Raw genomic sequence first — 57,671 nt, 5'->3', positions numbered from 1 at the left:
TCCAGCTACGGCGTTCGGCGCGCAGGGCGGTGAAGGTGGTGGAGTAGGTGCGGGAGGTGGTGGCGAAGTGGCCCCGGAAGCCGAGGGTGTGCGCGTACCGGCGCAGCCGTAGCCGACCGAGGCCGGGGTGGGCGCCCAGCCACCAGCAGGTGTCGACCAGCCGGCGGGCGTGCCCGCTCAGGTGCCGCAGGCTGACGCCGGGTCGCCGGCCGGTCCCGGCGCACCGGTGACACAGCACCGTCGTTGTGGGATTGGTGCCGTGGCCGTCGCAGGCGCGGCAGTAGATCGGCCCGAGGTCGATCCCGACTGCCTCGGCGGCCTTGGTGGCGTACTTCGCCACGTACCGGGCCACCACCGTCTCCGACAGGTCACCGGCGCGGCTGATCGGACGGATGTCGACCTGCCTGCCCCACCGCAACCGCTGAGCTGGCACCCGTCGGCAGGCCGGGATGGTCACCTCGACCCGCTCAACGGCGGCCCGGATGGCGTGTTCGAGCAGGTCGATGCTGGCCCAGCCGGCCGGGGTCGAGGACGGGCCGTCGGCGCCGTCTAGGCGGACGATGGCGTGTAGGTGTACCACTCCCCGGGTCTGGAACTCGGCGACCTTGGCGAACACCACCCGCACCTGCCGGGCCGCCACCACGCGAGGCAGACCGGCTGCGGCGGCCAGGCCACGACGCGTCTCCATGGTCAACCGTGCCCACAGCGGCCCGATGTGCGCGTTGAACAGCACCTGACCGGGGTAGTCGTAGTCGGTCGGGTCCAGGGGTGTGCCGATGACCGGGTCGGCGGCCGGGTGCCACCGGCCGCAGCTACGGCGCACGAGCGTGCGCCGGGTGTGGGGGTGGCAGGGGCGGGGCTGGCCGTGCCGGTCCGGGCCGAGGTGCACCGGCCCGAACGACGGCGCGGTCACCGTGGCGAACAGCCGGGGCCGGTCGGCAACTTGCGCCGGGGTGTCCTTTCCGCCGCGCAGGCCGGCGGCGATCAGGTGGTAGGCGTCCAGCTTGTACAGCGCCGAACAGGCCGGACACACCGACACGCGGCGGCTACGGCACCGCAACCCAACCACCCGGTTGTGTGTGGTGGCCGTGTCGAGGCGGTCGACGATCCTGCCGGTGCCGCGCTCGACGAGCAGACTGCTACCAGCGACGGCGACCGGGTACCGGCACTCGCCAACCCGGTGGGTGAGGTCGGTGGAGGCCGCCACGCGGAGCAGGCCGCCCGGGTCGGCCGGTATGGGGTGGGGTGACATCATCGAGGGTGGTTCCTTCTCACTGCTGGGATAGGGGCTGAACCCGGGCAGCGCGGCGGAGTGTTCTTGGCGGAATGGGCCGCCGCTCTGCCCGGGGAACTCGTCATCGGGGTGCGGCATCGGCCACCGCCTCCCCCGTGGTCAACAGGTACAGCGGGTCGCGGACCAGGTGCGCGGTCGCGGTGGCGATCGCATCGGCGGTCGCGTCCGGCACGTACGGCGTGCGGACCAGAGTGAACCCGGGCCGCCCCTGCGCGACCATCGACGCCACCCCGACATAGGCCGGGTCTTGCAGGCGACGCGGATGCTCATCCGGCGCGGCCGTGATGTCCGAGCCGAGCACAGCCGTGGCCGCTTCCGAGGTGCGCTGTGCGAAGCTGATCGCGACCTGGCAGTTGTCGCGGATCTTCGTCGGGATCGCATCCCCGGTCGCCTTCTGCGTCGCCAGCACGACCTGGATACCGACGTTGCGGCCCTTCCGGATCAGCTCCTCCACCAGCCGGGCCGTCTCCCGTGCCAGGGCATCGAGGCGCTTGGACTGCGTGTCCGTGCCCTTGGTCTCGTTCAGGAACGTGTGCGCCTCATCGATCACCACCATCACAAGGGGCCAGGAGGCGGACGGGCCGACGTGCCACACATTCTTTACCCCGAGCACCGAGCGGATCGCGTGCTGCCGGGCGACCATCAACGCCCGCATCCGGGCCAGATGGTCACGGACCTGCTCCGGGTCGTCTTTCGCCGACAGCCACGCGCGGGTGAACAGATCGTCGTAGTCCGGGCCGCCCTTGCCGTCGATCAGCACGAACTGCACCGCCGGCGATGGGGCGAGCTGGCAGAACCGGGCGTTGAGGAACGACGTCTTGCCGTAACCCGCCAACCCGGCCACCACCACACCGGACACACCAGCCGAGCGAATCGCCACCGGCTGACCGTCGGCGTCCACCCCAGCGACCCACACCATCGGATCCGACCCGGCCTCGGTCGATTCGGTCCAGGTCGCGGGTTCGGTGAGGGGGTCGTGCAGCAGCGCCCGTATCCGGACCAGGCCAGGACGGACCTGCGCCACCCTCACCAGGGGCACCCGCCACACGTCGGCCAGATGCCCGGACGCCTGCGTGAACTCCTCAACACCGAGCCGGCCCACGGTGGAAGCGTCGACGCGCACGCCCCACCGCTCGGCCGCCACCGTCACCGCCGGGATCAGCTCCCGGGTCACGACCGTGCCCGGCGGACGGTTGGACCACCACGGCGGGCGGATCCGCTCGGTCTGGACCAGGCCGACCCGGCGGGCGGTCCGCCCCCACGTGTACTTGACCCGCCACGCGACCCGCAGCACCGGACGGAGCTGCTTGCCTGCCGCCAGGTACCGCACGACGTGTACGCAGAGCCATACGAGTACGGCCAGGGCGGCGACCGCCAGCACGACCGCCGGCACCACCATGACCAAGCCAGCATCAGGGGGATGGATCATCCGGGCTTCACCGCCGTCAACGCCGACGCCCGGAAGATCTGCCAGGCCCGGCCGTTCTTCTCGCCGGTCACGAACGTCAACCCGGACGCCTTGACCATCTGCCCCACGGCCAGGTCCTTCGGCACCGACGGCTGCGGCACCGACACCCGCAATACCTGCGGCTGCCCAGCCTCGACCATCAACGCCAGGTGCACCTCCACCAACGGCGCACCCGTGACCCGATCAGTCGCGGCCACACCATTGGCCTTGTCCTTGAACTGCGGCGCCGGCACAGCCAGCACCAGCAGCATCTGGCTGCCATCAATCGGCAACACCAACATGCGGTATCTCCTCTACTCCGGTCCACGCCACTGCGGCGTGCGTCCCGTGCACATAAGGTGTCACGTGACACCTGTGATGGTCAAGGGTTTTGGGTACACGAGTGTCATGTGACGCCTATCTCGCCCGACCAGCCCATGACGGCTACGATCAGCGCATGGCCCACGACCCAGACGACAAGCGAGCCCTGTTCCAGCAGGTCGTCGACGACATCCTCGACCAGATCCGCGACGGACGCCTCAACCCCAACGACCCACTACCGTCCGCCCGCAAGATGGCCGACCTCTACGGCGTGGCCTCCATGACCGCCCAGCGCGCTCTACGCGAACTGCAACATCGGCGCATCACCTACAGCGTCGCCGGCAAAGGCACCTTCGTCCACCCCGACGCCTTCGACCTTCTACGCGGCGGTGTCCTCCGCGAGCCCATCGACGACCCCGACCTCAGACACCGAGTCGCCGCTTACCTCGCCGACCAGCAAGCCATCACCACCCGCTACCACCACGCCCGCACCACCGACGACAAGAACACCGCCCTACACGACCTGCTACGCCACGCCGACACCAACAACGAACTCATCGACGAAGTGATCAAATACCAAGCCGACCGAGGCAACTTCGCCCAACAGCCCGAACACCTCCGCAGGCCCAGCAACGACGACCAGGCCCCGCCGCCCACCAAGCGCCCCCGCAGCAGCCACAACCGCGCACCAAAGCAGTAAGCCAGCCAGACCAAGGCCCTCGGCCAAGATCCGACTGGCTCAAAACTGCTCTACAGGATCAAGAGCGACCCGGCTACGCCGGGCCGCGCGCACGCGCTCAAGGCCTACGGCCCCGCACGCACGCCCCCACCAATACCGAACCACCAATCACAAGCACCTTCCGGTCTGCCGGCGGCTTGGGCCGTGACGATCCCTTCACCAAACTGTTCTCGACGGGTGGTTCCGGGATCGACGCCGCACCGCTACGCGGCCCGCCAACGCACACCTCATCCATCATCGACATGTGTCGATTGGAGCCGTCGACTGACGGCGACCGTGACGGCAACCCACCCGCACACCTGGGCGCTTCAGCGCACGCCGGCAGCCAGGTATTACCCTGTGTAACGGTGGTCAGAATTATCGATCGCTCTACCGGATCTCATCCTTCCTTCTCTGTCAATCGATTCCGAGCTTCCGCGAGATGACTTTGTCGAGCACTTAGTCGCAACTGACCAGCGCTCGTATAGCCCGCGCCGACTACTGTAACGACTTCCCCAATCGCTGGCCACTCGCGAGGCGAGATTGGCGTGTCTGCGATGAACATACGATCGACCACCCCAGCCTCACCCGACGAAACACGGACCAGCAATCCATACGGAACGTGGCCAATGACCGTTCCCTCAACTATCGCCCACTTCGGCAGTCTGTCGATCACCGTCACCTACCTGACCAGGGGAAACGCTGGAATCGGTTGAACTCACCGAAGAGCTCCTTCGGGATGATGTACTCCAAATGATTTTCAGTTAGTCCCTCGTATACGTCGATTCTACCCGCACTGACGTGGCCGTTTAGCCAATTATTTGGCACCTCTACACGGAACCCAACACCGTGGGTATCTCCATGATTCTGCGCCCATTCCGTCGCCGTTAGATTGTTTCCAAAGTGCGCAGACCCATCCGGGTTATTCCCGGGACTTCCTGGGAAGTGCTCAGGATTGAGCCCGCTATCCAGCTCACTTGAAGCGCGCTCTGCCGGAGATGTTCTATAGACGTTTGTCGTGCCGCAGTTATGGACAAGGACCGGCGTCGTGCCGGCTACCACATAGTACGTGTGGCCTTGCTACGGTGGCTGCGGCGATGTCATGGGTTCGATCTTGGTAGTGAGCTGGGCTTTCGCTCAATCGCCTGTCGGCGGTTCATCGGTTGTGGGCGGTTTTGACAGCAGTCGTGACAGCAACGTGGGGGCACGTCGGGCTGCGCGGGGCGACGGGCTGGGGTGTCTACTCGGTCGGTCGTCTGGTGGTGTTGGCGGGCTTCTTCTGTGTGCGGCGGTTGATGAGGCGGTTGACGGCGGTGATGCGGCGGTGTAGGCGGGTGGAGCCGGCGTCGATGGCGGTGGTGTCGATGCGGTGCAGGACGGCGCGGGCGGCGTCGAGGTTGCCGGTTTTGGCGTGGCCTTCGGCGAGCCAGGTTTGGTAGAGGGCGACTTCGCGGGTGTGGTCGTGGTTGTAGGCGGCGAGTGCTCGGGTGAGTAGGGGTTCGGCGGAGGTTGGGGTGCCGAGTTCGATGAGGCAGCGGGCGGCCATGACGTCGATCTCGGTCTGGTTGAGCCAGTAGACCCATTCGGGTTCGGCGATACCGTCGGAGTGTTGGTCGTAGGCGTCGTTGACGGCGTCGAGGGCGCGGCGGGTGGTATCGGTGTCGCGGGCTCGGGCGGCGGCCCAGGCGAGGCGTTCCAGCAGCAGCGCCCGCACGAGCGGGGTGGCGTGGGGGGTGCCGGTGACGGCGGAGCGGGCGATGAGCAGGGCGTCGTCGCGTTTGCCGATGTTGGTGATCTGGTAGGCGAGGCTGGACAGCAGTTGCGCGCCCAGCGCCCGGTCGCCGGCGGTGTCGGCGGCGGTGACGCCGGATAGGTAGAGGCGTTGGGCGTCGGAGTAGTTGCCGGCGTCGCTGGCGACCCAGCCGGCGAGTTGGGCCAGCTCACCAATCACGGTGTACAGCCGTCTACCGGAGGCGTCGGTGTAGGAGGCGGTGCGGGCGAGGTGTTCGGCTTGGTCGAGTTCGGCGCGGATGACGGGGAGCAGGGTGCGGCTGCCGACGGTGTCGTCCAGGTGGCGGAGTTCGATAACCCGGGCTTCCAACGTTCGGATCAGGGTTGCGCCGATGCGGCGGCCGACGCGTAGGCAGCCGGTGGCGGGTGGGTTGTCCAGGAGCCATTCGTGGGTGCGGCGGACTGGGTCGGCTGGGGTGCCGATCGGTACACCGAGGGCATGTTCGTAGCGTTCAACGATGTCGGGAGTGGCCTGGCGGCGGCCGGTCTCGACGAGGCTGAGGTAGGGCTTGCTGAAGTGGGTGAGCGCGGCCATGCCGGCGAGGCTGTGTCCGGCGGCCTCGCGGGCGGCTCGCAGGTGGGCGCCGAGGTCGGCGGGGGTGTCTGTAGACGGGGGAAAACCCTCGCCTGCTTCCATGGTCATCTGTCTCCCCTGATCCTGGTGGCAGGCCCAGCGGGGACGTGCATCGAGTCCGAACCTGGCTGGCGCCCGTTTCGGGAGGGCCGGGACCAGGGGTTTGGCGATCGGCACTCGCCTCGACCCCAGTGTCGCGGCCCCGGTCCTCCCACCGTAGCCCACGACGCCGCTGAAAGGGTGCCAGCGATGACGATGCATCTACCAGTTCGTCCGGTATGGACGTGTGCCGGGTGCGGGCAGGTATGGCCGTGCCTGACCCGCAAACGTCAACTGTTGGCTGAGTTCGCCGGCGCGCGGGTATCGCTGATGCTCTACCTCACCCAGTTCTTTGTCGAGGCGTGCGTGGACATGCCCACCACTACCACGGGAACGCTGTATCACCGGTTCTTCGCCTGGCCCTACGAACCAACCGACGCCCCGCCAGGTAGAAAGGGCGCCCCGCCGGGGTGGTAATCCCGGCGGGGCGTGTGCTGTCGGTTGGTGGGGTTCAGTTGTCGGAGTTGGTGTCGTCGTCGGGTTGGTCGGCTTGTAGTGCCTGGTTCATGGACTCGACGGCGTGGCGTTGCAGGCGGAGCCGGACGTGGGAGTAGATGTCGGCGGTGGTGTGGATCTGCGCGTGGCCGAGCAGGTCCTTGATCGTCACCAGGTCCACGCCCTGTTCGAGCAGCAGCGTGGCGCAGGTGTGTCGCAGGTCGTGGAAGCGGATGTAGCGGACGTCGGCGAGTTCGCAGATGGCTTGGTGGTGGCGGTGCACTGCGGCCGGGTCCATCGGCCGGCTGGTGCTGGTGGTGAACACGAGCCCAGTTTCGGTCCACCCGTCGGCCTCGCGTCGATCGGTGTCCTGCCGCCTGCGGTAGCGCTTGAGCGCGGTTACGCAGTCGCGGGGTAGGACGATGCGTCGTGCGGAGCGGTGGGTCTTGACTGGTTGGAAGGTGGGGGCGCCTCGGGTGCGGGCGAGGGTGCGCCGTACGTACAGGTGGCCGGTGTCGAGGTCGATGTCGTCCCAGCGCAGGCCGAGCAGTTCGCCTCGGCGTAGTCCGGTGCGTAGGGCCAGTTCGAACAGGGGTCCGTGGCGGTGGTAGGCGGCGGCGAGGAGGTAGCGGCGGGCCTCGCCGGCGGTGAATGGTTGGAAGTCGCTGCGCGGGGTGGGTAGTCGTACCGGGCTGGCGACGTTGCGGCCGAGGAGGTCTTCGCGGACGCCGTCTGCGAGGGCGGCCGACAGGACTGCCCGGATGTAGCGGACGGTGGCCGGGCGGATGTGTTTGCGGCAGCAGTTGCCGATGGCGCAGCAGCGCGGCCGGCGGGCCTTGACCGGGTGGTTCGGGTTCCGTTTGGCGTCCCAGCCCTGCGCGCAGCACTGGCACACGCTTGGCAGCCGGTCGAGGAAGGTTCGCACGTCCCGGACGGTCAGGGTGCCGAGTTTCCGTGCGCCGAGGCCGGGGATTAGGAACCGGCGGACCAGGGATTCGTACGTGACGTACGTCGTGGCGCGGAGCCGGTGCCGGGCGACGCCGGTCAGCCACGCGGTCAGGTAATCGCCGACGGTGAGGTTCGGGTCGGCGGCCACGACCAGGCCCCGGTTCGAGTCGGCCAGTTTCTCGGCGAGCTTGTCGGCCGCCTGCCGGCGGGTGGCGGCGTAGACGTAGATGCGCTTGCGGGTGCCGTCGGCGGTGAGGACGTAGCCGGCGCCGCACCAGCGGCCGTCGGCGCGTTGGAAGATGGTGCCTTCGCCGTTGGCCTTTCTACCGGCCATGGTCGGCCTCCTTGGTCAGTGAGTCGAGGTAGCCGGCAAGGGAGCGGGCGGGAATGCGGCGGCAGCGGCCGATGCGGACCGAATGCAGCCGGCGGGAGCGGATGAGGTCGTAGACGGTGTGCCGGCCGACTTGCAGCCGGGCCATCACGTCGGAGACGGTCAACAGGTCGGGACTGCTCACATGCCCTCCCCGAGTGGGCCGGTGTAGCGCCAGTCCCCGACGGTGAGAAGATCGGTGGCCGGGTCGACGCCGATAGCTTCGGCGTGGCGGGTCAGCCGCCACCGGCGCCGTTCATCGCGTAGCGCGGCGAAGGTGGTCGAGTAGGCCAGTGACTTGCTGGTGACGTGGCCTCGGTAGCCGAGTTGGTGCGCCCACCGGCGCAACCGCAGCCCTCGCAGCTCGGGCAGTCCGCCGAGCCGCCAGCAGGTCTCCACCAACATCCGCCCGTGCGCGGGGAGCTGGTCGAGGCTGACGCCGGGACGTCGGCCGGTGCCCGAGCACACCCGACACCAGCGGCGAGCCCCATCGGCGGGGTGCAGGCCGTCGCCTCGGCACGCGCGGCAGAACAGCGGTGGCACGTCAACGCCGACGGCCTCGGCGGTCTTCGTGGCGTACTTCGCCACGTACCGGGCCACCACCACGTCACCGGAGGGCAGCGGCTGGATGTCGACCTGCCGGCCCCAGCGCAACACACGCCCGCCCACGACTGCTGTCGCTGGTGTGGTGACGGCGACGACCGGGACCGCCCGGCGGATCGCGGTTTCCAGCAGGTGGCTGGTCGCCCAGGTCGGCGGCGGCGTAGGCAGGCCGTCCGGTCCGTCGAGCCTGACGATCGCGTGGAAGTGGACCACTCCCCGCGCCTGGAACTCGGCGACCTTGGCGAAGGCCACCCGCACCTGCCGGGCAGCCTGCCGCCGGGACAGACCCGCTACAGCCGCGAGCGTGCGGCGTGCCTCGGTGGTGAACCGCGCCCACAGCATCCCGGCGTGAGCGTTGAACAACACCTGCCCCGGATAGTCATAGCCGTCCGGGTCCAACGGGGTGCCGATCAGCGGGTCGCCCGGCAGGTGCCACCGGCCGCACCCGGATTCGTCGGGGTGACAGGGGCGAAGGACGCTGTGCCGGGCGGGGCCGAGGTGTACCGGCCCGAACGACAGCGCGGTCACCGTTACGAACACCCGCGGCCGGGCCACGGTGGTGGGCTCGTCACGGAGCCCGCCGGCGATCAGGTGGAAGGCGTCGAGCTTGTACAGCGTCGAGCACGCCGGACACCGCGCGGCACGCCGGTTACGGCACCGCACCGTGATCGTCTGCTGGTCGCCGGTGTCGGCGAGGACACGGCCGGTGCCGGCCTCGACCAGCAGACCACGCCCGGTCAACCGGATCGGATGCCGGCACACACCGACCCGTCCCTCCACCTCGTGAGCGGCGGCGATGCGGAGCAGGGCGTCGAGGTCGACGCGGTGAGGGGTGGATGGCATCATCGGCGCAGTTCCTCTCCACTTGTGGGAGGGCTGCTTGCGGGGAGAGCGGCGGGGTGTTCTTGGCGGAATGAGCCGCCGCCCTCCCTGTCCTGACCGCCGGGACGGTCCGCCCTGGCAGCATCGGCGAGCAGCCGCAGGGGGTCACGGACCAGGTGGGCGGTGTCCGCGGCGATCCGGTCAGCGGTGGCGTCACTGACGTACGGGGTGCGGACCAGCGTGAACCCGGGCCGGCCTTCGGCCACCATCGACGCAACCCCGATGTAGGCGGGGTCCTGCAACCGGCGCGGATGCTCATCCGGGAAGCCGGTGATGTCCGAGCCGAGCACCGCCGTGGCCGCCTCGCTGGTGCGCTGCGCGAAGCTGACCGCTACCTGGCAGTTGTCCCGGATCTTCGTCGGGATCGCATCCCCGGTCGCCTTCTGCGTCGCCAGGATCACCTGGATACCGACGTTGCGGCCCTTGCGCACCAGCTCCTCCACCAGCCGGGCCGTCTGCCGCGCCAGCGCATCGCGTTTCTTCGACTCGGCGTCGGTGCCCTTGGACTCGTTGAAGAACGTGTGCGCCTCATCGATCACCACCACGACCAGGGGCCAGGTGGCGGACGGGCCGAGATGCCACACGTTCTTCACCCCGAGCACCGCCCGGATACACCGCTGACGGCCCGTCATCAGCTCATGCACCCGCACCAGATGATCACGGACCTGCTCCGGATCGTCCTTCGCCGACAGCCACGCCCGGCGGAACAGCTCGTCGTAGTCCGGGCCGCCCTTGCCGTCGATCAACACGAACTGCACCGCCGGCGACGGGGCGAGCTGACAGAACCGGGCGTTCAACAGCGAGGTCTTGCCGAAGCCCGCCAGCCCCGCGACCACCACCCCGGACACCCCGGAGGAGCGGATGGTGACCGGCTGGCTGTCGGCGTCGATACCCGCCGACCACGTCTCCAGGTGGTCGGCGGTCGTGGTCTGCCCGTCCCAGGCGGTCGGTTGGGTGAGCGGGTCGACCAGCAGCGCCCGCAGCCGGACCAGACCGGGACGGACCTGCGCTACCCGTACCTGCGGCACGCGCCACGCGTCGGCGAGATGCCCGGCGGCATGCTGGAACTCGACCAGGCCGAGCCGGCCGACCGTGGAGGCGTCGACCTCGACACCCCACCGCCGCGCCCGCACCCGGACCGCCGGAACCAACTCCCGCCGCACCACCACCGTCTGGGGCCGGGACGACCACGACGGCGGACGGACGTGTTCGGTCTGGATCAGGCCCACCCGCACGGCGGTACGCCGCCACGTGTATCGGATCCGCCAGCCGACGCGTATCGCGGGCCGAATCTCGGCGTCTGCCAGCAGATACCGCACCACATGGGCGGCCAGCCACGCCGTCGCCACGACAGCCGCCACGCCCAGCAGCACGGCGGGAACCATGGTGAGCAGCCTCAGATGAGTCGAATCGATCGTCGTCATCCAGGCTTCACCGCCGTCAACGCCGACGCGCGGAAGATCTGCCACGGCCGGCCGTTCTTCTCCCCCGCCACCAACGTCAGCCCGGACGCCTTCACCCACTGGCCGACCGCGAGGTCCTTCGGCACCGACGGCTGCGGCACCGACACCCGCAACACCTGCGGGATCCCACCGTCGGCCGTCAACGCCAGGGGCACCTCCACCAACGGCGCACCCGTAGCGCGGTCCGTGGCGGCAACCCCGTTCTCCTTGTCCTTGAACTGCGGTGTCGCCCCAGCGAGCACCAGCAGTCCCCTACCACCGTCAATCGGCAGTACCAACACGAGCGTTCTCCTTCGATCGCCCACCACACCCCAACGGCACGGTTACTAGGCTTCCTAAGCTTCACGTGACAATCGTGATCTAGTCAAGGGGTTTGACCCAGGAATCTTGGGTAGCCCGTGTAGCTCAATCAGGACAGGACGACTACGATCAGCACATGCCGCACGACGCCGACGACCGACGCGCCCTGTTCCAACGGGTCGTCGACGACATCGTCGACCAGATCCGCACCGGCAAACTCGCCCCCGGCGACGTACTCCCCACCGCCCGGCGCATGGCCGACACCTACAGCGTCGCCTCCATGACCGCCCAACGCGCCCTACGGGAGCTGCAACACCGCGGCCTCACCTACGCCGTCGTCGGCAAAGGCACCTTCGTCCACCCCCAGGCACCCGAACGCATCGGCACCGACGCCGACGGCCGACCCATCGCCGCGACCACCCAGACACCGGTCATCAGCGACAACCCAGCACTCAACCGGCGCCTCGCCCTCTACCTACTCGAACGCGACCGCATCAGCGGCAAGATCGTCGACGCCTTCATGAACAAGGACACCGCCGCCGCCTGGCAAGCCACCGAAGAACTCGCCACCCTCCAACAAGCACACACCGACCTCGCCGACGACCTCGCTGCCTACGAAGCCAACCTCGGACGAGCCGCCGCCAGCGAAGCGCCCGAGCCCGCCGAGCCGCCGACACCGAAGAAGGCACGCCGCAACCCCAAGGCGTAGCCCAGCAGCCCGCCACCGACGGAGCCACTGGGCTAAGAATTGCTTCACCTAATCAAGACGGCCCGGCAGAGCCGGGCCGCGCGCACGCGCTACAGCCGTTCCGGCCCCGCGCGCACGCCCGCCAGCACCGAGCGATCAACCACGAACACCTACCATCGACAGCCCTGCATGTGCTTGATCAGCTGACATCAGCCGTGACAGCAACCGACGCGCACTGCCGTGACCTTCGGCGCCCAACTTCGCGCCTCGACTGCGCTCCCGGCTGGGACGCAGGTGGCCGTTCAACCGGTATAGAATTCTGCAATGAGCGCCGACTTCGCTAGGGTTCTTCGAGGGCTTATGCAGAACCGCCGACTATCAGCAAGAATCGTCAGCCGAGCCTCCGGGCGGGCCGAGTCGACCGTCAATCAACTGCTTACAGGTAAGCTTCAACCGACGCCCCAGATCCTTCGGGACATCGCGCCTGCTTTGCAGTTGAATGTCGATGATCTACTTGTCATTGCAGACTTGCCTATAGATTCTGAAACGGCTGCGCAAGAGCCGTACCCCGCCACCACGGAGATTGGTCAACTGGTTGCCGCCGCCAGCTTCCTAACTCCCACACAAGTAAAGCTGCTAGTCCAATCCGCTAGGACCTTTAGGGACGGAAATCAGGAAGAGCCCGGGAAACCTATTAGAGGTTAAAATTGCGCCTGACCGGCTGAGCGCGAAAAGCATGAACCAAACTCCCGCGTGCGTCCCGATCGCCGAACCCTTCCAGTTTATGGCACCAAGCAATTTGCGAGTGTCGCGTTCGTTTACGCCCGCCCATCAGGCAATACGGGACGCGACAAGCTGGCCTGTTGGCCGAGAAATGCTGTCGCTATAGCCTGCGGGGTCAACGATGCATAGCTCTGCATGCAATCAAGTGACCCCGCAGACGTCTAGCCGGGCACAACCACGCTAACGGTTAGCTGAATTCGAACGGATCCCAGCGGGCACCGCTAAGGTTGAAGCCACTTCGACCTAAGGAATCGCGTATAACGCCTTGGGTAGCTGCACTTGGCCGATAGTGACCTGAGAAGTTGTCGAATCGAGTGATCGCTCCACCCGGGCCCACATCGAAAGTACCCGCCGCCAGTACACCCTTACCGCGCGAGAGGCTTGTATGACCAGCTCCTGGCGCGGTTTCCCAGATGCTTTCATGGAAGGTCCGAACTGACTTATCTGGCATGACCACGAAGTGGTAGTTACCCTCCGTCAAATTCGCACCGTTCCTCGTCCATGAGTTCATGGGAATCCAGTCTTGAGGACTGTCATCCGCACCATTTCGACCAGGATGCAGGAGACCGTCACCGCAGTTGTGGACGAGGACCGGCGTGTTGCCGGCTAGCACATAGTACGTGTGGATGTTGGCGACGGTGAGGTTGTAGACCGTGGCCTGCGGGACGTCCCAGCGCTCGATCGCGGTGATCTGCACGTACGTGCCGGAGCTGGTCCGCAGCCACTGACCGGCACGCAGGTCGGTGGCGTCGATCCACTCGCCCAGCTCCGGCACCCAGAACGGGTGGCCATCGGTCGCGGTGATCTCGGCGGTCTCCGAACCATGGTCGCCATCGGTATCGATGGCGACCTTCACCAGCTTCTTGACACCGTCACCCTTGATGGCCGCGGTGACCGTCTCGGCCACGGTCTCACCCGTCTCCGGGTCAGTGACCAGGACCTCATCACCCGGCTGTACATCCTCCACCGGCTTGGTGGAGCCGTCCGCCATCAGGACCCTGGTGCCAGGGACGAAGCTGTTGTCAGGAGTCTTACAGGAGGCACCGCTTGAGCCGCCGTTGTTCCGCGCCGTCGCGCCGGATTTCCCACCGCCCTTGGAGTCACCCTTACCGGCGCCACCACCGGACTTGCCGGACTTGCCGGCACCACTGGAGGCAGCCGACGACCCCTTCGGATTGGACTTCGCCTGGGCGTTTTTCTGAACCGAGTTGCCCGTCTTCTTCGTGGCGTTGACTGCCTTATTGCTCGTTGTTTGCGCCTTTTCGGCGGCTTTTTTCTTCGCGGCCTGGGCAGCCTTCTTAGCCTTTTCGATGGCCAACTTCTTGGCGTTCAGCGCCGCCGCCTCCGCTGCCTTGGCAGCGCGTAGCACCCCTTCGGCAGCACGCTTCGCCGTACGCCATGCCTGAATCGCAGAGAACGTCCGTTGAACGGCCCCCTTAACCTTTCTAAGCTTGAGGATCTTTCCGAACGGAACCGCTCCGATAATGAGGCTGCCGCACGCCCACATGTCACCGCCGAAGCAGTTCATGGCGTCGTTGATGCCGATGAACTCTTTCAGGACGCCCCAGGCCGCGCTGAGAATCACCGAAGTCAACGAACGGTTCATGTCGGACTGAGCCTGGGCGACCTGCGCCGCCGACAGGCCCGCGCCCGCGAGCGCCGCCGCCTTCTCCGAGGCGGTCAACGACACCGACAGGCCGGTCGGGTCCGAGTGCGTCACCGGGTTGTTGTGGGCGTAGGCGTAGCCGTTGGACTGCATCGGGTCCGCGATGTCCAGCACCGGGTCGGCGGAGAGGAACCGGCCCACCACCGGGTCGTAGAGCCGCGCGCCGAGCGGGGTGAAGCCGGAGGCGTCGTCCCGCTGGGCACCGAGGAACCCGGTGTGGGTCTGCATGTTCACGCCCAGAGGCGCGGCGCCACGCTGGTTGCCGAACGGGTCCTGCTTGCGGATCCGCACCGACATTGCATCGTGGAGGCCTAGTTCACCGTGGAGGGCGACCTCGGCATACGGGCTGCCCTGGTGGTCACCAGCGAGGGCGACCAGCGCGGAACCGCTGAACTGGTAGGCAAACCGCGTTACCACCCCGCCCGGCGTCGGGTACGAACGCTGGGCGTTGACCTGGATCCCGGCCCGGCGCACGGTCAGCACCGACTCGCCGAGGTGCAGCGTCGCCTGCTGGCCCTGGATGGCTAGCAGACGGCTGCCGCCAGGCCCCATAGATGTGCCGGGTCTCGTTCTGCGCCTCCCACAGCTGCGCGGCGGAGTCCGCGTCGCAGGCCACGAGCACCAGCGGGGTGTGGTCGTCGGTGGCCTCGTCCTTCACGGCGAGGCACAGGCCGGAGGCGACGTGCTTGAGCTGCCCGGTGGAGAGGCGCTCCAGGTGCTGTTCGGTCGACCCGGAGCACTCCTGCGTGGCGATGGCTGATCCGGGGGTGTCGCCGGCGGGCTGGACGCACCAGTCGTCGTACACGGACAGGGTGCCCAGGTTCGGGTCGGCCTGATCAGGTACGGGGGCGAAGTTCCACTTCTGCGCGACCGTGTCATTGCACGGGTACAGCTGAACCGCCTCACCCGGGGTGGCCTGGTTGAGGTCCAGACACTTGTCGGCCAACCCGACGTAGGCGGTCTTGCCCCGGCTGCCCGCGCCGGTGATCCGGTCGACCTTGCCGTCGTAGGTCCAGGAGAGCACCTGCCCGTACGGCGAGTAGACGGTTTCGGCGCCGTACCAGTCCTTGCCCGACACCGACAGGGGCAGCCCGTCCCTGGTGTAGCGGGTCAGCAGCTTCTCAGCGGGGAGAGCTCCGACGGCCGGCAGCATGGTCGACTCGGGCAGACCGGTGTCGGTGTACGTGCAGTCGTACCGGTAGGAGGTTTTCAGGCCCCAGGTGTCGGCGATGGGCTCGGGCAGCGTCAGGGTGGTGGAGGTGGGCTGGTAGTCGTCGGTGTACCCACCGATCGCCTGGGTGTACGCCAGTCCGTCGGTGTAGCGGGTGGCGGTCGCCGGCAGGCCCTTGCCGCCCGGGGCGCTGTCGTAGGTGTAGGCGGAGCGCCCCATCCCAAACCCCGCACCCCCACCACACGCGGTGCCGGGGGTGGCCCAGGAACAGATCGACCGTTATCTTCGCTGCATGGACCGGCAGGCGACCTCGACGTTGCGGGACCGACAGCAGACCAAGCTCCCGCGGCGGGTGGATGTCGCCGTCGTCGGCGCCGGGCACAACGGGCTGGTGTCGGCGATCCTGCTGGCCCGGGCCGGGCTGGACGTGCTGGTGCTGGAGGCGGCCGACGTGGTCGGCGGCGCGGCCCGCACCGAGACACCGTTCCCGAAGCTGCCGGGGCTGCGCCACTCCACCGGGTCGTACCTGCTCGGGCTGATGCCCCCGGAGCTACTCGCCCGGCTCGACGTCCGCATCCCGGTGCTGCGGCGCGACCCGCACTATTTCCTGCCCACCCCGGGCGGGCCCGGCTCGCCGTACCTGCTCTTCGGCGGTGACCCGGCCGCGACCCGGCGGCAGTTCGCCGAGTTCTTCTCCCCCGCCGATGTCGCCGCCGACGCCGCGCTCCAGGCCGAGCTGGCGGCGCTGCGCGCGGACCTGGCGCCGGCCTGGCTGGCCGAACCGCTGCCGGTCGAGGAGACCGCCGAACGGTACCTCCGGCCGGCGCTGCGCCAGATCTTCGTCGACCTCGTTCGCGGCTCGGTCGTCGACTACCTGGCCCGCTTCGACTTCCACTCCGAGCTGCTGGTCAGCATGTACGCGGTGACCGACGGCCTCTCCGGAGTCAACGCCGGCCCGGACGACCCTGGCACCGGGCACAACTTTCTGGTCCACAACATGTGCCGACTTCCTGGCTCCGACGGCACCTGGATGATCGCCAAGGGGGGCATGGGCACCGTCTCCCGGACCTTCGCCGACGCCGCGCGGGCCGCCGGCGCGACCATCCGCACCGGTACGCCGGTCGACGCGATCACCCTCGACAGGGGTGCCGCCTCCGGTGTCCGGCTCGCCGACGGGCAGAGCGTTGCCGCGTCCGTGGTGCTGGGGGCCTGCGACCCGTACCGGCTGATGGAGCTGCTCCCCGACGGCGCGCTGCCGGCGTCGCTGACCGACCGGATGACGGCGGTCCGCCGCCCCGGCACCACGCTCAAGCTCAACCTGGCGCTGACCGGGTTGCCGCGCTTCTCCTGCCTGCCGGAAGGCGCCCCCAGCCCGTTCGGGTCCACCATCCACCTGCTGCCCGGCTCCGACCCCGGCGCCACTCGGGACACGCCGCTGGCGGGGCTACGCGCGATGTGGGCCGACGTGCGGGCCGGCCGGCTGCCACCGGAGCCGACGATCGAGTGGTACCTGCACACCACCGTCGACCCGACGCTCTCCGACGCTGCCGGGCACCACTCGTCGGCGCTCTTCGTGCAGTCGGTGCCGTACGAGTTGGCGGGCCGCACCTGGGAAGAGGCGCTACCGGGGTACGTGGCGCGGCTGGTGGCGATCTGCGAGCGGTACGCCCCGGGCACCGGGGCCCTGATCGCCGACGCGGTACCGCTGGCCCCACCCGGCATCGAGGCGCACTTCGGCATCACCGGTGGGCACATCCACCACGTGGACAACACGGTCTCGTTCACCGACCGGATGCCGTACGCCACCGGGGTCGACGGCGTGTACGCGGGCAGCGCCGGCTGTCACCCCGCGGGCAGTGTCATCGGTGCCTCCGGGCACAACGCCGCCCGGCGCATCCTCACCGACCTCGGTCGGTGAGGATGCGCCGGGCGGAACAGCCGCCGCACGGCCGGAGCCATGCGGGACCGGTGCTCTTCATCGAACGGGCCGCTGCGCGGGCAGGGATCAGGTCGTCGTCGGCTCGACGACCGGGGCGGGGGTCTGCTCGTCGGCGCGCTCGGCGCGGATCTTGTGGCCGACGCTGGTCAGGCACCGCCCGCTGGCCAGGTCGAAGCGCCAACCGTGCAGCTGGCAGGTGAGCTGGTCGTCCGCCACGATGCCGAACCGGCTCAGGTCCGCCTTGAGGTGCGGGCAGCGCCGCTGCACCACCCAGTCGCCGAGGGTGATGTCCTCCGCGTCGACCGCCCGCTCGTGCTCGTCGTACCAGCCCTCGGCGTACTGCAACCGCTCCTGGGAGAGGCACTTGAAGAAGGCGTAGACGAACTCGTTGTACTGGCCGATCCGCGCCGCGGAGAACCGGCAGGACAGGAAGAGCGAGTTGACCCAATCCACCTCGCCGATGTGCAGTAGGTGCTCGATCAGCGCCCGCTCGGTGCGGAACCGGTAGCGCACCTTCTCGTCGGCGTACGGGCGGACCTGCTTGCCGGGGAAGTCCACCACGATCGACTCGACGGTCTCCGTACCCGCGTCGTCCACATCGACCAGGTCGAAGCGGACCGGGCCGCCGACCCCCTTGGCCAGATAGATCGACTCGTTCAGCAACGGCTCGATGCGGCGCTGCATCTCCCCCAGGACGTCCACCTCCGGGTGCCGCCAGGACGCCTTCTCCGCCGCGATGATCGGCCGCTTGCGCTCCCGCATCTCCTCGAGGTGGGCGACCTTGTTGGCGAAGAACTCCGCCACCGGCACCGGGTGGGTGGTCTCGCAGCCGTCGGCGGTGACCTCGGCGACGCTGCCCGGCAGCAACACCACCCCGTTGGTGCCACCGACCTTGGCGTACTCGTCCAGGAACACCGACTGGTCGGGGAAGATGTTGCCCTCGTCGCCGTGGATGTCGTTGAACTGCCACAGCTCGTCGTCGAGGAAACACGGCGGGCCGGCGATCGGGAAGACGTGGTCGGCCTTCAGGTCGTCGATGTAGCGCCAGGTCCGGTCGAACTGCCGGTCCCGCTTCTGCTTGCCGAACGCGGTCTTGGCGGCGTTCGGCAGCTCGTAGACCATGGGATACCAGATCGCACCGGAGAACTGGAGCATGTGCGCGTGCACGTGGCCCAGCTCGGTGAAGACGCTGAGGTCGGTGGGGCGGGCGTCGTTCTGGTTGAGCAGCCGGACCCCGTCGTGCTCCACCCACAGCGACGAGTCCCCGATCGGACCGTCGGTCGGGCTGGTCAGCGCCTGGATCATGACCTTGAGGCCGCCGCCCAGGTCGACGACCTTCTCGTTCGGCGCCTTCAGGAACTGGGTGAAGCCCAGCTCCCGCAGCTCGTCTTCCATCTCCGAGGTCGGGAAGGCGGGCAGCAGTACGGTGGCCCGCTTCGACACGTACCGCTTGAGGTGCGCCGCGTCGAAGTGGTCGCGGTGCAGGTGCGAGACGTAGAGGTAGTCAACGTCGCCCAGCGCCGCCCAGTCGAGTTGGGAGTTGTCGGGGAACGGAAACCACGAGGCGAAGTACGCCGGGTTGACCCACGGGTCGCACAGGATGCTCCCCGCGGGAGTGTCGATCCGCATGCTGGCGTGCCCGGTACCGGTCACTCGCACCGTAGTTCCCCCTTTAGCAGACATAACAAGGTTCACGTCCGAACCTACCGGAGCCACTCTCACCATCACGCCGCGACGCCGGTAGTGCCGTCCATGGGCGACAACACCCTCCGTTCCGGCCGGCACGGGCTCCCGGCCTCCCAACGAACCGGCCCCGGAGATGGTCGGACCCAGCGCCGGGGCCGGTACCAGGCGTGCCAGACTTGACCGCGGATCAGATCACGAGGGAAGGACCGACAGTGGCAGGAAGCGAGCCGGTTACGTCTCCGGACCAACACAAGCCCGGGCACCGCAGGTCCGGCCGGATCGGCGCGGTGGTTGTTGCGCTGTCGCTGCTGGCAATGATCTGCGGTAACCACGAGGGCAGGGTCGAGGACCTCTGGCTGATCGGCCTCGCCGTTCTGCTGCTGGCCATGGTCGTCGGCGACATCGTGCTCCGGCGCAACGGGCTTCGCCCGTAGCGCGCACCGTCAGCCACAACACGGTGGCCCGCTCCCCGGAGTCAGGGAGCGGGCCACCGTGTTGTTCCGGGTGAACCTGGTGTTGTCCGGAGTCAACGACCGAGCAGAACGTCCTGCACATTCTTCAGGGCGGCGTCCACTTCCTCCTCGAAGTAGCCGCCCTGTACCAGGCCGAAGCGGAGCGTACCCAGGTCGTGCGGGTTCACCGGCATCGGATTCCGCCCCTGCATTCCGCCGAGCAGGCTGTCGAAGAAGCGGTCGACCTGGTCCGGGTCGTACCCGCTGCCGAAGCGGCGAACCTGGAAGCTACGGCGAATCTGGTCAACCCGGTAGAGGTCGCTACCCGGCGGCCCAGCCATCGGCGGCCCTCCCCTTGCTGGATCACCCCCCCTGGGCTGAGCCGTCATCGGCGGCCCGGAGACCTCCGGTGAGCCGGCGAAGCCGGGCTGCGGCGCCGGCAAGCCGCCCATCTCTCGCCCGCGCTCCGGCATCCGCATCTCGGTCGTCATGTCGGCACGCCCGTGTCGACCGGCCTCGAACCCGTCAAACCGTGGCTCGTCGGGGCCGTAACCGCCGGTAGCTGGCCCCCGCGACGGGCCACCGGGACCGTGCGAACCACCGGGGCCGTGCGAACCACCGGGACCGTGCGAACCACCGGGACCGTGCGAACCACCGGGACCGTGCGAACCACCGGGACCGTGCGGGGCGGCCGGACCGCGTGGCGGTTCATAGCCGCCGTGGGGGGCATCGTGGCCGCCGTGGGGGGCATCGTGGCCGCCGGAGAAGGACCCGGTGCTTTCGTCGTACCGGCTGTGCGGAACACCGGGCGGCGCCGGCGCGAACCGGGGCGGCATCGGCTGCTGCTCCGGGGCGATGCCCCGCTCGTCGGGTGGACCCATCCGCCCCGGCGGGCCGAACTGGTCCGGCGGACCCATCCGCCCCGGCGGGCCGAACTGCTCGGGCGGACCCATCCGATCCGCCGGACCCATCCGCCCCGGCGGGCCGAACTGCTCGGGCGGACCCATCCGATCCGCCGGACCCATCCGCTCCGCCGGACCCATCCGCCCCGGCGGGCCGAACTGCTCGGGCGGACCCATCCGATCCGCCGGACGCTCGGGCGGGTAGGGGTCAGCGGCCGGAGCCGGGCGGCCGCTCTGTTCCTCCACGTCGGCGAGCTGCCGTTCCACCCGGTCGAGGTGAAGATCGACCTGCCACTCGTCATAGCCGTTGAATCGGACCCGGAAGACGACGTCGTGGACCTCCTGCGCGGACACGGGCGCGCCCACCGGCTGCCCCTCCAGCGTGGCCTCGACCCGGTCGAGGAAGGCGTCCACCTCGTCAACCTTGTATCCCCGGCGCAGCGACTTACGCCGGAAACGCTGACCCTGACTCGCCACTATGTCTCCTGGTCTAGTTCGCTCCGCCGGGTCGCTCTCCCCGGCCCCCACGCTCTCATTGCCCCTCGGCCGCGGCGAGCTGACCACATGCTCCGTCGATCTCACGCCCCCGGGTGTCTCGCACTGTCGTGGAGACCCCGGCGGCGCGCAACCGCCGGACGAACTCCCTCTCAACCGGCTTCGGGCTGGCATCCCAGCGGCTACCCGGAGTGGGGTTGAGCGGGATCAGGTTCACATGGGCCAACCGGCCGGCCAGCAGCCGCCCCAGCAGGTCGGCTCGCCACGGCTGGTCGTTCACGTCCTTGATCATTGCGTATTCGATCGACACGCGACGTCTCGTGTGGGCTGCGTACTCCCAGGCCGCCTCCAGCACCTCGGACACCTTCCAGCGCTGGTTCACGGGCACGAGTTCGTCGCGCAGCTCATCATCGGGCGCGTGCAGCGACAACGCAAGGGTCACGGAGAGGTCTTGGCTGGCCAGTCGACGGATAGCAGGGACCAGACCCACCGTGGAAACAGTGATGTGCCGCTGGGACAGCCCCAGCCCCTCGGGCGCGGGCGCCACCAGCCGGCGAATCGCCGCCACCACCCGGTTGTAGTTGGCCAACGGCTCCCCCATCCCCATGAACACCACACGAGACAGTCGCGGTGGGGACCCGGCGACGGCGCCAGAGGCGGCCACACCGGCCAGGTAGACCGCCTGGTCGACGATCTCAGCGGTGGAGAGGTTACGGGTCAGGCCCGCCTGGCCGGTCGCACAGAAGGGGCAGGCCATCCCGCACCCCGCCTGGCTGGAGAGACAGACCGTCACCCGGTCCGGATAGCCCATCAGCACACTCTCTACCAGCGAGCCGTCGTGCAGCCGCCAGAGCGCCTTGTGGGTGGCGCCGTCGTCACACGCCAGTTCCCGCACCGGTGTCAACAGCGTGGGCAGCAACTGGCCGGCCAGCTTCTCCCGGGTCGCCGACGGCAGATCCGTCATCTGCCCCGGATCGCGGACCAGCCGGCCGAAATAGTGAGTCGACACCTGCCGAGCCCGGAACCCCGGCTCGCCCAGTTCCTCGGCCAGAGCCTGGCGGCCGGCGAGATCGAAGTCGGCGAGGTGCCGCGGGGGCATCGCCGCGCGGCGGGCGGGGGCGTCGGGGTTGACCGGGGTCAAGGGCAGGTTCGTCATGGCCCACCCAGTCTGTCACGACCGGCCCGGACCACGCCGCTGCGGATCCGCCGGCCTCGCACCGGACCGGCCGGCAACGGTGGTGGAGGCGGGGCGTGCCCGGGGGTGGGCACCAGGTAGCCCACGCCTCAGCCCGTCACCGGAACGAAGAGCGCAAGCAGCAGGTACGCCGTCGGGAGGGCGAAGAGAACCGAGTCGAGCCGGTCCATCAGGCCGCCATGCCCCGGCAGCAGGTTGCTCATGTCCTTCACCCCGAGGTCTCGTTTGATCATGGACTCGGCCAGATCGCCCAGGACGGCCGCGGCGGAGACAGCGACTCCGAAGAGCGCCCCCCACCAGGGCGCTACATCGAAGAGCAGCCAGATCAGCAGGGCACCGCCGAGGGCCGCCGCGCCGAGCGAACCCGCCAGCCCTTCCCAGGACTTCTTCGGACTGATTGTCGGAGCCATCGGATGCCGACCGAAGTTGGCTCCGGCCGCGTACCCACCGGTGTCGGAGAGCACCACCGCTGCCAGTGTCACCAACACCCGCAGCGCCCCGTCCTCCGGCGCCGCCAGTAACGCGGCGAACCCACCGAGGAACGGTACGTAGACAGCGATCAGGGTGGCCGCGAGGGCGTCCCGACGGAATCCGGCCAGCCCGTCGCCCAGTCGCCACACCAGGGCACCGAGCACCGTGACGGCCAAACCGAGGGTCAACGCATCGGGCCCGGCGAACCAGGCCAGCCCGGACACCAGCACACTGCCCGCGGCCAGCGGGACCAGCGGCGGGTGGACGCCCGCGCGACCGACCGCCCGGGTCATCTCCCAACAACCGACCACCAGTGCCCCCGCGACGACCACCACGAAGGCGAACGGGTAGAGAAAGAGAGGCACGAGGATGAGGGCACCAAGGCCAACCCCTACGCCGATAGCCGCCGGCAGGTTACGGCCGGCCTTGCCGGCCGACCGCGGTTGGGCAGCGGCGCCGGAGGCACGACGCCGTCCCGCCCGACGCCGCCCCCGCGGTCGCGGCTGCGTGGCCGGATCGTCGTCCCGGACCGGCTGGAGCTGAGCTGTCGGGTACTCGGACCCGCCTGGGGCGTCCGGGACCGCGTTCTGTCGCGCGTTCGGGTAGTCCCGGTCGTCGGTGAGGGCTTGGTGGCCGTTACCCGGGATTCGGCCAGGCCCACCCGTCGACTCCGCTGGCGACCGGCCATGCTGGCCGGGATCGCCGTGGTCGGAGCCAGGGCCTTCTCGATGCCGAACCGTTGCACCGAGGTCGCGGGGTACCGCACCAGAATCCACCGGTGGAACGCCAGGCGATTCGGCGGGCCGTTCCCAGCCGTGGGGTTCGGCGCTGCGGTGCGGGTCAACGGGGGACATCACGCACCTGGAGGGAAGACGAAACCGACGACCAGACGCACAACCACAACCATGTCCCCTACCCGAATGATGTTCCCTCTGGTTGACCGGCGGGTCGGCCAGTCGATCCCCGCCAGTCACCGCCGGGTGCCCGAGAATCGAGCCGAGCCTACTGCACCCGCTACCCCGGCATCCGAAACCGCCTCCGCCCGCCCGACCAGCACCGCCGGGGCGGCCGGTACGCGCTGGTGTGGCCAGTGCGGCCTATGCGTGCTACTGCGCCCTTTGCGCGCTGGTGCGGCCCTTGCGCGCTGGTGCGGCCCTTGCGCGCTGGTGCGGCCCTTGCGCGCTGGTGCGGCCCTTGCGCGCTGGTGCGGCCCTTGCGCGCTGGTGCGGCAACGAGCCGCAACAGAGAGGCGGCACCGGCGGCCCCGAAAGGGCGTGGTCGCCGGTGCCGCGTCAGCAGCCGGGCAGCGAGGTCAGACCTCGAGCAGCTCGGCTTCCTTGTGCTTGATCAGCTCGTCCACGCTGCCGACGAACCGCTGAGTCAGGTCGTCCAGCTCCTTCTCGGCACGGCGCCCGTCGTCCTCACCGACCTCACCGGCCTTGACCAGCCGGTCCAACTCCTCCTTGGCCTTGCGGCGGATGTTGCGGACCGCCACCTTGGCCTCCTCCCCCTTGTGCCGAGCCACCTTGATCATCTCGCGGCGGCGCTCCTCGGTCATCTGCGGGAGCAGAATGCGCAGCTGGTTACCCTCGTTGTTGGGGTTTACCCCAAGGTCGGAGTCGCGGATCGCCTTTTCCATGGCGTTGGTCTGCGAGGTGTCGTACGGCTTGATGATGACCATGCGGGGCTCCGGCACCCCGATCGACGCCATCTGCGGCAACGGGGTCGGGCTGCCGTAATAGTCGATTATGATCTTGGAGAACATGGCGGCGTTGGCACGGCCCGTACGGATCGCCCCGAACTCCTCCTTGGCGTGCTCGATGGCACGCTCCATCTTCTCCTCGGCCTCGAGGAGGGTTTCGTCGATCACCGTTCTCCTCGCCTCCTTCTATGCTCGTCGTGGCTGGTCAGGTCGGAGGACCGTCGAGGTCGAACCGCTCAGGTGGTGATCAGGGTACCGATCTTGTCGCCGCCCACGGCCCGAGTGATGGTGTCGTCGCCCTGGGCGCCGAAGACCAACATCGGCAGGCCGTTCTCCATGCAGAGGCTGAACGCGGCGGCGTCGGCGACCCGCAGGTTTCGACGAAGCACCTCGGAGAAGGTGATCGAGTCGAACTTGCTGGCGGTCGAGTCGACGCGCGGATCCGCCGTGTAGACGCCGTCCACCCCGTTCTTGCTCATCAGCACCACATCTGCCCGGATCTCCAGAGCCCGCTGCGCGGCGACGGTGTCGGTGGAGAAGTAGGGCATGCCAGCACCGGCCCCGAAGATCACCACTCGTCCCTTCTCGAGGTGCCGGATGGCGCGCAGCGGAATGTATGACTCGGCGACCTGGGCCATGGTGATAGCGCTCTGCACCCGGGTCTCGATGCCCTCCTTCTCCAGAAAATCCTGGAGGGCGAGGCAGTTCATTACCGTACCGAGCATGCCCATATAGTCGGCCCGGGCCCGGTCCATCCCCCGCTTCTGCAACTCGGCGCCCCGGAAGAAGTTGCCTCCACCGACCACCACCGAGACCTGCACACCGCGCCGGACCACGGTCGCGATCTGCTGGGCGATGGCCTGAACAACATCGGGATCGACACCGATCGCGCCCCCGCCGAACACCTCGCCGGAGAGCTTCAGCACCACCCGCCGCGCGCGGCCAGGAGGTGGCGCCGTCGGATCCTCCGCCAGCAGACTCCGGTCACTCACAACCTGTGTCATCCTCCCCGCCCTTCACCATGCGTACGCCGCACACGCCGCAAATTGCCGCCATCGACCCTACGTGACGAGGAGGCCGCGGTGCTTGACACGTACACCGGCGACCTCCTCGTCCACGTTCCCGTCCCGAACGCCGGCAAGCGCTCAGGATCGGCTCAGGCCTGGCCGACCTCGAACCGAACGAAGCGGGTGACCTCAACCCCGGCCTCGGCCAGAACCTGCCGCACCGGCTTCTTGTTGTCGGTGACCGACGCCTGCTCCAGCAGGACGAAGTCCTTGAAGAAGGAGTTCACCCGGCCCTCAACGATCTTCGGCAGCGCCGCCTCGGGCTTGTTCTCCTCCCGGGCGGTCTGCTCGGCGATGCGCCGCTCGGACTCGACGACCTCCGCCGGCACCTCATCCCGGCTCAGGTACTGCGGGCGCATCGCGGCGATCTGCATCGCCACACCGCGCGCGTCGGCGTCCCCGGCCTCGTCGGTCTTGCCGGTGTACTGCACCAGCACACCGACGGCCGGCGGCAGATCCTGCGCCTTGCGGTGCAGGTAGACCGCGACGGTGCCGTCCAGCTTCGCGAACCGGTTCAGCACCAGCTTCTCGCCGATCTTGGCGGACTGCTCCTGGACCAGCTCGGCGACGTCCTTGCCGTCGATCTCGCTGGCCAGCAGTTCCTCGGCGTTGCTGATGCCGGTGCGCTCGCCGTGCTCGACCAGCTGCTGGGCCAGCGCGACGAAGCTGTCGGTCTTGGCGACGAAGTCCGTCTCGCAGTTCAGCTCCAGCAGGGCCTTGCCGGAGTGCGCGACCAAGCCGTTGGCGGCGGTCCGGCCAGCCCGCTTGCCGACATCCTTGGCGCCCTTGACGCGCAGAACCTCGACTGCCTTGTCGAAGTCGCCCTCGGCCTCGGTCAACGCCTTCTTGCTGTCCATCATGCCGGCGCCGGTGAGGTCGCGGAGCTTCTTGACATCCGCGGCGGTGAAGTTGGACATGACTCTCTCTTCAGTGGTGAGACTGCGGGTGGGTGGTCTGGATGACGATGTACCCGGAGCCCCGGCCGCACGGCCGGGGCTCCGGGGGCGGTCACTCCGCGGCGGCTGCCGCCGGCTGCTCTTCGGCCTTCGCCGGCTGCTCTTCGGCCTTCGCCGGCTGCTCTTCGGCCTTCGCCGGTTCCTCGAGCAGCTCGCGCTCCCACTCGGCCAGCGGCTCGTCGGCGGCGACCCCCGCCTCCGGCTTCTCGTCGGTGCCCCGACGGCGGCCGGAACGGGCGATCAGGCCGTCGGCGACGGCGGCGGCCACAACCTTGGTCAGCAGCTCCGCCGAGCGGATCGCGTCGTCGTTACCCGGAATGGGGTAGTCGACCTCGTCCGGGTCACAGTTGGTGTCGAGCACCGCGATGACCGGAATACCCAGCTTGCGAGCCTCGTCAACGGCGATGTGCTCCTTCTTCGTGTCGACCACCCAGATCGCGGCCGGGAGCTTCTGCATGTCCCGCAGACCCCCGAGGGTACGCGACAGCTTCCCCTTCTCCCGGTTGAGCTGCAGCGTCTCCTTCTTGGTGTAGCCGGCTGCGGTGCCACTCAGGTCACCGAGGGCCTCCAGCTCCTTCATCCGCTGGAGCCGCTTGTACACCGTCTGGAAGTTGGTCAGCATGCCGCCGAGCCAGCGGTGGTTGACGAACGGCTGACCAACCCGGGTCGCCTGCTCGGCGATCGCCTCCTGCGCCTGCTTCTTGGTCCCGACGAAGAGGATGCTGCCCCCCTCGGCGACCGTCCCGCGCACGAACTCGTACGCCTTCTCGATGTAGTCGAGGGTCTGGCGCAGGTCGATGATGTAGATACCGTTGCGCTCGGTGAAGATGAAGCGCTTCATCTTCGGGTTCCAGCGCCGGGTCTGGTGCCCGAAGTGGACACCACTCTCGAGCAGCTGGCGCATGGTCACGACGGCCATGGTTACTCCTTGCGTCCCTGGTTGTTCCGCCCGGCCGGCGGCTGGGCGTCCTGGCGCCCGGTCGTCGGCCGTGGTGGGCCCGACCCAGCGGTCGGGACCAGGGAGCCGCCGCCCCACGGCAAGCCGCGGGGAGGGCGCGCGAGGTCGACCGCGCAAGGCGGTCGCCAGTCGACCAGTGTACGCCACCTCCCACAAACCCCGCGTTCGGGAGCAAGTGCCGCAACGCCGGGATTGTCATGGGCCCACAGCCGCCGGACCGAAGTTGGTCGACCGCCAGACCAGGGTTGGCCAGCCCCGACCGGCAGCTCAGCCGACCGCGATCGCCGCCGCCACGAAGAGCACCAGGCCAGCGGTGAGACAGGCCGTCGGCGGACGCAGCCAACCGCGACCATCTGGCAACGACAACCCACCGGCACGCAGCCCGTACAGGCCAACGGCGAAGATCGGCACCCCGCCGACGAGGAACATCCCGGCCAGCACGTTCGCCGCCGTCAGCCCTCCGGTCAGCCCGTCCAGCAGCACCAGCAGTGCCGGCACCTCGAAGGCCAGCACCAGGACGGCGAAGATCACCGCCAACACCGGGCGGCGCGTCCGATAGACACCGTCGCCCGCCGGGGGCGCCGCCGGGGACAGATCACCACGTGGCCCGACCGGCGGCATCGCTCCGGTCGGCAGCTCCAACGGGTTCACCGCCTCCTCGGCGGGGCGGTTCGGCTCCACGATCGGGTACCCGCCCAGCGCGCTCGGCCGCCCCGGCTCCGCGACCGGGCCGGCCGCGCCGAACACGTCCGCGCTGGAGGCCGAGAGTTGGTCACGTGCCTCCCGTGAGCGCCGCCCCGGCCGGTCAGCAGTGGAATCACCGGTGCTCTCCGGGTCAGTCTCGGCCCACCGGGAGCGGCTCGCCCGGTAGCCCTCGGTCTCGGACCGAGCGTCGCCGTACGCACCCGTGGCGCTGAAACGCCCAGAGTCGTCCTCGCTGATCCGAAACGCACCGGAGTCCTCCGGTTTAACGAGCCCGCCCCGCCCGTCGCCAAAACCGTCGTACCGGTGGCCCCCACCACCCTGCTCGGGGCCCCGGAGATCCTCCTCGCCGTAGTGGCTCTCCCCCCGCCATGTCGGCTCCCCATAACCCCGATCCCGGTCACCGGGGTACCAACGCGACTCCTGATCTTCAGTGAAACTCCGTCGTCCGTCCACGTCGGCACCGTATGCGACCGACTGCGCGGACGCCATTCGCCGGGCAGTCCGCCCTCGGCCTGCACCAACCCACCAACATCGGCAATCTGAACATCACTCTCCGTACTCAACGAGATACTCCGGTCCACCATCACGCCGGTGATAGGCCACGATCACGCTCCCGAAGGCGGTGTCCTTAGCACGGCGAGAGCTTGATCGTCCGTTCGTCCACAGGTGGGCTCGTCGTCCACAGGCCCGCACCGCCCGAACCACGCCCCGGAGCCGGCCCCGGCACCGTGCCGGGTATGAGCAGACACAACCAGTCGGTGGGCGCATACGGGGAACGCTGCGCCCTCCGACACCTGATCACGGCGGGGCTACGGCCGGTGGCCCGCAACTGGCGTTGCCCGCACGGCGAGATCGACATCATCGCCTGGGACGGCGCGGTCCTCGCCATCTGCGAGGTCAAAACCCGGTGCACCGACACCTTCGGCACCCCCACCGCGGCCGTAACCGGCACCAAGGCCCGCCGGCTGCGTCTCCTCGCCGCCCGCTGGCTCGCCGAGACCGGCACCCGGGCCGACGAGGTCCGCTTCGACGTGCTCTCCATCCGCCTCACCGGTGGTATGCCTCGCATCGAGCACCTGAAAGGTGCGTTCTGACATGAGAGCACACCGATGAGCTACGCCCGGGTCCGCTGCATCGGCCTGGTCGGGGCTACCGGGCATGTGCTGCAGGTCGAAGCCGACCTCGCCCCCGGCCTGCCCACCGTGGCGATCACCGGCCTACCGGACACCGCCCTACACGAGGCGCGCGACCGCGTCCGGGCCGCTGTGGTCAACTCCGGTCGGGCCTGGCCCAACCGCCGGATCACCATCAACCTGCTCCCCGCCACCCTGCCCAAACACGGCTCCAGCCTCGACCTCGCGATCGCGGTAGCGGTGCTGGGCAGCGCCGGGGAGCTACCGCTGGCCCCCCTGGATCAGGTGGTGCTCCTCGGCGAGTTGGGCCTGGACGGCACCGTCCGCCCCGTCCGCGGTGCCCTACCCATGGTCGCCGCGGCTGCCAGCGCCGGGCACCACCGGGTGGTCGTTCCCCTCGACAACGCCACCGAGGCGGGCATGATCCCCGGCATCCAGGTCCACCCCGTCCGCAGCCTCCGCCAGTTGGCCGCCTTCCTCACCGACGGCGCCCCGCTGCCGCAGCCGCCCCCGGCCACCCCGGCGGACCCCACCCCCACCCTCGACCTGGCCGATATCGCCGGCCAGAGCCTGGGCCGGCGGGCCCTGGAGATCGCCGCTGCCGGCGGCCACCACCTCGCCCTACTCGGCCCACCCGGCGCTGGCAAGACCATGCTCGCCGAACGGCTCCCGTCGGTCCTACCCGAGCTGCCCGACGACGCCGCGATGGAGGTGACCTCGCTGCACTCGATCGCCGGCCTGCTGCCCTCCGGTGGGCAGTTGATCCGACAACCACCGTTCCAGGCGCCGCACCACACCGCGACCGTTTCGGCCTTGGTCGGTGGTGGCTCCGGCCTCGCCCGCCCCGGCGCGGTATCCCTGGCCCATCGCGGCGTACTGCTGCTAGATGAAGCTCCCGAGTTCCAACGGCGCGCTCTGGACGCCCTCCGGCAGCCGCTCGAGCACGGCCGGGTCCGGTTGGCCCGCTCCCGCGGCACCGCCGAATACCCGGCCCAGGTGCAGCTCGTCCTGGCCGCCAATCCCTGCCCCTGCGCCAAACCAGCCGGCGACGTCTCCTGCGACTGCACCCCACTCGCCCGACGCCGCTACCTCGGTCGCCTCTCCGGCCCGCTCCTCGACCGGGTCGACATCCAGGTGACCGTGCGGCCGGTACGCGCCGCCGAGCTGGTGCAGGTGAGCTCGGGCGGCGAGCCCTCCAGCGTGGTGGCCGCCCGGGTCGCGACGGCCCGCGCGGCGGCCCGCGAGCGTTGGTCCCGCCTCGGCCAGCGAAGTAACGCCGAACTACCCGGGCCGGTGCTGCGGCGGCCACCCTGGTGCCTGCCCGGCCCGGTCATCCGGGGGCTACGTGCCCGGCTCGACCGGGGATCGCTTTCGGCCCGGGGCTTCGACCGGGTCCTCCGGTTGGCGTGGACGATCGCCGACCTGGACGGTCGGCAGCGCCCCGACGCCGAGGACGTCCGAGAGGCGATCGGCCTGCGCACCGGGGAGGCACTGTGAACACCTGGGGAGAGGTACTGTGACCGCCCGGGGAGAGGCCGGCGCCGGCTTCGGGCCAGCGGGAAATCCGGAGCAGGCCGGGATGAGGCACCCGGCGAGTGATCCGCGAGCGGCAGCGGCACTCGACGCCGACCGCCTCGCCCGGGTGGCGCTGACCTGGATCGCGGAGCCGGGTAACCGGTCCGTCTTCAGGTTGGTCAAGCAGCACGGCGCGGTTGGCGCGCTGACCCTGCTGCGGGAGGGCGACGCCCCCGAGGAGGCACTGCGGCAGACGGTGACCGCCCGGCTCTCGGCCGGAGACCCGCTGGCAGTAGCCACGAAGGCGATGGAACGCGCCGACCGCCTCGGCGCCCGGCTGGTGACGCCAGCCGACGACGAGTGGCCGCTGCCCGTCGACGACCTACACCGCCTCGTCCTGGCGAGTTCGCCCCGCCGGGTCGACCGGGAGACCGCCCCACCGCTCTGCTTCTGGGTGCGGGGTGGGCACTCCCTGGCCGAGACGCTGGACCGGTCGGTCGCGCTGGTGGGCGCCCGGGCCGCGACCGGCTACGGCATCCACGTGGGCACCGAGCTGGCGTACGGACTGGCCGAACGGGGTTGGACGATCGTCTCGGGCGGGGCGTTCGGCATCGACGCCGCCGCGCACCGGGGGGCGCTGACCGCCGGTGGGTTGACCGTCTCCGTGCTCGCCTGCGGCGTGGACCGGCCGTACCCGATGGGCAATGCCGCCCTCTTCGAGCGGATCGCCGACACCGGGCTGTTGGTCAGCGAGTGGATACCGGGAGCGGATCCGCTGCGGCCCCGGTTCCTGATCCGCAATCGCGTGATCGCCGCGGCGACCCGGGGCAGCGTGCTGGTCGAGGCCGCCGCCCGCAGCGGAGCGACCCAGACGATGCACCGGGCCCTGGCGATCGCCCGGCCGGCGATGGTGGTGCCCGGCCCGGTCACCTCCACCATGTCCGTCGGGGCGCACGAGCTGCTCCGGCAGTACCCGGAAGCCCGGCTGGTCACCTCCTCCGCGCAGGTGCTCGAGGAGGTGGGTCGCATCGGTGGGGACCTGGCACCGCAGGTACGCGGGCCCGCGCAGGTACGGGACCAACTCGACGACGAGTCCACGATGGTGCTGGAGGCGCTGCCCCGGCGAGGCGTACGCGGAGTTGACGACATCGCCGCCCGGTCCGGCGTGATGGCCCGGACAGCGCTGCGCAAGCTGGCCCTCCTTGAGGAACTGGGCCTGGTCAGCCGACGCGACGACGGGTACGCGCTCTCGCCCCCGCTGCCGCCGCGGGAACCCTTGACGCCGTAGGAGCCGTCGGGACCGCGGGAGCCGTCGGGACCGCGGGAGCCGGCAAGGCGCCCGTAGGCTGATCGGGTGCACGTCGACAAGCAGCTCACCATCGGTCCGCCGGGCCGGCTCACCAGCTGACCCGAGGCCAGGCAGTGAAACGAGGTCGGGCAGTGAAACGAGGCGAAGCGACCCGGGCCCGGCACGCGGCGCTCCCCGCGCCGCTACGCGAGGCGGCGGACGACTTCGCGGCCCAGCTGGCCCAGGTCCAGAACCGCTCCGCCCACACCGTCCGGGCATACGTGGCCGATGTCATCAGTCTGCTCGACCACGCCGTACGGGCGGGAGCCCAGACTCCCGCTGACCTGACGCTCGCACAGATCCGCAGCTGGTTGGCCCGGCAGCGCACGACGGGAGCCGCCCGGACCACACTGGCCCGAAGGTCCGCCGCGGCCCGCACCTTCAGCGCCTGGGCCCACCGCGACGGCCGGCTACCGACCGACATCGCCGCCGGCCTGGCCAGTCCCCGCGCCCACCGGGAGCTACCCGCCGTACTCCCGGTTGATCAGGCCACCGCCCTGTTGGAGGCGGCGCACACGGCACCCCAGGAGCAGCCGACCGACGACGTCCAGCCGGGCGCCGCCGACCCGGCCCGGCTGCGAGACCAGCTGCTGCTGGAGCTGCTGTACGCGACCGGGGTCCGGGTCAGTGAGGCGTGCGGGCTTGACGTCGCGGACGTGGACCCGGGCCGGCGGGTGCTCCGGGTGTTCGGCAAAGGGGGCCGGGAACGCAGCGTGCCCTACGGAGTCCCCGCGCAACGGGCGCTCGACGTGTGGCTGCGCCACGGCCGCCCCCGGCTGGTCGGCGCTCGGTCGGCGAACGCACTGCTACTCGGGGCGCGCGGCGGCCGGCTCAACCCGACCACCGCGCGAGGTATCGTTGGCCGGTACGCCACCGTGGCGGGCCTACCCCGGACCAGCCCGCACGGGCTGCGGCACGCGGCGGCCACCCACCTGTTGGAGGGCGGCGCGGACCTACGGGCGGTGCAGGAACTCCTCGGGCACTCCTCGCTGGCCAGTACCCAGATCTACACCCACGTGTCGGTCGAGCGGCTGCGGGCCGCGTACCGGCAGGCCCACCCTCGGGCGTGAGCCGGCGGGCCGCCGCGGCGTTTCACACGCCGATCCTGCGGGTGCACCAGTTGTGGGCACCCGCCACGACGCTACCGCGGTCACCTCGACAACCACTGATGCGAACGGGCTACGCACCCAGCCACTCGGCGTGGGGACGTAGCCCGTGCTTGGCGGGGTTCCCGCTACTCCAGGGCGCCACCCCCCTCATTCCAGGTGGTGCCCTCCTCGGTGGGGAGCGCCCACTCCTCAGTCCCCAGGAGCCCCTCCTCGGTCGGGAGCGTCCAGTCTTCGGTCCACAGCGGCCCGGTGTCGGTCGGCGCAGCCCAGTCTTCGGTCCACAGAGGTCCCGTGGTCAATGCAGACCCCTCGTCGGTCCGCAGCGGCCCGGTGCCCGTCGGCGCAGCCCACTCGTCGGTCCGCAGCGGGCCGGTGCCCGTCGGCGCAGCCCACTCGTCGGTCCGCAGCGGGCCCTCCTCGTTCAGAAGGACATCCCGGTCGGTCCACCCATCTCCGCCAACGGCCTGAAGAATCGCGTGCTGGTAGCGGCCCGCCGCCTGCCTACTCGTGAAACCCGTGCACGAGGTGACCTGCCGGGTTTCGGTGATCTCAGGCGAGAACCAGTCGTAGATGTCTGCTTCTCCGGCCTCCGCTGTCGCTGGCGATCCGGTCTTCAGCCGGTAGCCCGCCTGCTGACATACCTGGTCCTGCGGCCGGATCAGGTGCCACGCGGCGGCGGCGTCAAAGATCGGGTACGCGGGGCCGAAGTCTATGTCCTTCAACATCTCCAGGCGCGGCATCGACGACTCGCCGTAGAACCGCGCGAGCGGGTCCGTACTGGTGGCCAGCCGCTCCAACTCCAGGATCGGGATCGGCGCCAGCGAGGAGAGGTCGAAGGTGATGGCCGTGAAAGGAATGGTCGTTTCGTCCAGGACGATCTGCTCGGCCCGCGGGTCCATGATGTAGTTGAAGTCAACCAGCGGGGTGCCGAAGATCTCGAACACTGTCGTCGGCTTACTGCCGACGAGGGCGACGATCCGGGAGATGAGGGCGGCCTCTTCCGGGAAGTTCATGGTCAGACACGCCACGTCGGTCAACGGACCGATCGCCAGGATCGTCAACCCGCCGGTCTCCCGCAGCTGGTCGGCCATGAACCGGACGCCGTCGTTGACGCAGGTATTGGTCAGATCCGCGCCGCCGGTGGTCTGCTGGGCCTCGACCGGCAACCAGACCTCCGCCCCCTGCACCACGGGTATGTCCGCATCGAGTGCGTTAACCGTCGCCTGGGCGGCTACCACAGTCGACTTGGCCATCGAGTTTCCCATGGTCACCACAACGCCCCGCACATCAACCCCGTGAGCCAACGCAAGGGCGAGCGCGTACGAGTCGTCAATATCCGGGACCGAGGCGGACATACCGTTACGGGAGCCCGTGGTCAGCCCCATCGACATATCGGTAGAGAAAAGCACTGGCTCACGTTGCCGATCACCCCGATGCTGAGGCTCCACGGAAGGGGGAACCGACGGGACGTAACGGCTACGATCGGGGGCACCCCGACCATCATTCTGCACTGTCGGGGAGCTCTCCGGCGCTAACGGCGATGTGGGATCTGCGAGCGCGGGCGGCATACCGCCCGCGACACCGACAGCCACCGTGCAGGCCAGCGCCCCGGCAGCGATCGTGGACCCGCGCCTTATCGTCGGATGTGCGATCTTCCACATCAGCATCACCTCCTGGGTGTAAAGATTTGCGCCTCGGAACCCCCTTGCTCTCAGCCGGCACAGTGGACTCGACGCTCCGCCGGCACCAAGAGATACCGGTAGTGCACACCCGTACGAGACCCGAGCTGGATGCAACAGCTACGCGAGGTTTGTTCACGAGCACTGTCAGGCGTCACAGTATCCAGTCTTTGGTAGCTAGCACGGGTTTATCTCAGGTTTGACCGGATCGGGTAGCGGTTCGGGGCAGCGGCGCACATACCGACTGAACCGCCCGGGTTCGGTGGAGTCGGGCTGGTTGACTCGTCAGACTCGTCGCTCGTTGACAAGGGACGGGCCCACATCCCACGACGACCTCTTGGTGTTTACCAGCCTTCCCCGTGATATCTGGCGCCAGATCTGGCTGAATGACCTAATCATGCCGGGTAGTTCGCAGCGCAGCCGGACTCATCGCGAATCTCCCTGGGATCACGCGTATCCGCTCCATTGCGCTCGGGGCGGTACGCGTAGCGGACGCTACCGGGGTCCGCGCCGGCAGGATATCTTGGCGCCTTCGAAACCGATACTACGCCCCCCACTGCATGTTGACTCCCCACGTCAAGCTGCAGGCTAATTCCTAATTTCTCCGGAAGCTCGACATTCGAGCCCGCCACCACAGCAGTCGTCCGGAATCCATTACTGTCTCCAAGCGCAATCCAACCATTCGCCACCGACTCATGAGTCGGATCCTGCGCCTTCCAGTAGGTGAACTGCATCAAATCAGGGTCATAGTTGGGCTCCTGCCCGGCCAATAGATTATCGTATGCCTCAACCCCCACCACTCGTTCACCGTCACACAACGGCGCATAGACGTAGAGTTGGTCACCGATCTGCGCAGCCCCGACCGCGTAATAGTCATGACTGGGCAAGAACACACCACAACCGGAGATTAGCAGCAAACTCGCGAGGCAAGCAGCGAATCGCATTCTCAACAATTGCAATTCCCCCTCCACCGCTGGCAGCTTCGGCCACTGCCTCATATCTGTTACAGCCTCCGCCAATCCAGACATCGATCGCCTCGGCACGATAGTATAGCGACGGGAACAGCAGACCATGCCGATACCACGGAACTACCGGGTGTCGGCGAGGGCGCGGGTAACGGTGCCGGACGCGGCTTGGGGAGTTGTGGCCGCCTTGGCGGTTTGCCGGTAATTACGGTTTTACCACCATACTTGTAGGCGCGACGGCCACCGCCGTAGACACCACCCTCTTCGAAGTACAGGCCACTGGGGTCAGTGTAGGTGGTGGGGTTGTTGTTGGCGTACGCGTACCCATTGATCTGCTGCCACCGGGCAGTGGGTAGTAGCGGGTCGCCGCAGTGGACCGGGATTGGTGGTCCAGCCGGATCTCCATGTCCGGCAGATAGAGCGTGGTCGCGTCCGGCTCCTTGCGGAGCATCCGCAAACCGTCCACGCCGTAGAGGAAGCTGGTCTTCCTCCCGTCGGCGTCCGTGACCGACTCCAGGTTGCCCTCGGCGTCCCAGACCAGGGTCTGGTCCTCACCGACCTTCGTACGCTTCGTCGTGTTACCGGTCGCGTCGTACTCGTAGGAGTGCAGCCGGTCGCCCTGCGGCGTCTTCTCCGTCATCTCCCGGAGCGTGTGCGGCTGCGCTTCGCCGGCGGCCGGGTAGGTGTAGCTGCGCTCGATCAATGGGGTGCCGCTGGTCGAGTACTGGGTCTCGGTCGTGCGGCTACCGGTCGCGTCGAAGGTGTAGGCGTGGTGGTAGGGCGCTACACCGCCCACCCCGGTCGCCGACGGGCCACCCGCACACGGGTCCTCGGCGGTACTCGCCGACGTCCAGGCCTGCTCCATGCGGCGCAGGTAGTCGTGGTGAAGCACTGCGTAACCACTCCGGCTGGTTCGTGAACGTGGTCGTATAGGTCGACGTGCCGGTCGTCCAAATCTCCCACGACGTGGGGGTGCAGGTGTGCGACCACCAGTTCCAGAACGACACCGTCGATGCGGTGATCTGCTTACCGGCGAGCACCGTCGTGTCCCAGGTGATGAACGAGCGGGCAAGGGTCGCCGGGGTGGTCGCCAACAGCCCGATCTGCAGTTCGCCTGCTGATTCTGGTCAGAGGTAACGGTCGTGCGGACCCGCTTTTCGTTAACAGGACTACCAACAATGTCCTTCCGCGCATCCCACATCAGCGGAGCGGGGATACGCGCCGTCTGCTCACCCGCACGATCCTTCAGCAGGACCGAACCATCGGCACCACGCGACGACGTCTCCACACCAGAACCAGAGAACACGTAGCCAACCTCATCCACATGGATTAGGGCAGCTCGGTTCTTGACCACGAGGAACTGCTCAAACCCGAGGCGGGTCGCCTCCACCACCAAATCAACCCCAGGCCGAGCATCCGGATAAGTCGCCCGATTCGCCTCCAACACCGGCGTGGGCAACGCCCCAGACCAACCCATCACCACCCGGCTCTCCCCGGCGCCCACCACCGCGAGATCCTGCCCACCCGCACCCTTGGCACCAGAGATCCAAAGATCATTCGGATGGGCCACAGGCCGCACCGAGCCGTCCGGCCGCGAATGACTAAAGCTTTCTTACCTACCAAATTGCCAATAGCTCCTGGAAATACCCAGCCGCTGGGCTTACTGGTCGGCGCGCCCGCTACCGAGGCGCACCATCGAGTGGCAGCAGCCGCACCGGCCCCCGACCGAGCAGCGCCAACGGGTCCAGGTAGGTGTCGCCACGGCGCAAACCCCAGTGCAGGCACGCCGCAGCGGCACAGCCTGGGTGCCCGGCCCACAGCCGGCCGATCGGCATTCCGGTCAGGACCGGTGTGCCCACCTCGACATCGGAGTGCACCGGCTCGTAGGTGGTCCGTAGGCCGGCGGCGTGGGTCACGGTGAGCACCGGGCGGCCAGCCACGGCACCGGCGAAGGTGACCACGCCATCGCCCGCCGCCAACACTGGTTTGCCCACGGCGGCTGCCAGGTCAACGCCGCGGTGGCCGGGCAACCAGGGCTGCGGTGGCGGATCGAACCGTCGCACGACCGGCGGTTCCCCGGGCAGCGGCCACTGGAAAGCCGGGACTGTCCCGGGCGATCGGGAGCCCGCCGCAGTCGGCGCGGAACCAACCCCAAGCGTGGACGCCACCACCGGCGACGCGGGCCCCACCAACGGCGAGCTAGACGCCACCACCGGCGACGCGGGCACGGCGGGCGTGGTGACCAGCCCGGCGCTGAGCAGGATGGCGAGAATCGGGGACGGCTCCATGGCGGCAGCCTGCCCGGTCAGCCAGTCGACGGCCACCCCCACCCCAGCTCAGCTGTGGATAGCCACAACACTGTGGACAAGAGTGCGGGGAGCGCTTCGATCTGCTATGCAAGGCCGGGCCAGGGGATCAGAGGGAGTGCGGTCAGGGCGGCGTGAAATTCAGGGTGGCGTGCGGTCAGGGCGGCAGGAACTGGGCCCGTTGGGGAACGGGAGGGTCAGCGAGGTCCAGAGGTCAGTTGCCGAACCCTGAGTCGGCCGGCAGCGAGATATCCGACTTCTCCAGCTCTTCAACATTGACATCTTTAAATGTCATCACCCGGACGTTCTTGACGAATCGGGCAGGACGGTACATGTCCCACACCCAGGCGTCGTGCATCTCGACCTCGAAGTAGACCTCACCGTCCGAGTTACGCACGTGCAGGTCGACCTGGTTCGCCAGATAGAACCGACGCTCGGTCTCCACGACGTAGGAGAACTGGCGGACGATGTCGCGGTACTCCCGGTAGAGCTGCAGCTCCATCTCCGTCTCGTACTTTTCGAGATCTTCCGCGCTCATCCCATCCCGCCTTCCATGGCCACATCATTCCCCACCGACGCCGCTGCCCAGGGCCGCTCGCCCAACGCCACGCCGACGGTACCCTCTACCGCCCCAGCACGTGCCATCGCCTCGTCCGCCGCGGGGACCAGCGGTCGCCGAGCCCGGGGCGGGGCCCCATCCCGGCCGGAGGCGGTCGCAACATTGACGTACGAGAACCGGTGTTCCGGGCATGGCCCGCGTTCCCGCAGCGCGGCCGAGTGCTCGGCGGTGACGTAGCCCTTGTGCTCCGCGAACCCGTAACCGGGGAACTCCAGGTCCAGCTCCACCATGATCCGATCTCGGGTGACCTTGGCCAGCACGCTGGCTGCCGCGACACAGGCCGCCACCCGGTCGCCCTTCCAGACCGCCAACCCGGGCACATCCAGGCCGTCCACCCCGAAGCCGTCGGTCAGCACGTACTCGGGCGGGGTGGTCAGTGACGCCAGCGCACGACGCATCGCGGCCAGGTTGCACACGTGCAGTCCGCGCAGGTCCACCTCCGCTGCCGGGATCACCACCACCGCGTACGCCGACGCCCGAGCGACGACCTCCGCGTACACCCGCTCCCGGCTGGCCGGGGTGAGCAGCTTGGAGTCGGCGAGTCCGTCGACCTCCCCGCGCCGCCCCGGGGGCAGGATGGCGGCGGCGGCCACCAGGGGGCCGGCGCAGGCGCCCCGACCGGCCTCGTCGGCGCCGGCCACCTGCTGAAATCCGCGTCGTTGCAGGGCACGCTCCAGCGCGTAGAGCCCGCCGTCGCGGCGGACGACGGTACGCGGCGGCGTCAGCATGGCCCACCCCTGTCCGCGCTCACCCACCGCTCGACGAGCAGGCGGCCGCCGGGCTCGGCGACGAGCAGCGCCCGGATGGGGCGACGTAGGGCGTGGGCGACGGTCATCGTCCCAGCCTGCCAGACGGCTTCGCCATCGCCTACCGCGCCTACCCTGCGCACCGGCTCAGGTTCCGGGCCGGGGAATGGGGCCGTACTGCTCGGGCACGCTCAGCCAGCGTGCCCGGTCCAGCGGCCAGAAGATCGTGAAGGCCCGGCCGACGAGCCGATCCTCGGGGACGGTCGCTTGGCGGACGTCCTCCCCCGACTGCCGCCAATGCTGCAACGAGTCGCCCGACGCCGACCGGTGGTCGCCCATCACCCACAGCCGCCCCCGCGGGACGGTGATATCAAAGTCCTGGTCAGCGGGCTGATCCCGCTCGCCGCCGACGGAGTAGAGGTACGGCTCGTCCAGAGCGACCCCGTTGATCGTGATCCGCCCCTGTTCGTCGCAGCAGACCACGTTGTCGCCGCCGACGCCGATGACCCGCTTGATGAAGTCCTCCTCGTCCGGGCTCCAGGAGGTCGGCGCCTTGAAGACGACTACCTCGCCGCGTTTCGGCGAGCGAAAGTCGTACACCAACTTGTTGACCAGCACCCGATCATCGATCTGGAGGGTGTTCTCCATCGACGGCGACGGGATGAAGAAGGTCTGCAGCACAAAGGCACGTACCAGCACCGCGACCAGAATCGCCACGCCCAGGAGAATCGGCAGCTCCTTCCAGAAGGAGTTGCGGGACTTGTCGGTCTGCTCGTCAATCACGGAATGGAGCCTACGTTGCCGAGCTGGGCGGCACTGGACGGAACGCGCGAGAACTGAGCCACGCGGCCGGGAGCGGAAGGAGCAGCAACGCGCCACCGTCAGGGCTCGGCCCCACCGGCGGTGGCGCGCTGGTCGGGGCCCCCGCCGGCGCCGGAACACTCCCGAAGACCTCCGGAGTGGAGAGTGCAGCCCACCGCGACGACGGCCACACGACGCCGACCGCCCGTCCGACCACATTGTCGATCGGCACCGGGCCCTGACACCGGGCGTCCTGGGAGACCAGCCGGTTGTCACCCAGCACGAAGAGCTGCCCGGGTGGGACGATCACCTCGTCGAAGCGACGCGCGCGGCACTCCCCCGGGTTCGGCGGGAGGTCCAGCGGCGAGTCGCGCCACACGTACGGCTCGTTGATGGCGACGTCGTTGACGAGAACCCGCCCCTGCTCGTCGCAGCAGCTCACCCGGTCGCCCGGCAGCCCGATCACCCGCTTGATGAAGTCCTGCTCGCCGGGGCCGCCGGCCCCCACCAGGTCAGCGAAGGTGGCGGTGAGCCGGCGCAGGAATCCGGGGTCGGGTTCCTCGTCGGGTTGGTCGGCCCACCGCTCGGGGCCGCGAAAGACCACCACCTCGCCCCGCACCGGGTCCCGTACGTCGTGGACGACCTTGTTGACCAGCACCCGGTCCCCGACGAGCAGCGTGTCGGTCATCGAGCCGGATGGGATGAAGAACACCTGAAGCAGGAAGGTCCGGATCAGCACCGCGAGGCAGAAGGTGACCGTCAGCAGCAGCGGCAGCTCCTGCCAGAGCGGCAACGGGCGGCGGCGTCGGCGGGCCCGACGACGGCGTGGATCGACCGTGCCGTCCTCATCGCACGTCTGCACCACGCCTCCCCGGTCCACCGAAACGACACTGCCGCCCGGGGGCCTGGTCGAGGTCCCCGGGCGGCAGTGGACACCTGCCCCGCCGTTGGGCGGGGGCGTCCGGCTGCGCTGGTACGTCCCGGGTGGTGCCCTCCGGTTCGTACACCATATGTGCAGCTCAGGACGGGTGGCGCAGCACGATTCAGCTCGGCTGCTTCTCCCGCTTCTCCTTGATCTTCGCCTTCTTGCCACGCAGCTCGCGGAGGTAGTAGAGCTTGGCCCTCCGGACGTCACCGCGGGTCACGACCTCGATGCGGTCGATGGCCGGGCTGTTGATCGGGTAGGTGCGCTCGACCCCCACCCCAAAGCTGATCTTGCGGACCAGGAAGGTCTCCCGCAGACCGTCACCCTGACGACGGATGACGACGCCCTGGAAGATCTGGACCCGGGACCGGTTTCCCTCGACGACCCGTGCGTGCACCTTGACGGTGTCACCGGCGCGGAAATCGGGAACGTCGGTCCGCTTCGACTGGGCGTCAAGCGCGTCCAGGATGTTCATCGCTGCGTCCTCGCGAGGCTCACGGCGCATCGTCAGTCGATGCGCGAATGGGTGATTCTGACCCCCGGGTGGCCGCCGGCACTCGCCGGCTCCGGTCGAGGGTCCTCGCAGCCGCCCGCGGCGCGGTCGACTGCGGCAACCCCCTATTTTGCCACACCCCCGGGGGCGGTCGGGAACCCGGCCCGCTCCAACGTCGCCCGATCCGGCGGGCCTAGGCACTCCGGAGCCAGCGCGGCGATCATGTCGGGTCGCCGGGCGAGGGTCCGCACCAGGGCCTCATCCCGGCGCCACCGGGCGATCTTCCCGTGATCCCCGGAGCGGAGCACCGCCGGCACCTCCTGGCCCCGCCAGGCGGCCGGCTTGGTGTACATCGGCGCCTCCAGCAGCCCGTGCGCGTGCGACTCGTCATCCAGCGAGCCAACGTTGCCCAGCACTCCGGGCAGCAGCCGGGTCACCGCCTCCAGGATCACCAGCACCGCCACCTCGCCGCCGAAGAGCACATAGTCGCCGAGGGAGACCTCGGTGACCGGCATCCGGCCCGCGGCGTGCTCGAGCACCCGCTGGTCAATCCCCTCGTACCGGCCGCAGGCGAAGAGGAGATGCGGCTCGGCGGCCAGTTCGTGTGCCAACGCCTGGGTGAACGGGGCACCGGCCGGCGTGGGCACCAGCAGCCGAGGCGGGTCACCTCCCGGCGGGGCGAGGGCGTCCAGCGCCTCCCCCCACGGCTCCGGCCGCATCACCATCCCCGGTCCCCCGCCGTACGGGGTGTCGTCGACCGTCCGGTGCACATCGTGGGTCCAGGTACGGAGGTCGTGCACGGCGAGCTGGAGGGTGCCACTGGCCCGGGCCCTGCCGATCAGCGACAGGTCCAGCGGAGCGAAGTACTCCGGGAAGATCGACACGACGTCAACGCGCATTGCGGGGGCTCCAACAGCTGTGCGGGCCGGACGGCCGGGCCACCGATCCCGCCCGGGGGTCGAGCTGACCGCCTGGGTCAGAGGTCAAGCAGGCCGGCGGGCGGATCCACGACCACGCGATCGCCGGCGAGATCGACCTCGGGAACGATCGCCCGGACGAACGGGATCAACACGTCCCGGCGGCCGGGACGACGCAGCACCAACAGGTCCGCGGCGGGGGCGTGGTCGATCCGGGCGACCTCACCCAGCCGTTCCCCGGCCGGGGTGACCACGGCCAGGCCGACGAGCTGGTGGTCGTGGAACTCCTCCGGGTCCGTCGGCGGGGCCACGTCAGCGAGGTCCACCCCGACCAGGGTGCCGCGGAGCGCCTCGGCGACGTTGCGGTCGAGTACACCCTCGAACACCACCAGCAGCACCCGGCCCTGATGCCACCGCACCGCCTCGACGGTCAGTTCGCCCGGCACCCGGTACGCGCCGGGGTGGGCGGGCACGTTCGCCCTGGGCAGGTTCGCCCCGGGCTCGGTGCGCAGCACCGAGCCCGGGGCGAACCGCGTCTCAGGTTCGTCGGTCCGCACCTCCACGGTCACCTCACCGCGGATCCCGTGCGGTTTGCCGATCCTGCCGACGACGAGCATCAGTACGAGTCGACGATGTCGACGCGTACGCCGCGTCCACCGATGGAACCGATGACCTGGCGCAGCGCCTTGGCGGTCCGCCCGGACCGCCCGATCACCGTGCCGAGGTCCTCCGGGTGCACGCGGACTTCGAGCCGCTTGCCCCGCCGGGAGTCGACCAGCCGGACGCGGACATCGTCGGGGTTGTCGACGATGCCCTTGACCAGATGCTCCAGCGCCGGACGCAGTGCCATGTCAGCCCTGCTCGCCGGAGCCCGCACCGGCCTGCTCCTCGGTCTTCGGCGCCGCCTCGGTCTTCGGCGCCGCCTCGGCCTTGGCGGCCTTCTTCGCCGGCTTGGTCGGAGCCTCCGCCAGACCAGCGGCGGCCTTCGCCTCAGCCTCGTACGCCGCCTTGCGGTCAACCCGCTCGGGGGCAACCTTCAGCGGCTCGGGGGCCGGCAGGCCCTTGAACTTCTGCCAGTCGCCGGTCTTCTCCAGCAGGCGCTGCACCGCCTCGCTCGGCTGCGCGCCCACGGAGAGCCAGTACTGCACCCGGTCCGACTTGACCTCGATCACCGAAGGGTCATGCTTCGGCTGGTAGATCCCGACGAACTCGATCGCCCGGCCGTCACGCTTGGTGCGCGAATCGGCGATGACGATGCGGTACTGCGGGTTGCGGATCTTGCCCATCCGCAGGAGCCGGATCTTTACGGCCACAGTGTTTTCGCTCCTGTTGTTTCCACCGCCCCTGGACGGGCGGTGCACGGGTGAGCGCGCTCTCCGGCACAGTGGGGTTGGGCCGGAGACTGCTCGGGTGGACTGACATGGTGCCCGGGTAGAGGGCGCCGGACCCACGTCGGATACCAGCCAGCCATTCTGCCAGATCGGACCGAGAAGCCTCACATCGGACCGGCCCCGGCTCACCATTCGCCTATGACGAAGAGCACACGGATTCGGTCGGGGTGGGCCGCCCACGCTCACGGCAGTCGGTTTCGGGCAGCCGGGTGGGCGCCATCGGTTCCGACAGCCGGGTGGGCGCCATCGGTTCCGACAGCCGGGTGGGCGCCATCGGTTCCGACAGCCGGGTGGGCGCCATCAGCGCGCTGGCGGCCGGTCCCACCCGGGCGGCAAGTCCAGCGGGGCTGCCCACTCGGCCGGGGGCACGAAGTCACACCAGGTGCCATCGAACGGGAACTCACCCGCCTCGGCCTGGCCGATCACCCGCTTCCCCTCGGCCCAGACGGCGTCCGGGTCGGGCACCCAGTAGTGCGCCGGGAAGTCGAGCCGCTCGGCGAACTCATCCTCGTCCTTCCACGCCCAGCGGCGGTCCGCGTGGATCAGCACGTCAAGATCCTGGTCCACCACGTCGACGCCGGCGAGTCCACCATCGGCCCAGCGAACACCGTGTTCCTCGAGGTTGACGTACCAATGGTCGAAATGCCCTTGCTCGTCCTGGAAGAACCAGACCGAGTGCGCGGCCCCGACCGGTAGGAACTTCAGCAGGGGTGGCCCCTGCCACCGCGTGCGCGTCAGCCGATGCGCGGAGACGATCCACTCGGCGAACGGGATCGCCCGCATCCCGGCTCCGGCGTCGGTGGTCTCGCTGGCCACCTCGGAGCCCCGGGAGATCCAGAGCAGCAGCCCCCGGTGGTCATCGCTGACCACGCGCGCCGGACGAACCCAACCGATCCGACCCCGCCGCACGTTGCGGTGCACCACCAACCGGCCAGCCTCGAACCTCACCTGCCCGACCCTACCGGCCACCGGCGACCGGTCGGAACACCAAGCCCACCCAACCGACGACCGGTCGCAACGCCGGTGGCCCGGTTCGCTCCGCTCACTGTCGAGCTGCCCCATCTGTGCGCCCCCAGCCAGCTCGGGTCGGACCGGGTCAGCGGCGGCACCCGGGTCGGCGCGGACGCCGCTCAGTAGGCTCGGGACAGGATGGCGACCAGGTCCGGCTCGTCCTCGTTGTCCGGCACCGAGCCATCTGCCCGGATCAGGCATCGCACGGTGACGCCCTGGGCGTTGGCCTCCGCCTCGCCCTTGGTGCCGACCACCGACCACGGCACCCGGGCCCAGCCCGTCGCCGCCACCTCGATCGCCTCGGCGAGCGTCCCCACCTCGCGGGTCCGCGCCTGCCGGCTGGCGAGCGCCTGGTCGTGCAGCGCCTGCTGGTCGGCGTCGAGCGCCGCGCGCACCACGGCGACCACGTCGGCCACCGGAACCGGGGACTTCGCGCCGTCTGTCCGCCGTACCACGACCGCGTTCCCCGCAGCCAGGTCGCGGGGACCAATCTCGACGCGAACCGGGTAGCCGCGCAACTCCGCGTCCACCGCGCGCCGCCCGAAGGGGGTGTCGGTCCGGTCGTCGAGGGCGACCCGGACACCGGCATCCCGCAGCGCGTCGTGCAGCCGCGTCGCGGCCTCGCCGACCCCCTCACCGTCCTTGACGACCATCACGTACGCCTGGACCGGAGCGAGCTTCGGCGGCACCCGCAGGCCGTTGTCGTCACCGTGGCACATGATCAGACCACCCAGCATCCGGGTGGAGGTGCCCCACGAGGTGGTCCAGGCGTACTCCCGTCCCCCCTCGGCCGAGGTGTAGCTGATGTCGAAGGCGCGGCCGAAGTTCTGCCCCAGCTCGTGGCTGGTGCCCAGCTGGAGCGCCTTGCCGTCACCCATCATGCCCTCGAGGGTGTAGGTGGCGGTCGCACCGGCGAACCGCTCCCGGGCGGTCTTGAGACCGACCTGCACCGGGATGGCGAGGACGTTGACCAGCAGGTCCTCGTACGCCTCGTGCAGAATCCGTCGCGCGTAGGCGCGGGCGTCCTCGCGGGTCGTGTGCGCGGTGTGCCCCTCCTGCCAGAGGAACTCGCTGGTCCGCAGGAAGATGCGGGGGCGCAGCTCCCAGCGGACCACGTTCGCCCACTGGTTGAGCAGCAACGGCAGGTCCCGGTACGAGTCGATCCACTTGGCCATGAACTCGCCGATGACGGTCTCGCTGGTCGGGCGGACCACGACCGGCTCGGCGAGCTGCTTGCCGCCGCCGTGGGTGACCACCGCCAGCTCCGGCGAGAAGCCCTCGACGTGCTCGGCCTCGCGTTTGAGGTGGCCCTCCGGGATGAAGAGCGGGAAGTACGCGTTCTCCGCGCCGGCGGCCTTGATCCGGTTGTCCATCTCGGCCTGCATCCGCTCCCAGATGGCGTAGCCGGCTGGTCGGATCACCATGGTCCCCCGGACCGGGCCGTTGTCGGCCAGCTTCGCCTTGGCGATCAGGTCCTGGTACCAGCGGGGAAAGTCCTCCGCACGGGGAGTGAGCACGCGCGCCATGACCGCACATCCTATGTGCCGCCGGGGCGGTCGCCGCCAGCGGGCGGTCGCTCCCCCGCGGACAGGTGACCGACCCGGGTGGCTCAGCCCGGATCCCGCCACGGCGGACGACCCGGGTGGATCAGCGCAGGACCCGACCGCGGAGGACGACCCGGGTGGATCAGCGCAGGACCCGACCGCGGAGGACGACCCGGGTGGATCAGCGCAGGACCCGGCCGCGGAGGACGACCCGGGTGGGCGACCGGACGACGCGGAGGTCTCGCCGTGGGTCCTCCGGGTAGACGATCAGATCGGCCAGGCCCCCCTCGACCAGGCCGGGGAAGCCGAGCCACTCGCGGGCCTGCCAGGAGGCGGCGGCGAGGACGGCCTCGGCGGGCATCCCGGCCTCTTCGTGCAGCACCAGCATCTCCTCGGCGGCCAGCCCGTGTGCGATGCCACCGCCGGCATCCGTGCCGACGTAGATCGGCACGCCGGCCTGGTGGGCGGCGCGGACCACCTCGGGGAAGCGGTCTCGCAGGGCGAGCATGTGGTCGGCGTAGCTGGGGAACTTCGCCCGCGCCTGGTCCGCGATGCCACCGAAATTACGTATGTTGATCATGGTGGGTATGAGCGCGGTGCCCTGCCGGGCCATCACGTCGATCAGGTCCAGGCTCAGGCCGGTGCCGTGTTCCACCGAGTCGACCCCGGCCCGCACCATGATCTCAACGGCGGACTCGGAGAAGGTGTGCACCGCGGCGCGGGCCCCGGCGGCGTGCGCGGCGCGAACCGCTGCGGTCAAGGTCTCCGGGTCCCAGGCCGGGGCGAGGTCGCCGACGCCGCGATCGATCCAGTCGCCGACCAGCTTGACCCAGCCGTTGCCGGCGTCGGCCTGCGCGGTGACGGTCGCGGCCACCTCTGCCGCGCCGACCTCCACCCCGACGCCGCGCAGGTAGCGCTTCGGCGGGGCGACGTGCCGGCCGGCCCGGGCCAGCCGCGGCAGGTCCGCAGCGTCGTCGAGCTCCGGATACGGGTACGGGGAGCCGGCGTCCCGGATGGCGAGCACCCCGGCGTCGCGGTTGACCTGGGCCAGCTCGCGCGCCTGGTCGAGCGAGGTGATCGGCGTTCCGCCCCGGGCGATGCCGATGTGGCAGTGCGCGTCGGTCAGGCCGGGGATCAGGAAGCCGCCATCGGCGATGGTCTCCGCGCCGGCCACCGGCTCGAAGGTCACCCGGTCACCGACCAACCAGATGTCCCGGACCTCGTCTTCGGGCAGGAGCACACCACGCACGTGCAAAGCCATACGCTCAGTCCTACCAGATCGCCTGCCGGGGCAGGCAGGCCACCGCTGACGGGCCGCGACCGGTGCCGGATCAGCCGCGATCAGCACCGACCTGGCCCGTCTCGCCGCGGTCAACGAGGGCGCTGATCCCCCTTGCCGAGCTTGTTGAAGTCGATCTTCGGAAGCTTGAATCCCGGTGGTAGCCCCTGGCCGGCCAGGTCGTCCGGGCCCAGGCCGGGCGGCAGCTGCGGCATGCCGCCGGGGAAGCCGCCCCGCGCGCCCGTGCCGGCCCGCGACCGACCGCCGCCCTTGCCGCCCTTGCGCTTGTTCTTCGGCGACTTGGTCGCCTTTCGGCGCCCTCCGGGCAGACCCATCATGCCGCCCATCTGCTTCATCATCTTCTGGGCGTCGGTGAAGCGATTGAGGAGCTGGTTGACGTCCATCACGGTGACCCCGGAGCCGTTGGCGATGCGGGCCCGGCGCGAACCGTTGATGATCTTCGGGTTGGTGCGCTCGGCCGGGGTCATCGACCGGATGATCGCGGTGACCCGGTCGAAGTGCTTGTCGTCCACCTCGGCGAGCTGGTCTTTCATCTGCCCCATGCCGGGCATCATGGCCAGCACGTTGGCGATCGGCCCCATCCGCCGCACCGCGATGAGCTGGTCGAGGAAGTCCTCCAGGGTGAACTGCTCACCGCCCATCAGCTTGGCGGTCATCTTCTCTTTCTGATCGACGTCGAAGGCCTGTTCGGCCTGCTCGATCAGGGTGAGAACATCGCCCATGCCGAGAATCCGGCTGGCCATCCGGTCCGGGTGGAAGACATCGAAGTCCTCCAGCTTCTCGCCGGTGGAGGCGAAGAGGATCGGCTGGCCGGTGACCTCCCGGACCGACAGCGCGGCACCACCACGGGCGTCACCGTCGAGCTTGGAGAGGACCACACCGGTGATGCCGACTCCATTTCGGAACGCCTCCGCGGTGCGCACCGCGTCCTGGCCGACCATGGCGTCGATGACGAAGATGACCTCGTCCGGGTTGACCGCGTCCCGGATGTCGGCGGCCTGCTGCATCATCTCGGCGTCGATACCGAGACGGCCGGCCGTGTCGACGATGACGATGTCCCGGGCAGCCCGACGAGCGTGCTCAATCGAGGCGCGAGCCACCTGCACCGGGTCGCCGACGCCGTTGCCGGGCTCCGGCGAGTACACCTCGACGCCGGCGCGACCACCGAGCACCTGGAGCTGCCCGACGGCGTTGGGGCGCTGCAGGTCGGCGGCGACCAGCAGCGGCTGGTGGCCCTGGCCGCGCAGCCAGCTGGCCAGCTTGCCGGCGAGGGTGGTCTTGCCGGAGCCCTGGAGACCGGCCAGCATGATCACGGTCGGCGGTTGCTTGGCGAACTGAAGCCGCCGCGCCTCCCCACCGAGGACGTTGACCAACTCCTCGTTAACGATCTTGACGATCTGCTGGGCCGGGTTCAGCGCCTGGGAGACCTCGGCGCCCCGCGCCCGCTCCTTGACTCGCGCGATGAAGCCCTTGACCACCGGCAGCGCCACGTCCGCCTCCAGCAGCGCGAGGCGGATCTCGCGGGCGGTGGCGTCGATGTCGGCGTCGGTGAGCCGTCCCTTACCGCGGAGCTTGGTGAAGATCCCGGACAGGCGGTCACTCAAGGTGTCAAACACGCGAACATCCCGTTTGTCAGAGTTCTGGTGAGCACGAGCACGGCCGGACTAGCTGTCCTGCCACCGCTAGGGTATCCGGCCCACGATGCACCCGCTTCCGGCCGGCACACCCGACGCCGCCCGCGTACCCGCCGTCCAGCGGGCGGAATCCGCCCCCTCATCGCGCCGCGGCCAGGACAGCGGCGGAGATCCGAGCCTGGGTCTCGGCCTCCGGCCGGGCGCCGACCAGGTAAAACGCGTCCACCACGGCAGCGCCGAGGGTGGAGATCCGCGCCGCCCGCAGCTGAACTCCCACCTCGTCCAGCGCGGCGCTGACCCGGTAGAGCAGACCGGCGGCGTCGGCCGCCCGCAACTCCAACACCACCGCGTCGGTGGCCGCCTCCCGGTACCACCGCACCCGGGGCGCGGGGCCCGCGTCACCGGCGGCGACGGCCCGACCCCGCAGCCGCTGAATCACCGACCCGTCGCCGGCCACGGCCCGACGCAGGTCAGCGCCGAGCGCCACCGGATCCGGCGCGAGGCCGTAGCGGGGTTGGACCCGGAAGACGACCAGCGCCCGCCCGGACACCGTCGAGGCGTCCGCGGAGATCACGTCGAGCCGGTGCAGGGCCAGGCAACCGGCCACCGTCGTGAGCAGGCCACGCCGGCGGGCCGCCGCCACCGCCACCTCGTCCCCGGTCAGGCGAACCACCGGCAGCGGGCCGGTGACCAACGCCGGATCCGGCGCGGGCGGTTCGGGTAACCGACCGGTGTCCAGTGTGGTGCGCACCCGGGCCACCAGATCGGCGACGAGCCGTTCCTTCCAGCGCGACCAGGCGGCCGGTCCGGTGGCCGCCGCGTCGGCCCGGACCAGAGCGTGCAGCAGCTCCAGGGTGCTGGTGTCGACGACCTTCGCCGCCACGCCGGAGATGGTCAACGGGTCGGCGAGGTCGCGCCGGGTCGCCACCTCGGGCAGGAGCAGGTGCAGCCGGACCAACCGCCCGATCAGCACCACCTCGGCCGCGGGCAGGCCGATCCGGGCGGCGACCGCCTCCGCGATCGGCGCACCGACCTGACTGTGGTCCCCGGGTAGCCCCTTGCCCACATCGTGCAGGAGTGCGCCGAGCAGGAGCAGATCCGGGCGGTCCACCTCCCGGGTACATCGACCGGCCTCGTACGCGGTCTGCACCAGGTGCCGGTCGAGGGTGAACCGGTGCACCGGATGGTGCTGTGGCAGGCTCCGGATCCGGGTCCACTCCGGCAGCCAGCCATCGACCAGCCCGTACCGGTCGCACGTCTCCCAGGTCGGCACCAGTCCCGGCCCCGCGCCCAACAGCATGACCAGGGCGGCGCGCGCCTCGGCCGGCCAGGGGATCGGCAGCGGTGGGCAGTAGGCGGCCAGCCACTCGCAGGTGGCCGCCGCGATCGGCAGACCGGTGGTCGCCGCCGCGGCGGCGACCCGCAGGGACAGACTCGGCTCCGGGCGTACCCCGATCACGGTGCGGGCGAGCACCAGCTCACCGTCGTGCTCGACCACATCCCGGGCTACCGGTCGACGGAGCGGTCGCCCGTCGGCGCCCCGGCGCCCGGCGCGGAGCCGGTCGGCCGCCCGGAAGGCGTCGTCGAGGGCGTGGCTGACGGTCCGGGCGTCGTTGGCGACCCGGCGCAGCAGCAGGTCCCCCTCGTCCACCGGCTCCACCGGCGGGTCGGTCCACGGTTGGCGCAGCCCGAGCAGGGCGGCGACACCGGCACGCTCCGGCGCGACCAGTCGGTCGACCCGCCGACCGGTCCGCAGGTGCAGCGCGTCGCGGGTGTCCAGTAGCCGCAGGTGGGCGGCGCGGACCGCGGGACGTAGCGCAGTGGTGATGCCGGCGCGCGCGATCGCCCGGAGGAGCCCCACGTCGCGGAGCCCGCCGGCGGCCTCCTTGAGGTCCCCCTCGAGCAGGAAGGCCAGCTCTCCGTGGGCCGCCCACCGGGCCTCGGTCAGCTCTCGCAACCCCGGCAGTCGGCGCACGGCGCTCCGTCGCCAGTGGTCGGCGGCCAAGCGAACCAGCCGGTCGGCGAGCGCCTCGTCACCTGCGACGAAGCGGGCGTCGAGCAGGCCGAGGGCCACCCGGACATCGTCCTGGGCTACCGCGAGGGCCTCGGCGACGGTTCGTACCGAGTGGTCGAGGCGCAGCCCGGCGTCCCAGACCGGATACCAGATGCCGGCGGCCAGCTCGTCCACCTCGGGTACCTCGGCGTGCAACAGCAGCAGGTCCAGGTCCCCGTACGGGGCGCACTGACGGCGGCCGAGCCCGCCCACCGCGACCAGCGCGACCCCGTCCCGCCCGGGCAGCAGCCCGGCGAGCCAGCCGTCGACGGACGCGGCCCGGGCCGCCCGCGCGGCGGCGTCGATCCCGCCGGGAGCACCGGTGACCTCGTTGATCAGGAGGTCCGGTCCGGCCGTACGCTTCTTGATCAACGAGGTCATCGGTACCTACTCCCGTCGGTGAGCGCCTACACGGCGTCGAGGCCGCGTTCGCCGGTGCGTACCCGGACTACCTCCTCGACCGCGGTGACCCACACCTTGCCGTCACCGATCTTGCCGGTCCGGGCGGCGGCGACGACGGCATCGACGATCTTGTCGACATCCAGCTCGTCGGTGAGTACCTCCACCCGGATCTTGGGCAGAAACTCCACCGTGTACTCGGCACCCCGATACACCTCGGTGTGCCCCTTCTGGCGGCCGTAGCCCTGGACCTCGCTGACGGTCAGGCCAGCCACCCCGAGCGCGTGCAGGGCCTCCTTCACCGCATCCAGCTGGTACGGCTTGATGACCGCGGTCACCAACTTCATCTCCAACCCCTCCATTCCCGGAACGTTAACCAGCGACTGCTCGGCGGCGGGGCTCACCGCCGACGCCGACCGCCCGCCCACTGCGCCGACGCGAACTGCTCCGCGGCGCCGCTCTCCCCGGCCGCCTTCCCGCCGGCCAGGCCCGCCGCCGCGAAGGCGCTGCCGCCGGCGGAGCCGGCGGCGGGCGAGAGGTCGTAGCCGCTCTCGGCGTGCTCGGCGATGTCGATCCCCTCGACCTCGGCCTCCTTGCTGACCCGGAAGCCGATCGTCTTCTCCAGGACGAGGGCGAGGACGAACGCCACCGCGAAGGAGTAGCCGGTGACGATCAGCGCGCTGAGCGCCTGGACGCCCAGCTGGGCCACCCCACCCCCGTAGAAGAGGCCCTCGTCGCTGACCAGCGAGCTGACCGACGACGTGCCGAAGAGACCGATCCACAGACAGCCGATCCAGCCACCGACGAAGTGCACGCCGACGACATCGAGCGAGTCGTCGAAGCCCAGCCGGTACTTCAGGCTCACCGCCAACGCGCAGACCGCACCGGCGACCAGGCCGAGCAGCACCGCGGCCCACGGCGCGATGAAGGCACAGGCCGGGGTGATCGCGACCAGCCCGGCGATGGCGCCGGAGGAGGCGCCGACCAGGGTGGGCCGGCCGTCCCGCGCCTTCTCCACCAGCAACCAGCCGAGTACGGCGGCGGCGGTCGCCACCTGGGTGTTGACGAAGGCCAGCCCGGTGGTCAGGTCCGCGGTCAACTCGGAGCCGGCGTTGAAGCCGAACCAGCCGAACCAGAGCAGGCCGGCGCCGAGCGCGACCATGGGGACGTTGTGCGGCTTCATCGTCTCCCGGGGCCAGCCGAGCCGCCGGCCCAGCACCAGCACCAGGGCCAGCGCGGCCGCCCCGGCGTTGATGTGCACCGCGGTCCCTCCGGCGAAGTCGAGCGCACCGAGTTCCGCACCGATGAATCCGCCGCCCCACACCCAGTGGGCGACCGGGAAGTAGACCAGACTCGCCCAGCCGACGACGAACAACAGCCAGCCGGAGAACTTGGCCCGGTCGGAGATCGCACCGCTGATCAGGGCGACCGTGATGACCGCGAACATCATCTGGAACGCCATGAAGACGTAGAGCGGGATGCCGGTCTCACCCCACAGGTCGGTCTCCGCCATGAAGGTCTTGGTGCCGAGATACTGGCCGAGGTCGCCGATGACCCCACCCCGGTCCGCGCCGAAAGCGGCGGAGAAACCGTAGAACAGCCAGAGAATGCTGACGAGCCCGATCGCGGAAAAGCTCATCATAATCATATTAAGGACGCCCTTGGCCCGGTTCAGGCCGCCGTAGAACAGCGCCAGTCCGGGCGTCATGAGCAACACGATCGCGCTCGACACCAACAACCACGCGGTGTTACCGGTGTCGATGGTCGGTGCTTCGGGCACGCTGGCCTCCTAAGATAAAGTTCCCTCCCTAACGGCTTCCGAGGCAGCACTGCCCGTCCACCGGTCACGCCGAATCTTGCTCGCCCCCTGTTTCCTGCAACGTCACCCGCCGATTTCCAATCGATGACGACTTGTTTCGTATGTGTAAAGCAGTCCGCAACCAACCGAACGGATGATGCCGAGACCAGCCGATCGCCGGCCCAGTGCGCCCCTAGGGCCCCCTAGGGCCGGGCCCACGCGGGACCCCTGCCTTGTTGACGCAGCACACCAAGGGGCCCCGTTCCCGCCGGTTTCCGGCGGGAACGAGGCCCCTGGTGGATCCGACGACTCCGACCCGCTACCCGGAACAGCCGGGCACGTTGACGCAGTTGTTCGGGCGGTTCTTCGCCACGATGGTGCCGGTGGCGGTGTTCAGGTTCACCGCTCCACCCACCTCGTTGAAGATACCGCCGCCGTCGGCGACAGCGGTGTTGCCCTCGATCCGGCTGTCCTCGAGGACCGCCACGGGGGACACCGGAAGCCCCGCCGCGACGAACAGCCCATTCGAGAAGAACTCGGTCGCGGTGTTGTTGATAATGCCGACGCGTCGCATCGTGGTCTGACCGAATACCGCGACACCCCCCCCGTCTCGCTGGCGGTGTTGTCCGCAATCTTCGAATCGCACCACCACTGGCGCTTCCAATGCCAGCCGCGTTGATAGCCGTATTCTTGTCCACCCGTGAGGACTTGACCGTGAGCTGACCCGTGGTGTAGACACCACCACCATTCACGGCCGCGATGTTACGGCTAATGCTGGAGTGTTCGGCGACAACCGTTCCACTGCCAGCCACACCTCCGCCCATCTGGGCTGACACGTTGTTCACGACCTCGACGTGCTTCAGGGTGGCACGGCCGCCAGCGTTCACCAGGAGGCCACCACCGTCGCCTTCGGCGGTCTGCCCGCCGGTGACGGTGAGGTGTTTGAGGGTGAGGTCATCACCGACGTCCACGGCGAGAATTCGGAACGGGTCGACCGCGGCGGCGCGTTTGATGGTGGTGTGTTTCCCGCCGTTGAGGGTGATCGGGGTGGTGATGGTGGGGAGGCCGGCATCGTCGAGTTCGGCGGTGAGCAGATAGGTAGCAGTCCTTGGCGAGGTCGAGCACAGCGCCGCCGCGGGCGTTGGCGAGGGTGATCGCGGCGATCAGCTTGCCCGCGTCACAGGGGACGGGGATGCCCGTCGGGCGGTCCCCCATGGTGGCACCAAGGGCACCCGTCCGCACCAGCAGCGGAGGCGGCGACGCCAATGGTCGCGGTGAGGGCCAAGCCGGTCACACACCGGCGAGCCCGACGGCCCACCAGGCCGCTCTCCCGGCACGACTACCCCGGAGCCCGAAGCGCGTCCTCAAGGAGGTGCTGCTCGTAGTCGAGCAGGCGCAGGTCCCGCAGCGGGCGACGGAGGTGCCCACGGTTGACGATCCGCACGAAGGCCGGGTCACCGGCAGCGGCCATCCGCCGGATGCCCTCCACGTGGTCGACGATCCGCTTGCGGATGGTACGGACCAGCCGATGCCGGTCACGCGGAATGAGCCCGTACGCGTCGGCGAAGAGCCGCAGCCGCCGTGGCCGGTCCGGACGCTGCCACCCGAGGGTGATCGAGTCTCGGTCGGCGAAGACCGGCACCCAGGTCCACGCCGCGTAGGCGACGTCGTAGATGCGGGAGCCCGGCGAGGCGAGGTCGAAATCGATCATTCCGAGGGTGCCATCCGGGCGCCAGATCACATTGTGCGGTGCGGCGTCGTGATGGCAGATCACCTCGCTCTCCGGCGACGGCCCGAAGGAACGCCACACCGCCCCCTCCGGCAGGACGAAGCCGTACTGCGCGTCGTGAAACATCCGGAGCATCGTGGCGACCGTCACCAGTGCCGCGTCGGTGACCCAGTGCGGGGCCAGCGGGTACTCCCCGCACTCCCCCTCCAGGTACGACAGCACCTCACGGTTACGCTCATCCATCCCCAGTGCCCGGGGCGCGCCGGTGAAACCCACGTACTCCAGGTGCCGCAGCAGGGCGTGCACCGACGGGGTCCACGGGCCGGCGTTGCGCCGGACCGTGTCCCCGACCCGGACCACCGTGCTCACACTGCCGCCGCGCAGCGGGATCTCCCGGGCCAGCACATAAGGCCGCCCGAGACGGGAGGTCGGGCGACGCGGGTCGCGCCACCCGGGGTGGGCACGATCGTTGGTCATCACCGTGGCGTTACGCGTCCGACCCGGCCTCGGCGCCCAACAACGCGTCCACGAACTGCGCGGGGTCGAACGGAGCCAGATCGTCCTTCCCCTCGCCGAGACCGACCAGCTTCACCGGGATGCCCAGCTTGCGCTGCACGGAGATCACGATGCCGCCCTTGGCGGTGCCGTCGAGCTTGGTGAGCGCGACGCCGGTCACGTCCACCGCCTCGGTGAAGACCCGCGCCTGCTCCAGACCATTCTGGCCGGTGGTGGCGTCAAGGATCAGCAGCGTCTCGTCGATCGGGCCATGCTTCTCCACCACCCGCTTGACCTTGCCCAGCTCGTCCATCAGACCGACCTTGTTCTGGAGCCGGCCGGCGGTGTCGACCAACACCGTGTCCACCCCGGTCTCGATCCCGCGTTTGACCGCGTCAAAGGCGACGCTGGCCGGATCTGCCCCCTCCGGACCCCGGACGGTCTCCGCCCCGACCCGACCGGCCCAGGTCTCCAGCTGGTCCGCGGCGGCGGCGCGGAACGTGTCGGCCGCGCCGAGGATCACACTCCGGCCATCCGCCACCAGCACCCGAGCGACCTTGCCACAGGTGGTGGTCTTCCCGGCCCCGTTGACCCCCACCACCAACAGCACCGCCGGCACGCCGTCCTTCGGCGCCGTGTGCAGGGCCCGGTCCAGCTCCGGGTCGAGGGCGTTGACCAGCTCGGCGGCGAGCAGCGTACGCAGCTCGGCGACGGTGCGGGTGCCGAGCACCCGGGTCCGCTCACGGAGCCGGTCAACGATCTCCCGGGTGGAGTCGATGCCGACATCCGCGGTGATCAGGCTGTCCTCGATCTCCTCCCAGGTCTCCTCGTCGAGGCGTTCCCGGCTGAGCAGGCCCAACAGCCCCTTGCCGAACACGCTCTGCGAGCGGGACAGCCGGGAGCGAAGCCGCACCAACCGGCCGGCGGTCGGCTCCGGGACCTCAACCGGGACCTCCGGCACCTGCACCGGGGGAGCCGCCGGCGGCTCGACCAGGATCCCGGCGGGCGGCTCCGCCTCGGCCGCCTCGACCGGCGGCCCGGCAAGGTCCTCCTCGGCGCGGGTCTCGACCTCCGTCGTCGGCAACGGGGGCTCCCGACGGCGACGCAGCTTCGGTGCCACCAGCCCGACGGTGCCGAGAATCAGCACGCCGAGCAGGGCGAGTGCGATGAGGAGGTAATCCGTCATGCCCGAAATCCTGTCAGACGCGGGCGACCGCGTCTGCACCACCGCACCCCCACCGGAAACCGGCGGGCAATAGGCTCGTCCGCGCCCACTGCTGTGCCCGCCAACCGGGCAGCAGGGACGACACGCTCATCGGGAGGACCACCATGCGCGCCCCAGACCTGCTCGTCGGCCCGCTGCTCCGCCGGGTGGTCGGCACGCAGGCCACCATCTGGGTGGAGACCAGCGCCCCAACGACCGTCACCGTCCGTACTGCCGACGGCGCCACCGGCACCGCACCCACCTTCTCCGCCTACCAGCACCACTACGCCCTGGTCGTGGTCTCCGGGCTGACCCCCGACACCGCCAGCAGCTACGAGGTACTGCTCGACGGGGAGCCCGTCTGGCCACTGCCCGGCCCGTACCGGCCCAGCGTCATCCGGACCCGGGCCGCTGACGACCGGGACGAGCCGGTACGGCTGGTCTTCGGCTCGTGCCGGGAAGCCACCCAGCACGCC

50 protein-coding genes and 4 pseudogenes (2 of these 54 running past the window's edge) are annotated in these 57,671 nt (G+C 69.6%); 11 read left to right on the top strand and 43 right to left on the bottom strand.

The window, feature by feature from the left end:
* From T398_RS08545 to T398_RS08535, 3 genes are all read right to left on the bottom strand, one after another.
* A protein-coding gene (locus T398_RS08545) for a replication initiator (RefSeq protein WP_496437133.1) crosses the window boundary here: on the bottom strand, window positions 1-1,255 show its 5' portion. It extends 101 nt beyond the left edge of the window; only the first 1,255 of its 1,356 coding nucleotides appear in the window; the start codon lies at window positions 1,253-1,255; its stop codon lies off the left edge, out of view.
* 100 nt (window positions 1,256-1,355) lie between these two features.
* On the bottom strand, window positions 1,356-2,693 hold the full coding sequence (locus T398_RS08540; protein ID WP_496445825.1) for an FtsK/SpoIIIE domain-containing protein: 1,338 nt from the start codon (window positions 2,691-2,693) through the stop codon (window positions 1,356-1,358).
* 26 nt (window positions 2,694-2,719) lie between these two features.
* Window positions 2,720-3,043, bottom strand: coding sequence for a hypothetical protein (locus T398_RS08535; protein ID WP_018820671.1), 324 nt, complete (start codon window positions 3,041-3,043; stop codon window positions 2,720-2,722).
* A 155-nt stretch (window positions 3,044-3,198) separates the two neighbouring features.
* Between T398_RS08535 and T398_RS08530 the strand changes: the two genes are divergently transcribed.
* The gene (locus T398_RS08530; protein WP_029126707.1) at window positions 3,199-3,762 is read left to right on the top strand and encodes a GntR family transcriptional regulator; all 564 of its coding nucleotides are present in this window, start codon (window positions 3,199-3,201) and stop codon (window positions 3,760-3,762) included.
* Between the two features lie 1,258 nt (window positions 3,763-5,020).
* Here the strand turns inward: T398_RS08530 and T398_RS08525 are convergent.
* Window positions 5,021-6,214, bottom strand: coding sequence for a helix-turn-helix domain-containing protein (locus T398_RS08525; protein ID WP_018831731.1), 1,194 nt, complete (start codon window positions 6,212-6,214; stop codon window positions 5,021-5,023).
* A 180-nt stretch (window positions 6,215-6,394) separates the two neighbouring features.
* Between T398_RS08525 and T398_RS08520 the strand changes: the two genes are divergently transcribed.
* The gene (locus tag T398_RS08520) at window positions 6,395-6,661 is read left to right on the top strand and encodes a hypothetical protein (RefSeq protein WP_016811754.1); all 267 of its coding nucleotides are present in this window, start codon (window positions 6,395-6,397) and stop codon (window positions 6,659-6,661) included.
* Window positions 6,662-6,695: 34 nt separating this feature from the next.
* Here the strand turns inward: T398_RS08520 and T398_RS08515 are convergent, their stop codons facing one another.
* From T398_RS08515 to T398_RS08495, 5 genes are read right to left on the bottom strand one after another with little or no spacing between them, the layout of a single operon-like run.
* Window positions 6,696-7,961, bottom strand: coding sequence for a tyrosine-type recombinase/integrase (locus T398_RS08515; RefSeq protein WP_018831732.1), 1,266 nt, complete (start codon window positions 7,959-7,961; stop codon window positions 6,696-6,698).
* Window positions 7,951-8,142: a helix-turn-helix domain-containing protein gene (locus T398_RS08510; protein WP_018831733.1), complete on the bottom strand. Its 192-nt coding sequence runs from the start codon at window positions 8,140-8,142 to the stop codon at window positions 7,951-7,953. Before T398_RS08510 ends, T398_RS08515 begins: the two co-directional genes overlap by 11 nt.
* Complete coding sequence (locus T398_RS08505) at window positions 8,139-9,446, bottom strand: replication initiator (protein ID WP_496445791.1); 1,308 nt, start codon at window positions 9,444-9,446, stop codon at window positions 8,139-8,141. Before T398_RS08505 ends, T398_RS08510 begins: the two co-directional genes overlap by 4 nt.
* Entirely contained in the window at window positions 9,443-10,906 is a 1,464-nt protein-coding gene (locus T398_RS08500; protein WP_018831735.1) for an FtsK/SpoIIIE domain-containing protein, read from the bottom strand. Before T398_RS08500 ends, T398_RS08505 begins: the two co-directional genes overlap by 4 nt.
* Window positions 10,903-11,226, bottom strand: a complete 324-nt coding sequence (locus T398_RS08495; protein ID WP_018831736.1) for a hypothetical protein — start codon at window positions 11,224-11,226, stop codon at window positions 10,903-10,905. Before T398_RS08495 ends, T398_RS08500 begins: the two co-directional genes overlap by 4 nt.
* A gap of 155 nt (window positions 11,227-11,381) precedes the next feature.
* Here T398_RS08495 and T398_RS08490 point away from each other — a divergent pair, with 155 nt between their 5' ends.
* Window positions 11,382-11,954 carry a GntR family transcriptional regulator gene (locus tag T398_RS08490; RefSeq protein WP_018831737.1) on the top strand — a complete coding sequence of 191 codons (573 nt, stop codon included), beginning with the start codon at window positions 11,382-11,384 and terminating at the stop codon, window positions 11,952-11,954.
* Between the two features lie 303 nt (window positions 11,955-12,257).
* The gene (locus tag T398_RS08485) at window positions 12,258-12,638 is read left to right on the top strand and encodes a helix-turn-helix domain-containing protein (RefSeq protein ID WP_496445790.1); all 381 of its coding nucleotides are present in this window, start codon (window positions 12,258-12,260) and stop codon (window positions 12,636-12,638) included.
* Between the two features lie 646 nt (window positions 12,639-13,284).
* On the opposite strand, the pseudogene T398_RS08480 reads toward T398_RS08485, so the two are convergent.
* Window positions 13,285-15,763 (bottom strand): annotated as a pseudogene (locus tag T398_RS08480) (ricin-type beta-trefoil lectin domain protein); the annotation flags it as partial.
* An 82-nt stretch (window positions 15,764-15,845) separates the two neighbouring features.
* Between T398_RS08480 and T398_RS08475 the strand changes: the two are divergent.
* The gene (locus T398_RS08475) at window positions 15,846-17,471 is read left to right on the top strand and encodes a phytoene desaturase family protein (protein ID WP_496445789.1); all 1,626 of its coding nucleotides are present in this window, start codon (window positions 15,846-15,848) and stop codon (window positions 17,469-17,471) included.
* An 87-nt stretch (window positions 17,472-17,558) separates the two neighbouring features.
* Here the strand turns inward: T398_RS08475 and T398_RS08470 are convergent, their stop codons facing one another.
* Complete coding sequence (locus tag T398_RS08470; protein ID WP_496445788.1) at window positions 17,559-19,151, bottom strand: Rieske 2Fe-2S domain-containing protein; 1,593 nt, start codon at window positions 19,149-19,151, stop codon at window positions 17,559-17,561.
* Window positions 19,152-19,345: 194 nt separating this feature from the next.
* Here T398_RS08470 and T398_RS08465 point away from each other — a divergent pair, with 194 nt between their 5' ends.
* On the top strand, window positions 19,346-19,612 hold the full coding sequence (locus T398_RS08465; RefSeq protein WP_496445787.1) for a DUF2631 domain-containing protein: 267 nt from the start codon (window positions 19,346-19,348) through the stop codon (window positions 19,610-19,612).
* A 92-nt stretch (window positions 19,613-19,704) separates the two neighbouring features.
* Here the strand turns inward: T398_RS08465 and T398_RS08460 are convergent, their stop codons facing one another.
* From T398_RS08460 to T398_RS08425, 8 genes are all read right to left on the bottom strand, one after another.
* Entirely contained in the window at window positions 19,705-21,009 is a 1,305-nt protein-coding gene (locus tag T398_RS08460; RefSeq protein ID WP_496445786.1) for a DivIVA domain-containing protein, read from the bottom strand.
* Window positions 21,010-21,064: 55 nt separating this feature from the next.
* The gene (gene rlmN / locus T398_RS08455; RefSeq protein WP_496445785.1) at window positions 21,065-22,183 is read right to left on the bottom strand and encodes a dual-specificity RNA methyltransferase RlmN; all 1,119 of its coding nucleotides are present in this window, start codon (window positions 22,181-22,183) and stop codon (window positions 21,065-21,067) included.
* A 128-nt stretch (window positions 22,184-22,311) separates the two neighbouring features.
* The gene (locus tag T398_RS08450; RefSeq protein ID WP_496445784.1) at window positions 22,312-23,547 is read right to left on the bottom strand and encodes a phosphatidate cytidylyltransferase; all 1,236 of its coding nucleotides are present in this window, start codon (window positions 23,545-23,547) and stop codon (window positions 22,312-22,314) included.
* A gap of 458 nt (window positions 23,548-24,005) precedes the next feature.
* Window positions 24,006-24,563 carry a ribosome recycling factor gene (frr, locus tag T398_RS08445; protein WP_496445783.1) on the bottom strand — a complete coding sequence of 186 codons (558 nt, stop codon included), beginning with the start codon at window positions 24,561-24,563 and terminating at the stop codon, window positions 24,006-24,008.
* A gap of 68 nt (window positions 24,564-24,631) precedes the next feature.
* Window positions 24,632-25,399, bottom strand: a complete 768-nt coding sequence (pyrH, locus tag T398_RS08440; RefSeq protein ID WP_033660626.1) for a UMP kinase — start codon at window positions 25,397-25,399, stop codon at window positions 24,632-24,634.
* Window positions 25,400-25,551: 152 nt separating this feature from the next.
* Entirely contained in the window at window positions 25,552-26,379 is an 828-nt protein-coding gene (gene tsf / locus T398_RS08435; protein ID WP_496445782.1) for a translation elongation factor Ts, read from the bottom strand.
* 91 nt (window positions 26,380-26,470) lie between these two features.
* Window positions 26,471-27,337, bottom strand: coding sequence for a 30S ribosomal protein S2 (gene rpsB, locus T398_RS08430; protein WP_496445781.1), 867 nt, complete (start codon window positions 27,335-27,337; stop codon window positions 26,471-26,473).
* A 306-nt stretch (window positions 27,338-27,643) separates the two neighbouring features.
* Window positions 27,644-28,570: a hypothetical protein gene (locus tag T398_RS08425; protein WP_496445780.1), complete on the bottom strand. Its 927-nt coding sequence runs from the start codon at window positions 28,568-28,570 to the stop codon at window positions 27,644-27,646.
* 248 nt (window positions 28,571-28,818) lie between these two features.
* On the opposite strand from T398_RS08425, the gene T398_RS08420 reads away from it, so the two are divergent.
* The 4 genes from T398_RS08420 to T398_RS08405 all read left to right on the top strand — a co-directional run bounded on the left by T398_RS08420 (window position 28,819) and on the right by T398_RS08405 (window position 33,147).
* Complete coding sequence (locus tag T398_RS08420) at window positions 28,819-29,175, top strand: YraN family protein (RefSeq protein ID WP_496445779.1); 357 nt, start codon at window positions 28,819-28,821, stop codon at window positions 29,173-29,175.
* 15 nt (window positions 29,176-29,190) lie between these two features.
* Window positions 29,191-30,711, top strand: coding sequence for a YifB family Mg chelatase-like AAA ATPase (locus T398_RS08415; protein ID WP_496445778.1), 1,521 nt, complete (start codon window positions 29,191-29,193; stop codon window positions 30,709-30,711).
* 19 nt (window positions 30,712-30,730) lie between these two features.
* Window positions 30,731-32,017: a DNA-processing protein DprA gene (locus tag T398_RS08410; protein ID WP_496445777.1), complete on the top strand. Its 1,287-nt coding sequence runs from the start codon at window positions 30,731-30,733 to the stop codon at window positions 32,015-32,017.
* Window positions 32,018-32,169: 152 nt separating this feature from the next.
* Window positions 32,170-33,147, top strand: coding sequence for a tyrosine recombinase XerC (locus T398_RS08405; protein WP_496445776.1), 978 nt, complete (start codon window positions 32,170-32,172; stop codon window positions 33,145-33,147).
* 164 nt (window positions 33,148-33,311) lie between these two features.
* On the opposite strand, the gene T398_RS08400 is transcribed toward T398_RS08405, so the two are convergent.
* The 24 genes and pseudogenes from T398_RS08400 to ftsY all read right to left on the bottom strand — a co-directional run bounded on the left by T398_RS08400 (window position 33,312) and on the right by ftsY (window position 57,177).
* Entirely contained in the window at window positions 33,312-34,577 is a 1,266-nt protein-coding gene (locus tag T398_RS08400) for a nucleoside hydrolase (protein WP_496445824.1), read from the bottom strand.
* 683 nt (window positions 34,578-35,260) lie between these two features.
* Complete coding sequence (locus T398_RS08395) at window positions 35,261-35,836, bottom strand: hypothetical protein (RefSeq protein ID WP_496445775.1); 576 nt, start codon at window positions 35,834-35,836, stop codon at window positions 35,261-35,263.
* Between the two features lie 199 nt (window positions 35,837-36,035).
* A complete protein-coding gene (locus T398_RS08390; protein WP_496445774.1) occupies window positions 36,036-36,722 on the bottom strand; it encodes a hypothetical protein in 687 nt (228 codons plus the stop codon).
* Window positions 36,688-37,427 (bottom strand): annotated as a pseudogene (locus T398_RS08385) (hypothetical protein); the annotation flags it as partial. The pseudogene T398_RS08385 and the gene T398_RS08390, both read right to left, overlap by 35 nt.
* Before the next feature lie 82 nt (window positions 37,428-37,509).
* On the bottom strand, window positions 37,510-38,118 hold the full coding sequence (locus T398_RS08380; RefSeq protein WP_496445823.1) for a M23 family metallopeptidase: 609 nt from the start codon (window positions 38,116-38,118) through the stop codon (window positions 37,510-37,512).
* A gap of 232 nt (window positions 38,119-38,350) precedes the next feature.
* Window positions 38,351-38,674 carry a DUF2469 domain-containing protein gene (locus T398_RS08375; protein WP_496445773.1) on the bottom strand — a complete coding sequence of 108 codons (324 nt, stop codon included), beginning with the start codon at window positions 38,672-38,674 and terminating at the stop codon, window positions 38,351-38,353.
* A complete protein-coding gene (locus T398_RS08370; protein WP_496445772.1) occupies window positions 38,671-39,483 on the bottom strand; it encodes a ribonuclease HII in 813 nt (270 codons plus the stop codon). The genes T398_RS08375 and T398_RS08370 overlap by 4 nt, the downstream gene beginning before the upstream one ends.
* A gap of 165 nt (window positions 39,484-39,648) precedes the next feature.
* Window positions 39,649-40,284, bottom strand: a complete 636-nt coding sequence (lepB, locus tag T398_RS08365) for a signal peptidase I (protein ID WP_496445771.1) — start codon at window positions 40,282-40,284, stop codon at window positions 39,649-39,651.
* Window positions 40,285-40,294: 10 nt separating this feature from the next.
* Window positions 40,295-41,167, bottom strand: coding sequence for a signal peptidase I (lepB, locus tag T398_RS08360; RefSeq protein ID WP_496445822.1), 873 nt, complete (start codon window positions 41,165-41,167; stop codon window positions 40,295-40,297).
* 178 nt (window positions 41,168-41,345) lie between these two features.
* Window positions 41,346-41,702, bottom strand: coding sequence for a 50S ribosomal protein L19 (gene rplS, locus T398_RS08355; protein WP_018218952.1), 357 nt, complete (start codon window positions 41,700-41,702; stop codon window positions 41,346-41,348).
* Window positions 41,703-41,845: 143 nt separating this feature from the next.
* Window positions 41,846-42,619: a tRNA (guanosine(37)-N1)-methyltransferase TrmD gene (gene trmD, locus T398_RS08350; RefSeq protein WP_496445770.1), complete on the bottom strand. Its 774-nt coding sequence runs from the start codon at window positions 42,617-42,619 to the stop codon at window positions 41,846-41,848.
* A gap of 77 nt (window positions 42,620-42,696) precedes the next feature.
* Window positions 42,697-43,254, bottom strand: a complete 558-nt coding sequence (rimM, locus tag T398_RS08345; protein ID WP_496445769.1) for a ribosome maturation factor RimM — start codon at window positions 43,252-43,254, stop codon at window positions 42,697-42,699.
* The gene (locus tag T398_RS08340; protein ID WP_026185045.1) at window positions 43,254-43,514 is read right to left on the bottom strand and encodes an RNA-binding protein; all 261 of its coding nucleotides are present in this window, start codon (window positions 43,512-43,514) and stop codon (window positions 43,254-43,256) included. Before T398_RS08340 ends, rimM begins: the two co-directional genes overlap by 1 nt.
* Window positions 43,489-43,950: a 30S ribosomal protein S16 gene (rpsP, locus tag T398_RS08335; protein WP_496445768.1), complete on the bottom strand. Its 462-nt coding sequence runs from the start codon at window positions 43,948-43,950 to the stop codon at window positions 43,489-43,491. Before rpsP ends, T398_RS08340 begins: the two co-directional genes overlap by 26 nt.
* A gap of 378 nt (window positions 43,951-44,328) precedes the next feature.
* Window positions 44,329-44,976 (bottom strand): ribonuclease FAU-1 family protein, encoded by a 648-nt coding sequence (locus tag T398_RS08330; RefSeq protein WP_496445767.1) that lies wholly within the window; start codon window positions 44,974-44,976, stop codon window positions 44,329-44,331.
* Between the two features lie 182 nt (window positions 44,977-45,158).
* Window positions 45,159-46,565, bottom strand: a complete 1,407-nt coding sequence (gene proS / locus T398_RS08325) for a proline--tRNA ligase (RefSeq protein WP_496445766.1) — start codon at window positions 46,563-46,565, stop codon at window positions 45,159-45,161.
* A 199-nt stretch (window positions 46,566-46,764) separates the two neighbouring features.
* Entirely contained in the window at window positions 46,765-47,844 is a 1,080-nt protein-coding gene (locus tag T398_RS08320) for an amidohydrolase family protein (protein ID WP_496445765.1), read from the bottom strand.
* A 110-nt stretch (window positions 47,845-47,954) separates the two neighbouring features.
* The gene (gene ffh / locus T398_RS08315; RefSeq protein ID WP_496445764.1) at window positions 47,955-49,499 is read right to left on the bottom strand and encodes a signal recognition particle protein; all 1,545 of its coding nucleotides are present in this window, start codon (window positions 49,497-49,499) and stop codon (window positions 47,955-47,957) included.
* A 157-nt stretch (window positions 49,500-49,656) separates the two neighbouring features.
* Window positions 49,657-51,951 (bottom strand): [protein-PII] uridylyltransferase, encoded by a 2,295-nt coding sequence (locus T398_RS08310; RefSeq protein WP_496445763.1) that lies wholly within the window; start codon window positions 51,949-51,951, stop codon window positions 49,657-49,659.
* Between the two features lie 26 nt (window positions 51,952-51,977).
* Complete coding sequence (locus T398_RS08305) at window positions 51,978-52,316, bottom strand: P-II family nitrogen regulator (RefSeq protein WP_180198442.1); 339 nt, start codon at window positions 52,314-52,316, stop codon at window positions 51,978-51,980.
* 53 nt (window positions 52,317-52,369) lie between these two features.
* On the bottom strand, window positions 52,370-53,749 hold the full coding sequence (locus T398_RS08300) for an ammonium transporter (RefSeq protein WP_496445762.1): 1,380 nt from the start codon (window positions 53,747-53,749) through the stop codon (window positions 52,370-52,372).
* 337 nt (window positions 53,750-54,086) lie between these two features.
* Window positions 54,087-55,061: pseudogene (locus T398_RS08295) on the bottom strand (right-handed parallel beta-helix repeat-containing protein).
* Between the two features lie 45 nt (window positions 55,062-55,106).
* Complete coding sequence (locus tag T398_RS08290; RefSeq protein WP_496445761.1) at window positions 55,107-55,973, bottom strand: aminoglycoside phosphotransferase family protein; 867 nt, start codon at window positions 55,971-55,973, stop codon at window positions 55,107-55,109.
* A 10-nt stretch (window positions 55,974-55,983) separates the two neighbouring features.
* A complete protein-coding gene (ftsY, locus tag T398_RS08285) occupies window positions 55,984-57,177 on the bottom strand; it encodes a signal recognition particle-docking protein FtsY (protein WP_496445760.1) in 1,194 nt (397 codons plus the stop codon).
* 143 nt (window positions 57,178-57,320) lie between these two features.
* Between ftsY and T398_RS08280 the strand changes: the two are divergent.
* Window positions 57,321-57,671: pseudogene (locus T398_RS08280) on the top strand (alkaline phosphatase D family protein); its annotated part runs 1,473 nt beyond the window's last position; the annotation flags it as partial.

This window comes from Salinispora goodfellowii (assembly GCF_059570675.1).
This window is presented reverse-complemented; position numbering and strand designations above follow the sequence as displayed.

Coding starts and splice junctions, on each gene's coding strand:
- T398_RS08425 (WP_496445780.1), bottom strand. CDS start 28,570: ATGGCGTCCGCGCAGTCGGTCGCATACGGTGCCGACGTGGACGGACGA.
- T398_RS08310 (WP_496445763.1), bottom strand. CDS start 51,951: ATGACCTCGTTGATCAAGAAGCGTACGGCCGGACCGGACCTCCTGATC.
- rlmN (WP_496445785.1), bottom strand. CDS start 22,183: ATGACGAACCTGCCCTTGACCCCGGTCAACCCCGACGCCCCCGCCCGC.
- T398_RS08485 (WP_496445790.1), top strand. CDS start 12,258: ATGAGCGCCGACTTCGCTAGGGTTCTTCGAGGGCTTATGCAGAACCGC.
- T398_RS08540 (WP_496445825.1), bottom strand. CDS start 2,693: ATGGTGGTGCCGGCGGTCGTGCTGGCGGTCGCCGCCCTGGCCGTACTC.
- T398_RS08290 (WP_496445761.1), bottom strand. CDS start 55,973: ATGACCAACGATCGTGCCCACCCCGGGTGGCGCGACCCGCGTCGCCCG.
- T398_RS08515 (WP_018831732.1), bottom strand. CDS start 7,961: ATGGCCGGTAGAAAGGCCAACGGCGAAGGCACCATCTTCCAACGCGCC.
- T398_RS08525 (WP_018831731.1), bottom strand. CDS start 6,214: ATGACCATGGAAGCAGGCGAGGGTTTTCCCCCGTCTACAGACACCCCC.
- T398_RS08475 (WP_496445789.1), top strand. CDS start 15,846: ATGGACCGGCAGGCGACCTCGACGTTGCGGGACCGACAGCAGACCAAG.
- T398_RS08420 (WP_496445779.1), top strand. CDS start 28,819: ATGAGCAGACACAACCAGTCGGTGGGCGCATACGGGGAACGCTGCGCC.
- rpsB (WP_496445781.1), bottom strand. CDS start 27,337: ATGGCCGTCGTGACCATGCGCCAGCTGCTCGAGAGTGGTGTCCACTTC.
- trmD (WP_496445770.1), bottom strand. CDS start 42,619: ATGCGCGTTGACGTCGTGTCGATCTTCCCGGAGTACTTCGCTCCGCTG.
- tsf (WP_496445782.1), bottom strand. CDS start 26,379: ATGTCCAACTTCACCGCCGCGGATGTCAAGAAGCTCCGCGACCTCACC.
- T398_RS08535 (WP_018820671.1), bottom strand. CDS start 3,043: ATGTTGGTGTTGCCGATTGATGGCAGCCAGATGCTGCTGGTGCTGGCT.
- T398_RS08530 (WP_029126707.1), top strand. CDS start 3,199: ATGGCCCACGACCCAGACGACAAGCGAGCCCTGTTCCAGCAGGTCGTC.
- T398_RS08370 (WP_496445772.1), bottom strand. CDS start 39,483: ATGCTGACGCCGCCGCGTACCGTCGTCCGCCGCGACGGCGGGCTCTAC.
- T398_RS08305 (WP_180198442.1), bottom strand. CDS start 52,316: ATGAAGTTGGTGACCGCGGTCATCAAGCCGTACCAGCTGGATGCGGTG.
- T398_RS08520 (WP_016811754.1), top strand. CDS start 6,395: ATGACGATGCATCTACCAGTTCGTCCGGTATGGACGTGTGCCGGGTGC.
- rplS (WP_018218952.1), bottom strand. CDS start 41,702: ATGAACATCCTGGACGCGCTTGACGCCCAGTCGAAGCGGACCGACGTT.
- T398_RS08320 (WP_496445765.1), bottom strand. CDS start 47,844: ATGGCTTTGCACGTGCGTGGTGTGCTCCTGCCCGAAGACGAGGTCCGG.
- T398_RS08380 (WP_496445823.1), bottom strand. CDS start 38,118: ATGGAGCCGTCCCCGATTCTCGCCATCCTGCTCAGCGCCGGGCTGGTC.
- T398_RS08450 (WP_496445784.1), bottom strand. CDS start 23,547: ATGTCCCCCGTTGACCCGCACCGCAGCGCCGAACCCCACGGCTGGGAA.
- proS (WP_496445766.1), bottom strand. CDS start 46,565: ATGGCGCGCGTGCTCACTCCCCGTGCGGAGGACTTTCCCCGCTGGTAC.
- T398_RS08400 (WP_496445824.1), bottom strand. CDS start 34,577: ATGTCGATGGGGCTGACCACGGGCTCCCGTAACGGTATGTCCGCCTCG.
- pyrH (WP_033660626.1), bottom strand. CDS start 25,399: ATGACACAGGTTGTGAGTGACCGGAGTCTGCTGGCGGAGGATCCGACG.
- T398_RS08505 (WP_496445791.1), bottom strand. CDS start 9,446: ATGATGCCATCCACCCCTCACCGCGTCGACCTCGACGCCCTGCTCCGC.
- rimM (WP_496445769.1), bottom strand. CDS start 43,254: ATGCTCGTCGTCGGCAGGATCGGCAAACCGCACGGGATCCGCGGTGAG.
- T398_RS08490 (WP_018831737.1), top strand. CDS start 11,382: ATGCCGCACGACGCCGACGACCGACGCGCCCTGTTCCAACGGGTCGTC.
- T398_RS08500 (WP_018831735.1), bottom strand. CDS start 10,906: ATGACGACGATCGATTCGACTCATCTGAGGCTGCTCACCATGGTTCCC.
- T398_RS08415 (WP_496445778.1), top strand. CDS start 29,191: ATGAGCTACGCCCGGGTCCGCTGCATCGGCCTGGTCGGGGCTACCGGG.
- ftsY (WP_496445760.1), bottom strand. CDS start 57,177: ATGACGGATTACCTCCTCATCGCACTCGCCCTGCTCGGCGTGCTGATT.
- T398_RS08375 (WP_496445773.1), bottom strand. CDS start 38,674: ATGAGCGCGGAAGATCTCGAAAAGTACGAGACGGAGATGGAGCTGCAG.